The following is a 55,026-nucleotide window of genomic DNA, read 5'->3' on the forward strand; positions in this document are numbered from 1 at the left end:
GACCAGCTCGTCGGGGACGGCGAACGGGATGTCGTCGATCTCGCCGAGCCGCTCGAACGGCGCGGCCTCCCCCAGCGCGGCCATCGCCTCGGCGCCCTCGCGCAGCACCGACCGCGGGGTGCAGCACCAGTAGACCTTGGCGACGTCCCAGGCCCCGCCCAGGTCGGGGCGGTAGGCGGGGTCGGCGGCGCGCTCGACGGCGGCCATGGCGACGCGGTGGGCCTGGATGTGGTCGGGGTGGCCGTAGCCGCCCCGCTCGTCGTAGGTCACGACGACCTGCGGCCGGACCTCGCGGACGACGGCGACCGCGTGGGCGACCGCCTCGTCGAGGTCGGCCCGCCAGAAGGCGCGCGGCTTCTCGTTGGCCGGCGTGCCCATCATCCCGGAGTCGCGGTAGCGCCCGGGGCCGCCGAGGAAGCGCCAGTCCGGAACGCCGAGGGCGTCCATCGCGGCGCGGAGCTCGGCGATCCGGTAGCCGCCGAGCTGGTCGGCGTGCTCGGGGGCCAGCAGCTCAAGCGCGGGGACGAGGACCTCGCCCTCCTCGCCGAGCGTGCAGGTGAGCAGCGTGACCTGGGCACCCTCGGCCGCGTAGCGGGCCATCGTGGCGCCGTTGTTGATCGTCTCGTCGTCGGGGTGGGCGTGGACGAGCAGCAGGCGTCGGTCAGCGGTCACGAGAGGTCATTGTCGCCTACCTCCCGAGCCCGCCACCGGGGTGTCGTGACCGGTGGCGGGCCCGGAGGGTCCCCGCCGGGTGCGGCGGCGGGCTCAGCTCAGGCCGGGTACGGCACGGGACCGCGGTGTCGTCCGGCAGGACGACGGATCACTCCGCGTCGACGGGGACGACCATCCGGGCCTCGGCGAAGTGGCAGGCCGACGGGTGGCCCTGGCCGCGGTCGACCAGCGCCGGGGGCTCCTGGGCGCAGATGTCCTGGGCCTTCCAGCAGCGGGTGCGGAAGCGGCAGCCCGAGGGCGGGTCGGCCGGGCTGGGGACGTCGCCCTGCAGCAGGATCCGGTCCTTCTGGCCGCGCAGGTGCGGCTCGTGCAGCGGCACGGAGGACAGCAGCGCCTGCGTGTAGGGGTGCGACGGCGAGCCGTACACCTCGGCGTCGGTGCCCTCCTCGACGATGCTGCCGAGGTACATCACCGCGACGCGGTCGGAGATGTGGCGCACCACCGACAGGTCGTGGGCGATGAACAGGTAGGACAGGCCGAACTCGTCCTGCAGGTCCTCGAGCAGGTTGACCACCTGCGCCTGCACCGACACGTCGAGCGCCGACACCGGCTCGTCGCAGACGATGACCTCCGGCTGCAGCGCGAGCGCCCGGGCGATGCCGATGCGCTGCCGCTGGCCGCCGGAGAACTGGTGCGGGTAGCGGTTGACGTAGTCGGGGTTGAGGCCGACGCGGTCGAGCAGCTCCTGCGTGCGCTTGAGCCGGCCCTTCTTCGGGGCGACGTCGTCGTGCACGGCCCAGCCCTCGGCGACGATGTCACCGACGGTCATCCGCGGGTTCAGCGACGCGTACGGGTCCTGGAAGATGATCTGGACCTCGCGCCGGTACTCCTTGAGCGCGCGGCCGCCCATGCGGGCGACGTCCTTGCCCTTGTAGAGGATCGACCCGCCGGTCGGGCGCTCCAGGGCGACGATCAGCTTCGACACCGTCGACTTGCCGCACCCGGACTCCCCGACCAGGCCCACGGTCTCGCCGCGGCGCAGGGTCAGGTCGACGCCGTCGACGGCGCGGACGTGCCCGATCGTGCGCTTGAAGACGATGCCCTGCGTCAGCGGGAAGTGCTTCTGCAACCCGCGGATCTCGAGCAGGGGCTCCCCGAGGGACCCGCGCAGCCCGCTCGGCGCCGGCTTGGCCAGCGTCGGCGCGCCGGGCGCGGCCCCGGTGGTCGGGGACGACGTCGACAGGGACGACTTCGACAGGGACGACGCCGCGGTGGCACCGTGCTCACTCGGCTGGGACACCGAGCACCTCCTCGCTGTAGTGGCACGCGGCCTCGCGACCCGGGACGACCAGCCGCAGCGGCGGGACGTCGGTCGCGCACTCGCGGCCGGGCGCGGCGTCCGCGCCGAGACGGCGGCGGGCGCAGCGCGGGTGGAACGGGCAGCCGCTGGGGATGCGCGCCAGGTTCGGCGGCTGGCCGGCGATCGGCCGCAGCCGCCCGCCCTTGGCCTCCACCTGCGGCACGGAGCCCATGAGCCCCTCGGTGTAGGGGTGGGACGGCTTGCTGAAGACGTCGTCGACGGTGCCCCGCTCGACGATCTCGCCGGCGTACATGACCGCCACGTTGTCGGCGACCTCGTTGACGACGCCGAGGTCGTGGGTGATGAGGATCAGCCCCATCCCCGTCTCCCCCTGCAGGTCCTTGAGCAGGTCCATGACCTGGGCCTGGACGGTGACGTCGAGGGCGGTCGTGGGCTCGTCGGCGATGAGGATCCGCGGGTCGAGGGCGATCGCCATGGCGATCATGACGCGCTGGCGCATGCCGCCGGAGAACTGGTGCGGGTAGTCGTCGACCCGGCGGGCCGCGGCGGGGATGCGCACGCGGTCCATGAGCTCGACGGCCCGCTTGCGCGCCTCCTTCTTCGACAGCCCGCGGTGCGCGCGGAACATCTCGCCGATCTGGAAGCCGACGCTGTACACGGGGTTCAGCGAGGACAGCGCGTCCTGGAAGATCATCGAGATGCCCGGGCCGCGGATCTTGCGCTGGTCCTCGGCGGACATCTCCAGCATGTTCTTGCCCTGGAACCAGATGCCGCCGCCGTTGATCACCGCGGGCGGGGTCTCGAGGATCCCCATGATCGCCTGCGCCGAGACCGACTTGCCGGAGCCGGACTCGCCGAGGATCGCCAGGGTCTCCCCCGCCGCCAGGCTGTAGCTCACGCCGTTGACGGCGTTGACCACGCCGCCGCGGGTGCGGAACTCCACGTGCAGGTCGTCGACCTCGAGCAGCGGGGTGCCGGACGGGGCGAGCTCGCTGGTGGGCTTGGACAGGTCGAGGTTGGTCATGCGCGCTGCCTCGGGTCGAGGGCGTCGCGCAGGGCGTCACCCATCATCACGAACGCCATCACCGTCAGGGTCAGGATCAGGCTGGGGAAGAGCACCAGGTGCGGCGCGGTGCGGATGGAGTCCTGCCCTGCCTCGATCTGCAGGCCCCACGAGATCGCGGGGCGCTGCAGGCCGACGCCGAGGTAGGTCAGCGTCGCCTCCGCGGCGATGATCACGCCGATGGTGATGGTCGCGTAGACCAGCACCGGGGCGACGGCGTTGGGCAGGATGTGGCGCACCAGGATGCGGCGGCCCGAGGCGCCCATCGCGCGGGCGGCGGCGACGTAGTCGGAGCTCTTGACCGCGATGACCTGCGAGCGGACCAGGCGCATCGCCGTCATCCAGCCGAACAGTGCCAGCGCGATGGCCACCGCGCCCGGGCCGCGGGAGTTGATGATCGGGATGCCGGTCGAGGGGCCGACGCGGAGCAGCACCAGCGCGCCGAGGATGAGCGGCAGCGCGTAGAAGATGTCGGCGATCCGGGCCAGGATGCCGTCGGTGAACCCGCCGTAGTAGCCGGCGATCGCCCCGACGAGGACGCCGAGCAGCAGGATGACCAGCACGGCGATGACGCCGATGATCAGCGAGTTGCGGGCGCCGTAGACGACGTTGGCCAGGTAGTCGCAGCCCTGGGTGTCGAAGCCGAACCAGTGCTGCGCCGAGGGGCGGCCGCGCGAGTTCGACAGGTCGCACGAGCGCGGGTCGGCGCCGCGGGCGAACACCTGCGGGACCAGCGCCATCAGCAGGAAGAACACGCCGAGGACGGCGCCGATCCAGAACAGCGGGTTGCGGCGGAGCTCGCCCCAGGCGTCGCTCCAGAGGCTGTTCTGCCGCTCCTTGGTGACGTCGACCGACGGGCTGGCGAGGCCGGTGGTGGTGCCGGCCTCGACCTCGTCCTTGCGCAGGTCGAGCTGCTGCTGGTCAGTCATAGCGGATCCTCGGGTCGAGGACGGCGTAGAGCACGTCCACGACCAGGTTGAAGAAGATGAAGAAGAACACCATCAGGGTGACGATGCCGACGACGACCGCGCCCTCCTGGGAGCGGATCGCGTTGAACACCTCCCGGCCGATCCCGGGGAGGTTGAACACCGTCTCGGTGACGATGGCCCCGCCGAGCAGGGCGCCGATGTCGGCCCCGATGAACGTCACGACCGGGATCAGGCTGTTGCGCAGGGTGTGCCGGACGATCACGGTGCGGGTGGGCAGGCCCTTGGCCCGGGCCGTGCGCACGTAGTCGGCGCGCAGGTTCTCCGCCAGGCTCGTGCGGGTCAGGCGGGCGACGTAGGCCAGCGATCCCGAGGCGAGGACGAGGCCGGGCAGCAGGTAGCTGTAGAGGCCGTCGTTGGTCCCCGCGATCGGGAACCAGCCGAGCTTGAGGCCGAACAGCAGCTGGGCGAAGAAGGCCAGCACCAGGATCGGGATCGAGACGATCAGCGTCGTCGAGACCAGCACGACGTTGTCGAAGAAGCTGTTGCGCCGGATGCCGGCGAGCACGCCGGCGACCAGGCCGATGAGGATCTCGAAGACGACGGCGGTGATCGCCAGCTTGACCGTGACCGGCAGGGCCCGCTCGATCGTCTCGATCACCGGGCGGCCGCGGAAGTCGGTGCCCAGGTCCCCCTGGAACAGGTTCTTCATGTACTCCCAGTACTGGATGTACAGGGGGTCGTTCAGGTTGAACCGCTCGCGCAGCTCGGCGATGACGGCGGGAGAGAGCGGCCGGTCGCCGCCCAGTGCGCGGATCGGGTCGCCCGGCAGGGCGTACACCATCGCGAAGATCAGGAAAGACGCGCCCAGCAGGACCGGGATGGTGAGCAGCAGGCGGCGCGCTACGTAGCGGCCCATGGTCCCCCTCGGGGTGTGTGCGGCGCCGTTGTACGACGCCGCCGGTGTCCATCGTGCCGCAGGCCCCCGCACACGCGCCGCCGGGGGCGACCGTCCTGGTCGGACGGGCGCCCCCGGCGGGTGGTGCGGGTCCTGCGGGGTCGGGTCAGCTGTTGACCGTGACCTCGGAGGTGACGATCCGCTGGAACAGGTCCAGGCGGACGTCGGAGACGTTCTCGGAGGTCACCGACTGGATCTCGGTGAAGAACATCGGGGCCATCGGCATGGCCTCGTTGATGATGTCCTCGGCCGCCTGGTAGCTCTCGAGGCCGGCCTCGGGGGTCTCCGCCTGGTCACCCTCGACGACCAGCTGGTCGACCTGCGGGTCGGTGTAGAACGAGTAGTTCGAACCGGCCGGCGCGAGCGACGACGTCGTGAACAGCGGGGTGATGTAGCTGTCCGCCGCCGGGTAGTCGAAGCTCCAGCCGTACCGGAACGGGCCCGCGACACCGCGCGACTCGAGCAGCGGCAGGTACTCGGCGAAGTCGAGGTTGCCCTGGAGGACGTACTCGACGCCGATGTTCTCGCGCAGCTGGTTGCCCACGGCCTCCATCCACGCGTCGTGGCCGGCGCCGGCGTTGAACCACAGGTCGACGGGCTGGCTGCGGTCGAAGCCGGCCTCGTCGAGGAGGCGGTTGGCCTCGTCGGGGTCGAGGGTGCAGTAGGTGCAGCTGCCCTCGCGGTAGCCGTCGACGACCGGCGGGATGAAGGAGTCCGCGGCCACGCGGGTGCCCTGGAAGATCGCCTCGGAGATGGCGTCCCGGTCGACCGCCATGGAGAACGCCTGGCGGACCCGCGGGTCGGAGAACCGCTGGTCGTAGGTCGGGAAGCTCAGGTAGGTGATCTGCGAGGACTCGGTCGCGATGAACCGGTCGCCGAACTCCGCTTCGGCCGACTCGATGACGTCGGGCGGGATGACGTCGACGATGTCGAGGTTGCCGGCCTGCACGTCGGTGTAGGCGGTGTTGACGTCGGCGTAGACGACGTAGTCGACACCGTCGGCCTGCGCGGCGTCGTCGCCGGCGTAGTCCTCGTAGCGGGTCAGGCTGATGCCCTGGCCGGGGACGTAGTCCTCGGAGGCCTGGAACGGGCCGTTGCCGATCGGGCGGGTGCCGAAGCCCTCGGGGTCGTCGAAGAAGGCCGTCGGCAGCGGGTAGAAGGAGTTGTAGCCCACGACCGCCGGGAAGTTGGAGAACGGCGAGGAGAGCGTGACCGTGAAGGTCAGGTCGTCGACGACGGCCAGGCCGCTCATCTCGGTCGCGGCCGGCTCACCGGTCGCGTTGCCCTCGGCGTCGACCGGGGCCTGCAGGTCGGCGTAGCCGGCGATCCGCGACAGGTAGGAGGCGGCGCCCTGGGCGTTGGGGCTGTAGGCGGTGTAGTTCCACGCGTCGACGAAGGAGTCGGCGTTCACCGGGCTGCCGTCGTGGAAGGTCCAGCCGTCCTTGAGCGTGACGGTCCAGGTGGTGTTGTCCTCGGACTCGATGGACTCCGCCACGCCGCTGTACTCGACCGAGCCGTCCTCGGCGTACTTGACCAGGCCGGTCCACAGCGAGTTGACGACCTGGTCGCCCTCGGACTCCGTGGTGTTGCCCGGCACGAGCGGGTTCTCCGGCTCGCCGATGTAGACGCTGAAGGTGCCGCCACCCTCGCCGCCACCGCTGCCACTGCCCGAGCCGCTGTCGTCGCTGCCGCCACAGGCGGACAGCAGCAGCGCACCGGACAGACCGGCCGCGACGAGCGCCGAACGGCGCTTGCTCAACTTCACGTGCGATGCCTCCCTCGTCCCGCGCATGCGGGGGGAACGGACTGGTCCATGCGCGCCCGGGCACGGAGGGCCGGGCGTGGCGTCCATCTGGTGAACACCCGGGAACGGTCCCGGGACGCCGCGAGCGACCCTAGGCACCCCCGGCGAGGAGCGTCCACGGCCGTCACCAAGTTGTGACTGATGCTCACGACCTGACGGCGCGCGATGCAAACGGCACGGTACGCCGCCCCCGTCACGACACGTGTTGCGGCCCCTCGGCGCTCATCCCGGAGGACTTCCGCCGAACGGGCGTCGGGGGTGTCAGCCCTGTACCAGCGGGTAACCGGAGGTCACCCGAGGAGAGGAGCTCACCGTGAGCGGGATCGACAAGCTGAAGAACAAGGCCCAGGAGCTGTCGGGCGAGGGCAAGGAGCGCGTCGGCGAGGCCACCGGGGACCGCGACCTGCAGGCCGAGGGTGCCAACGACAAGGCCGCCGGCAACCTCAAGCAGGCCGGCGAGAAGGTCAAGGACGTCTTCAAGTGAGCCGCTGACCCGGCCCTCACCCCGGGCGCCGTCCCCCTCGGGACGGCGCCCGTCGTGCGTCTACAGCCGGGCGAGCAGCGCCCGGACCGCGGGCAGCAGCGGGCGGTCGGCCGCGATCCAGTCCAGCGCCTCGAGGTCGGCGGCCCGCACCCACCGCAGCTCGCGGTGCTCGTGCGCGACCGGCTCGCCCCCGGCCAGGCGCGCCCACCACACCCGCAGGGTGGAGGCGCCCGGCGCGCCGCCCGCGACCGCGCCGTCGAGCGGTACCTCCCCCACGAACGCCTGCGGGACGACGGCGACCCCGAGCTCCTCCGCGCACTCCCGGACGAGCGCGGCCTCGTGCCCCTCCCCCGGCTCGACCTTGCCGCCGGGGAACTCCCACAGGCCTGCCAGCGCCCCCGAGCCGCGCTGGGCGACGAGCACCTCGCTCCCGCCGGCCCCGTCGCCGCGGACGATCGCCGCGCCCACCACCTGGACGACGTCGAGCGCCCGCACCGCCGCCAGCGCCGCGTAGCCGTCGAGGTGCCGGCGCATCGCGCGCAGCACCCGCCGGCGCAGGACCGCCCGGTCCACCAGCCCCCCGAGCGGCCCCGGCAGGCCCGTCTCCCAGGAGACCTCCTCCTCGACGACGGTGCCCGCGCCGGTGGCCGTGAAGGTGCGCGCGTGGGTGACCCGGCGCCGGCCGGAGTCCGGTCCTCCTGCGTACCGGTCGGACACCGGGCGGACCGACTCGACCTCCTCCAGCGGGAAGGGCCAGGGGCGCCCGAGGGCCCGGGCGACGTCGAAGGCGACGGTCAGCGGCGCGGCCACGACCGTGGTGAAGCGCAGCCGGTACACCCCGTCACCCTCGCAGACGGGGCAGGATGGGCCGTCCAGGCACCGTCGGAGAGGAACGCCGTGCGCATCACCGCCCGGGTCGACTACGCGGTCCGCGCGGCCCTCGAGCTGGCCGCCGTGGCCCCGGACGCGCTCACGTGCGACCGGATCGCGAGGTCACAGGGCATCCCCTCGCGGTTCCTGCAGGGCATCCTCGGCGACCTGCAGCACGCCCGGCTGGTCACCAGCCAGCGGGGCCGCGAGGGCGGCTACCGGCTGGCCCTGCCGCCCACGGAGATCTCGATCGCCCGCGTCATGCGGGTCGAGCAGGGCTTCCTCGCCGAGGTGCACGGCCAGCGCCCCGAGGACGTCAGCTACCCCGGCGTCGCCGAGGAGCTCGCCAGCGTCTGGGTGGCCGCCCGCGCGGCGTACCGGCGGGTGCTCGAGGAGGTCACCCTCGCCGACGTCGTCGCCGGGAAGCTGCCCGGGCACGTGGCGGAGCTCGCCGCCGTCGAGAGCGCCTGGCGGTCCTTCGGCGACGACCCCGCCTGAGCGGCGCGGCGCCGCTCGGCGAGACTCGCCCCGTGAGCAGCACGCAGCACGGTGGCGTCACCGTCTTCCTCACCGGCCTCTCGGGGGCGGGCAAGTCCACGATCGCCGACGCCCTCGTCGCCGGGCTGGAGGCCGACGGGCGGGCGGTCACCGTCCTGGACGGCGACGTCGTCCGCACGCACCTGTCGAGCGAGCTGTCCTTCTCGCGGGAGCACCGCGACCTCAACATCCGCCGGATCGGCTTCGTCGCCGGCGAGGTGGTGCGGCACGGCGGCACCGTCGTCGTCGCGGCGATCGCGCCCTACGAGCAGGCGCGCGAGGAGGCCCGGGCCCTCGTCGAGCGGCACGGCCGCTTCGTCCTGGTGCACCTGGCCACGCCGCTGGAGGTGTGCGAGGCCCGCGACGTCAAGGGCCTGTACGCCCGCGCGCGGGCCGGGGAGATCGCCGGGTTCACCGGCATCGACGACCCCTACGAGCCGCCGGCGCGCGCCGAGCTCGTCATCGACACGTCGGTCACGCCGCTCGAGGAGTCGGTGGCCCGGATCCGCGCCGCCATGGACGCACCGGCCTGAGCCCGGCCGCCCCCGGTCGCCGGTGTGCGACCATGGAGTGCGTGACGGATCGCGGCAGCCTGCTCGTCGCGCGCCTGCACATCGACCTCGCCCTGGTCAGCAGCGCCGCCTGTCGCGCTGCGCGCTGACCACCAGTCCTCCCCCGCGGCCGTCGCCGCGACCCGACCTGGCAGCGCCCTCCGTGCGGGTGCGAACCGGCGCGGACGGCGCAGAGAGAAGTGCACCGTGTCCGCTCCTCCGCGTCCGAGCAACCGGCCCCCGCGTCGCGACACCCCGCAGCGCGGCCAGGGCCAGTGGGCGCTCGGCTACCGGGAGCCGCTGAACCCCAACGAGCGGATGAAGAAGGACTCCGACGGGCTCGAGGTCCGTCAGCGGATCCTCGACATCTACTCGAAGACCGGCTTCGACGGCATCGACCCCGGTGACCTGCGCGGCCGCATGCGCTGGATGGGCCTCTACACCCAGCGCGCCCAGGGCATCCCCGGCGGCAAGACCGCCGTGCTGGAGCCCGAGGAGCTCGAGGACTCCTACTTCATGATGCGGGCCCGCATCGACGGCGGGCAGCTCACCAGCGACGCGCTGCGCGTCCTGGGCGGCATCAGCACGGAGTTCGGCCGCGACGTCGCCGACGTCACCGACCGGCAGAACGTGCAGTACCACTGGATCCGCATCGAGGACGTGCCCGAGATCTGGCGGCGCCTGGAGTCGGTCGGGCTGTCCACCATGGAGGCCTGCGGCGACGTCCCGCGCGTCATGCTCGGCTGCCCGCTGGCCGGCATCCTCGAGGACGAGGTCCTCGACGCCACCGACGTCATCGCGGCGACCGTCGAGAAGTACGTGGGCTCCCCCGAGTTCAGCAACCTGCCGCGCAAGTGGAAGACGTCGATGTCCGGCTGCGTCGACCACTGCACCGAGCCCGAGATCGACGACGTCGCCTTCGTCGGCGTGCGCAACGAGGCCGGCGAGGCCGGCTACGACCTGTGGGTCGGCGGCGGCCTGTCGACCAACCCGATGTTCGCCCAGCGGGTCGGCGTCTTCGTGCGCCCCGACCAGGTCACCGACGTGTGGGCCGCCTGCACCGCGGTCTTCCGCGACTACGGCTACCGGCGGCAGCGCAACCGCGCCCGCATCAAGTTCCTCATGGCCGACTGGGGGCCGGAGCGCTTCCGGCAGGTGCTGCAGGACGAGTACCTGCACGAGGCGCTGCCCGACGGCCCCGCGCCGGCCCCGGCGGAGCACGACCAGCGCGACCACGTCGGCGTCAGCCGGCAGAAGGACGGCCTCAACGCCGTCGGCTTCGCGCTGCGCACCGGCCGCATCAGCGGCTCGCTGCTGACCACCATCGCGGGCCTGGCCGACGAGTACGGCCAGGGGCGCATCCGGACGACGACCCAGCAGAAGATGGTCATCCTCGACGTGCCCGACGAGCGGGTCGAGGACCTGGTCGCCGCGCTCGCCGAGCACGACCTGCAGGTGCGGCCGAGCGCCTTCCGCCGCGGCACCATGGCCTGCACGGGCCTGGAGTTCTGCAAGCTCGCGATCGTGGAGACCAAGCAGCACGCGCAGGACCTCTACGCGGAGCTCGAGAAGCGGCTGCCGGACTTCGACACCCCGATCGGGATCAACGTCAACGGCTGCCCGAACAGCTGCGCCCGCTTCCAGACCGCCGACATCGGGTTCAAGGGCTCGATGGTCCGCGACGCGAACGGCGAGATGGTCGAGGGCTTCCAGGTGCACCTGGGTGGCCACCTCGGCGTCGAGGCGACCTTCGGCCGCAAGTTCCGCGGCCACAAGGTGACCAAGGCCGAGACCGCCGACTACTGCGAGCGCGTGCTGCGGGGCTTCCAGGAGCGCCGCACCCCGGGCGAGTCCTTCGCGCACTACGTCTCCCGGGCCGAGGAGGCCTGGCTCCTGTGAGCGAGGGCGAGCCGTCCGCCCCGGGAAGGACCCGGCAACTGCCGGTGTTCCACTGCCCGTACTGCGGCGACGAGGAGCTCACGCCGCACGAGGAGGGTTGGCGCTGCGGCGCCTGCCTGCGGGCCTTCTCGGTCCGCCTGATCGCGACGGGGGTGACGGAGTGACAGCCGTGGAGGAGACCCGGCCGGTCGCGGCGACGCCGCAGCTCGCGGCCGAGGCCGACGCCCGCTTCGAGGGCATCGCCGACCCGGTCGAGCAGGCGCTCGCCGTGCTGCGCTGGGCCGGGGAGACCTTCGGCGAGAGCTTCGCCGTCACCTCCTCGATGGCCGACGGGCTGCTGGCCCACCTCGCCTCCCGCGCGGTGCCCGGCGTGAACGTCGTCTTCCTCGACACCGGCTACCACTTCGCCGAGACGATCGGCACGCGCGACTGGATCAGCAGCGTCCTGCCGATCACCCTGGTCAACGTCACGCCGCCGCTGACGGTCGCCGAACAGGACGCCGAGCACGGCGCGGCGCTGCACGACCGCGACCCCGACCTGTGCTGCGCGCTGCGCAAGGTGCAGCCGCTCGCGCAGGCACTGGCCGGGTACACGGCCTGGGGCTCGGGCGTGCGCCGCGACGAGGCCGCCACCCGCGCCGGCACCCGCGTCGTCGACTGGGACGCCAAGCGCGGCATGGTGAAGGTCAACCCGCTGGCGGCCTGGACGCAGGACGACGTCGACGCCTACATCGCCGAGCACCAGGTGCCGGTGAACCCGCTGCAGGAGATCGGCTACGCCTCGATCGGCTGCGCGCCCTGCACCCGGCCGGTCGCCCCCGGCGAGGACCCGCGTGCCGGGCGCTGGGCCGGGCGCGGCAAGACCGAGTGCGGCCTGCACCTGTAGGAGCATCCCGACGTGCCCCGGCCGCCCCGCCTGTCCCCCGACGACGTCGCGGCCGGGCTGCGTTCCCTCCCGCTGTGGAGCGGGGACACCGGCGGCCTGCACCGGACGGTGCAGCTCGCGTCCTTCCCCGCGGCGGTGGCCGCGATCGTCGCCATCGCCGACGTCGCCGAGGAGATGGACCACCACCCCGACGTCGACCTGCGCTTCCGGACGCTGCACCTGACGCTGGTCAGCCACTCCGAGCAGGGCGTGAGCGCGCTGGACCTGGAGCTCGCGCGCCGCATCGACGCGCTGCTGCCCTGACCCTGGACTGCCCCGGCCCTCGACTGCCCTAGCCCTCGACGGGGAGCACGAGCAGCCGCAGCAGGCGGTCGGCCTCGGCATCGGGGTCCGCGGTCAGGCCGGTGTGCACCGGGCCGGGCTGGACGACGGTGCTGCGCGGCGCGGTGAGCCACCGGAACCGCGAGCCCAGCGCCTCCCGGCCGGCGGCCCCGGCGGCGGGGTCGGCCGAGCAGACGTCGGCCGCGGCCTGCAGCGCCCGGCCGATCGCGCGCGGGTCGGCGGTCGGGTCCAGCGCCCGCAGCCGGTCGACGTCGAGGTGCACGCGGCTGCCGAGGTAGTCGCGCTGCCGGCAGTAGACGAGGACGCCCGCGTTGAGCGCCTCGCCGCGCTCCACCCGCGGCACCACGCGCAGCACCGCGTACTCGAAGGTCTCCCGGCTCACCGCTGGCTCACCCCGGGCGGGGGTGGCGGGCCGAGCCAGGCGGGCCGGTTCTCCCCGCGCGGCGCCCGGCGGCGGCCGCCGCCCGCGGCGGCCGCGGTGACCAGGCCGGGCAGCCAGGCGTCGCGGGCGCCGAGCCGGGCCAGGAGCTGGGCGACGTAGCGCTCGCGGACCTCGCCCGGTGTCTCCTCCGGCGAGGGGCCCTCCAGCCAGCCGTCGGGGACGCGGGCGAGCACCGACTCCAGCAGCGGCCGGGTCACCCGGCCGGCGAGGGCGGCGTCGGCGGCCCGCACGTCGGGCCCGCACTCGACGAGCGCGTGCTGGGAGGCGTCGTAGGGCCGGGCGACGGCGGCCTGCGCACCGGGCCAGTGGTGGTGGAAGGTGAGCGCGGCGCCGTGGTCGATGAGCTGCAACCGGCCGTGCCAGGAGAGCATGTTCGGGTTGCGCCAGGAGCGGTCGACGTTGCCGACGAGGGCGTCGAACCACAGCACCCGCCCGGCCAGCTCGGCGTCGACCCCGTCCACGCCGGCCTCGAAGTCCAGCGCGCCGGGCAGGTAGTCCAGGCCCAGGTTGAGCCCGGCCGAGCGCTGCAGCAGCTCCTGCACCTCGGGGTCGGGCTCGCCCACCGCGAGCTCCGGGGCGACGTCGACGGTGACCAGCGCGGGCACCGGCAGCGCCAGCGCGCGGGCGAGCTCGCCGCACACCACCTCGGCCACCAGCACCCGCACGCCCTGGCCCGCGGCGCGCCACTTCACGACGTAGGTGCCGAGGTCGTCGGCCTCCATGAGCCCCGGCAGCGAGCCACCCTCGCGCAGCGGGGTGACGTAGCGGGTGGCGGTGACGGCGGGCAGCACAGTGCCGGACAACCTACGCCGGTCCACACTGGGGACATGGGCCTGTTCCGGGCCGCGTCGCCCGAGGGCCTGCGCGACGCGCCGTTCACCTACGCCGAGGTCGGCGGCACCCGCGCGGAGCGGATGCCGGCCGGCTACCAGCACGGCGAGTGGCGGGAGGTCGTCGGCTCGGGCCGGGAGACCCTCGAGCGGGTCGCCGCCGCCATCCTCGACTGGACGCCGCAGCGCAGCGTCGGCCTGCGGGTGCGCGCCACCGGCTCGCCGGGCGAGGTGGGCACCGTCGTCGTGCTGACGGCGGGGCTGCCGCGGCTGGGCTACGACATCCCGTGCCGCGTGGTGTGGGCGTCGACGACCGGCGACGAGCGGGGCTTCGCCTACGGCACGCTGCCCGGTCACCCCGAGGCCGGCGAGGAGTGCTTCACCGTGACGCTGACGCCGGCCGGCGAGGTCGTCGTCGCCCTGCGGGTGTTCTCCCGGCTGGCCACGCCGGCGGCGCGGGCGGTGCCGCCGGTCGCCCGGTTCGTGCAGGGGCTGGCGACGCGGCGCTACCTGTCGTCGCTGCGGCGGGCGGCCACCGCCGACGCGACGCGCTCCACCAGGTCGCCGGGCACCGGCCGCCCGTAGCGCAGGTGGACGGCGTCCTTCCCGGAGCGCAGCGGCGCCACCTCGGCCTCGAGCTCGCCGTCCAGGACGGGGACGGGGTACAGGGCGGCGTGCCGCTTCCACGCGGCGTAGTGCAGGCCGTAGCGGGAGCCGAGCATCGCGGCGGGCATGCCGTAGCGGATGGTCTCCGTGGCGCCCGGCATCCCGCGCAGCACGGCGGCGCGCACCTGCTCCAGCACCTCCCGGGCGTCGGGCGGCAGGGCGGCCAGGTACTCCTCGACGGTGGCGGGGCCGGTCACGCCGCGGATCGTGCCGCAACCGATGAGTCCGCGGCACTCCCCCGGTCACCCCTGCATGGGACCGGCCGGGGACGTGGAGCGGGTGGTGGCCGGCGCGGTGGCCGCGGGCGAGGTGCCGGGCGCCGCCTGGTGGGTGTCGCGCGGCGGTGAGGTGGCGCGGGGCGCCGCGGGCACGCACACGCCCGGCGAGGACGACCGCCTGACGCCGGACGCCGTCTTCCGGATCGCCTCGACCACCAAGCCGGTGGTGGCCGTGGCCGCGCTGACGCTGGTCGACGACGGCTCGCTCGACCTCGACGAGCCGGTCGACCGGCTGCTGCCGGAGCTGGCCGGCCGCCGCGTGCTGGCCGACCCCGCGGACGCCGCCGCGGGCACCGTCCCCGCCCGCCGGCCGGTCACCGTCCGCGACGTCCTCACGTCCCGCCTCGGTCTCGGTCTCGACTTCACCGCGCCCTGGCCGACGCCGACGGTCGCCGCGCTGGAGGCCGCGGGGCTGCCCGCCGGCCCGCCGGCGCCGCAGACCCTCCCCCCGCCCGACGAGTGGCTGCGCCGGGTGGCCTCCGTGCCGCTCGCGCACCAGCCGGGCCAGCACTGGCTCTACCACGTGGGCGCGCAGGTGCTCGGCGTCCTGGCCGCCCGCGCCGCCGGCCGGCCGCTGCCCGCCCTGCTGGCCGAGCGCGTCCTGGAGCCGCTCGGCATGACCTCCACCGGCTTCTCCGTCCCGGACGGCGCCCGCGACCGGTTCGGCCCGCACTGGACGCCGCCGGACGACGCCGGCACGCGGCAGGTGTACGACCCCGCCGACGGCCAGTGGAGCCGCCCGCCCGCCTTCCCCGACGGCGGCGCCGGACTGGTCTCCACCGTCGACGACCTCGCCGCCCTCGCGGGCGTGCTGCTCGCCGGCGGCGCACCGGTGCTCCGCCCCGGCACGGTGCGGGCGATGCTCACCGAGCAGGCGGGCCCGGTCGACGACGAGGGCGGCGGCTGGGGGCTGGGCCTCGGCGTGCGGCGCGAGGACGAGCCCGGTGGCCGGCACGCCGGCTCGTTCGGCTGGGACGGCGGCCTCGGCAGCTCGTGGTGGAGCGACCCGGTCACCGGCACGACGGCGGTGCTGCTGACCAACCAGATGTGGGCCTCGCCCGCGCCGCCGGCGGTGTTCGAGGCGTTCCGCGCGGCCGCCTTCGGTCCGCGCTGAGCGGCTCAGACGTCGCGGCGCTCCAGCAGCACCGCGCCGGCCGCCCAGGCGCCCGCCGCCCACGCCCCGGCCACCGCCAGCCCCACCGGCCAGGTGGTCGGCACCGCCAGGAAGGAGTCCTCACCCACCCGCAGCGACGGCAGCGCCTGCGACAGCAGCTCCGCCGTCCGCCCGCCGGCGATGGCGAGCGCGGGCGGGCCCACGAACACCAGCGCGATGCCCAGCCCGAGCGCCCCCGCCGTCGAGCGCAGCACCTCGCCGAGCCCGGCGGCGAGCACCGTGACCAGCACGGCGCCGGCCACCTGCAGCCCCGCCGCGCGCAGCACCTCCGGGTCGCCCGGCGACACGCCCCCGGGCACCGCGACGAGCGTGCGGGCGGCCAGCACGCAGCCGGCCACCAGCAGCACGGTGACCGCCGCCGCCCAGGCCGCGACGACGGCGGTCTTGGCGGCCAGCAGCCGGGTGCGGCGGGGCACCGCGACCAGCGACGACAGCGCCATCCCGCCGAACTCCGACGTCACCGCCAGCACGCCGAGGACGACGAGCACCACTTGCCCGAACGCGAAGCCGGTGAGCACCACGCCGACGGCGGAGTCCGCGGTCGGCGCGCTGCGGGTGGTCGCCGCGGCCAGCCACGCGAACGAGCCGACGACCAGCACGTACACCGCGGTGCACCACCAGGTGGAGCGCAGCGTGCGCAGCTTGGTCCACTCGCTGCGCAGCACCGCCGTCAGCGGGACCCTCACGCCACACCCGCCCGGTACTCGACGTCCGCCCCGGTCAGTGCGAGGTAGGCGGCCTCCAGCGAGGCGACCACCGTGGTCAGCTCGTGCACCGGCACGGCCGCGGCGAAGGCGACGTCGCCGACGGCCGCCGCGCCCAGCCCCTCCACCCGCAGCGCGCCGTCGACCTCCAGCGACACCGCTGCGCCGGCCCGGCGCAGCGCCGCGGCGAGCAGCGGGCCCTGCGGGCTGCGCACCCGCACCGACGCGCCGCGGCCGAGCAGGTCGGCCATCGCGACGTCGGCCAGCAGCCGGCCGCGGCCGAGCACGACGAGGTGGTCGGCGGTGTCCTCCATCTCGCTCATCAGGTGGCTCGACACCAGCACCGTGCGGCCCTCGTCGGCCAGGTCGCGCAGCAGCTCGCGCACCCAGCGGATGCCCTCGGGGTCCAGGCCGTTGACCGGCTCGTCGAGCAGCAGCACGTCGGGGTCGCCGAGCAGCGCGGCGGCGATGCCCAGCCGCTGCCCCATGCCGAGGGAGAACCCGCCGACCCGCTCGTGCGCCACCGCCCCGAGCCCCACGAGGTCGACGACGGCGTCCACCCGGGCGGCGGGCAGCCCGTTGCTCTGCGCCAGCGCGAGCAGGTGCGCGTACGCGGAGCGGCCCGGGTGGCGGGCGCGCGGGTCGACCAGGGCGCCCACCCGGCGCATCGGCACGTCGAGCTCGCGGTAGGGCACGCCCAGCACGGTCGCCGTCCCGGCGGTGGGGCGGGTGAGCCCGAGGACGCAGCGCATCGTCGTCGTCTTGCCCGAGCCGTTGGGGCCGAGGAAGCCGGTCACCCGGCCCGGCCGCACGGTGAAGGAGACGTCGTCGACGGCGACCCGCGTCCGGTAGCGCTTGGTCAGCCCCTCGACCTCGATCACGCCGACAGTGTGGCGACCGCTGCCGGCCGGCCGGCGGAGGCGCCGCCGGTGTCAGTCCCCGGCGTCGGCCGCGGCGCGCTCCCGCTGCAGCAGCTCCTTGCTGCGCACCAGCCGCAGCAGCGTGACCACGAGCAGCCCGCCGGCCATGTTGAGCAACGTGACGTACCAGAACCAGGCGAGCCACTCGCCGTAGCCGAACGGGGCGGTGCCGGTGTGGATCGCGCCGAACACGAGCAGCGTGTCCAGGACGGAGTGGAACAGCTGCAGCCCGGCGAGGACGAAGGCGCCCGCCACCGCGGCGACGATCTTCGCGCCGTCGGCCGAGGTGCCGTTCTGCATCCGGGTCATCAGCGTGATGACGACGCCGCCGAGGAAGGCCAGGCACACCGCGCGCAGGTCCAGCGGTGACTCGACGAAGTGGCGGGCCGACTCGACCAGCGTCGGGCCCAGCTCGGGGAACGCGTGCGCCACCACCCACATGAACGCCCAGCCGCCGACCAGGTTGCCCGCGAGCGTCCCCGACCACAGGCGCGCCAGCTGGCCCCAGCTCGCCCGCCCGGCGACCACCGCGGTGACCGGCAGCAGGAAGCCCTCGGTGAACAGCTCGCTGCGGGCGAGCAGGAGCGCGACGAACCCGACGGAGAAGGCGAGGCCGGCGAGCAGGTGGCTGCCCGTCTCGGCGTAGACCGCCACGAGCGCGAGGACGCCGACCGACACCTCCAGGCCGCCGGCCAGACCCGTGGTGAGCACCTCGCGCCAGGTGCGGTGCAGCCGCTGCGCGCCCTGGCCGACCACCCGGTCGAAGGCCTCGACCAGCTCGTCCTCGGCGGGGGCGTCGGTGTCGCCGAGCTGGACGCGGCGCTGGTCGGTCACCACGCGCACCTACCCTCGGCGTCGTGCCCTCACCCGATCCGATCGTGACGCTGCACCTGTGGGGCGTCCCCGGACGGGCGGTGCCGCGGGCGGCGCTGCGGATGGCGTCGGTGCGCCCGGCGCTGGCCCGCGCGCCCGGCCTGCGCTTCGCCAAGCTGCTGGGCACCGGCGACGGGCGGACCTTCACCGTCCGCGACGCCGACCCGCGCCGGTGGGGCCTGCTCGCCGTGTGGGACGACGAGGCCGCCGCCGACGCGCTCGACGACGGCCCGGTGGCGGCGTCCTGGCGGCGGATCGCCGACGAGGAGTGGGCGGCGCGGCTGCGCCCGCTCGCCGCGCGGGGCCGCTGGTCGGGACGCGAGCCGTTCGGCAGCCCGCGCCCGCGGCGCTGGGACGGGCCGGTGGCGGCGGTGACCCGCGCCCGGCTCGTGCTGCGCCGCGCGGCCGGGTTCTGGTCGGCGGTGCCGCCGGTGTCGGCCGACCTGCACCGGGCGCCCGGCCTGCGGATGGCCGTCGGGATCGGCGAGGCGCCGCTGGGGCTGCAGGGCACGTTCAGCGTCTGGGACTCCTCGGCGGCCCTGAACGCCTTCGCCTACGACCGCCCCGAGCACGCCGCCGTGGTCGAGCGCACCGCCCGGGAGGGCTGGTACGCCGAGGAGCTGTTCGCCCGGCTGGCGGTGCTGTCCTCGCGCGGCACGGTCGACGGGGTGGACCCGGCGGCCGGCTGAGCCACCGGCGGGGTCACGGCCGGGTCACTGGCGGGTCACAGCCGCACGAAGAGGTGGACCTCCTCGCGGTCGTCGCCGGGGGCGAGCCGGATCGCGCCGGGCATCCGCCCGAACTCCTGGTAGCCGAGCCCCGCATAGAACCCCTCGAGGCCGTAGCCGCCGCGCACGGTCAGGTGCAGCATCTCCAGGCCGCAGTCGCGGGCGGCGGCGTGCACGCCGGTCATCAGCGCCCGGCCGAGCCCCTGCCCCTGCCGGGACGGGTGCACCTGCACGCGCAGCACCGTGGCCCAGTGCCGGCGCAGCGGGCTGACCGACAGCGAGAGCACCGCCCAGCCGGCCAGCTCGCCGTCGGCCCGCAGGACGACGACCCGCTCCCGGCCGGCGGCCGCCCGGGCGACCAGCGCGTCGAGGACCGGCGCGACGTCGTCGCGGGTCACCGGCGGCACGAAGCCGACCGCCCCGCCGGCGTTGCTGACGTCGGTCCAGCAGGCGAGCAGCTCCTCGCGCAGCTGCGGGTCGACCGCCTCGACGGCGGTGACCTCGGTCGACGGCGGGGCTGCGCGCATGCCCCAGATCATCGTCCGCGACGCAGGTCACGGACCGCGCGGGGGCCGGTCAGCCGGACGTGCCGCTGGGACCGAAGCGCTCCACCCGGATGTCGGGGGCCGGCACCCCCATGCCCACGAGGAGCTGGCTGGCCGCCTCGGCGAACGACGTCGAGCCGCACACGAAGGCCGTCTGGCCGGGCTCCCACAGGGGCACGAGGTCGGCCGCGGTGAGCCGGCCGGCGGGGCGGATGCCGGAGGCCTCCCGCGTGGTGACCACCAGCGCGCCGGCCTGCCGCAGCTCGTCGGCGTAGGGCAGCTCGGCGAGCGTGCGGGTGGAGACGGCGACGCGCAGCAGGTCGGTGCGGCCGAGCTCCCGCGCGGTGCGCAGCATCGACACGAACGGCACCACGCCCGTGCCGCCGCCGACGAGCAGCGCCGGCTCGTCGCCCTCCCACACGAACCAGCCGCCGATCGGGCCGCGCACCTCGAGGGTGTCGCCGGGCTCGACGACGTCGGCCAGGTAGCCGGACACCTCGCCGTCGTCGAGCCGCTCGACCAGCAGCTCGACGAGCGGGTCACCGGGTGAGGAGGCCAGCGAGTACGAGCGCTGGGCGCGGTAGCCGTCCTCGGCGGTGAGCCGGACGACGTAGTGCTGCCCGGCCAGGTGGTCGACCCGGTCGGGCACCTCCATCCGCAGCCGGACGGTGCGCGGGGTGGGCCGGGCCACCTCGCGCACCGTCGCGGTCCGCCAGCCGCCGGCCGGCGCTCGGAGCCGGCGCCGGCCGGGCCCGGCCGGCGCGGCGGCCGGCTCAGTCACCCTGGTAGCGCTGCTCGCGCCACGGGTCGCCCCGGTCGTGGTAGCCGTTCTGCTCCCAGAAGCCCTGCTGGTCGCGCTGCAGGAGGGTCAGCCGGGTGACCCACTTGGCGCTCTTCCAGAAGTAGAGGTGCGGCACGAGCAGCCGCACCGGCCCTCCGTGCTCGACCGGCAGCGGCTTCCCGTCGAACTCCCAGACGATCCACGCCTTGCCGCCGGTGACGTCCTCGAGCGGCAGGTTGGTGGTGTAGCCGGTCTTCGACGTCGCCATGACGAAGTGCGCGTCGGCGGTCGGCCGGGCGGCCTCGAGCAGGGTGTCGACGCTGACGCCCGCGAAGTGGGTGTCGAACTTCGACCAGGTCGTCACGCAGTGGATGTCGCCGCGGTAGTCCGAGGGCGGCAGCCGGTGCACGTCGTCCCACGTCCAGCTCGTCGGGTTCTCCACCCGGCCGTCGACGGCGATGCTCCAGGTCTCGGGGGCGATGCGCGGGGTCGGCTCCGCGGTGAGCACGGGCCAGTCCTTCCCCACGTCGTACTGGCCGGGGGGCAGCCGCGGGTCGCGCTCCCGCCTGCTGCGGCCGAGGAAGCCCCGGGTCGGTCCTGCCACGCGTCCTCCTCCGTCCGGATGGTCCTGCGGACACGCTGCCATGCCCGGCGGGCGGACACCAACGTCCTGACCTGGGCTGAGGTTCCCCTTACATGAGGTGAGTCACTGCGTGTTCACATGGCCGTAAAGGGGTAACGGAGCCTAACTTTGATGCCGTGGTGACGGTGACGAACTCGGGCCAGCGGCGGACCCCGAAGGTCGCGAAGACCAGCTCGGTCGCGAAGAAGGCCGTGATGGCGGTCAGCGGGATCATCCTGGTCCTGTACCTGATCGCGCACATGGTCGGGAACCTGAAGCTCTTCGCGGGCGCGGAGACCTTCAACGGCTACTCGGAGTGGATCCGCCGGATCGGCGAGCCGGCCGTGCCGGGCCAGACGGTGCTGTGGATCATCCGCGTCGTCCTGCTCGTGGCCGTGGTCGCGCACGCCTGGGCCGCGGTGTCGCTGTGGCGGCAGGCCAAGCGGGCCCGCCCGACCCAGTACGTCGCCCGCAAGGCGGTCGCCCAGAGCTACGCCTCGCGCACCATGCGCTGGGGCGGCGTGATCCTGGCGCTGTTCATCGTCTACCACCTGCTCGACCTCACGTTCGGCGTCGCGAACCCCGCCGGCCACGACGCGACCCCGTACGACCGGGCGATCGCGGGCTTCTCCAACCCGTTCGTCACCGCGGTCTACGTCGTCGCCCTGCTCGCCCTGGGCTTCCACCTGCGCCACGGCGTCTGGAGCGCCACGCAGACGCTCGGCCAGAGCAACAAGACGCGCGAGCGCACCGTCAACGCCTTCGCCACGGTGTTCGCCGTGGTGCTGACCGCGGGCTTCCTGATCCCGCCGCTCAGCGTCCTCGTCGGCATCATCGAGTAGGAGCACTCGTCATGGCCCTCGACCTCTTCACGCTCGGCGAGCCCGTCGCCGACACCAAGGCCCCCCGCGACGTCCCGATCGGCGAGCGCTGGAGCGAGCGCCGCTTCCGGGCGAAGCTGGTCAACCCGGCCAACCGCCGCAAGCTGACCGTCATCGTCGTCGGCACCGGCCTGGCCGGCGGCTCGGCCGCCGCCACGCTCGGCGAGGCCGGCTACAAGGTCAAGTCGTTCTGGTACCAGGACAGCCCGCGCCGCGCCCACAGCGTCGCCGCGCAGGGCGGCATCAACGCCGCGAAGAACTACCGCAACGACGGCGACTCGGTGCACCGGCTGTTCTACGACACCGTCAAGGGCGGCGACTTCCGCGCCCGCGAGAACAACGTGCACCGGCTGGCCGAGGTCAGCGTCAACATCATCGACCAGTGCGTCGCCCAGGGCGTGCCCTTCGCCCGCGAGTACGGCGGCCTGCTGGACAACCGCTCCTTCGGCGGCACCCAGGTGTCGCGGACGTTCTACGCCCGCGGCCAGACGGGCCAGCAGCTGCTCTACGGCGCCTACCAGGCCCTCGAGCGGCAGATGGCGGCCGGCACGGTGGAGCAGTTCCCGCGCACGGAGATGCTCGACCTGATCGTCGTCGACGGCCGGGCCCGCGGCATCGTGGCGCGCGACCTCATCAGCGGCGAGATCACCACCCACTTCGCCGACGCCGTCGTGCTCGCCACCGGTGGCTACAGCAACGTCTTCTACCTGTCGACGAACGCCAAGGGCTCCAACGCCACGGCGATCTGGCGGGCGCACAAGCGGGGCGCGCTGTTCGCCAACCCCTGCTACACGCAGATCCACCCGACCTGCATCCCGGTGCACGGCGAGTACCAGTCGAAGCTCACGCTGATGAGCGAGTCGCTGCGCAACGACGGCCGCGTGTGGGTGCCCAAGGAGCGCGGCGACACCCGCGACCCGCGGCAGATCCCCGAGGCCGAGCGCGACTACTACCTCGAGCGGATCTACCCCTCGTTCGGCAACCTGGTCCCCCGCGACATCGCGTCGCGGCAGGCGAAGAACGTCTGCGACGAGGGCCGCGGCGTCGGCCCCAACGGCCTGGGCGTGTACCTCGACTTCGCCGAGGCGATGGAGCGGCTGGGCCGGCCGGCCATCGAGGCCAAGTACGGCAACCTCTTCGACATGTACGCCCAGATCACGGGTGAGGACCCCTACGAGGTCCCCATGCGGATCTACCCGGCCGTGCACTACACGATGGGCGGTCTGTGGGTCGACTACGACCTGCAGTCCAACATCCCCGGCCTGTTCGTGATCGGCGAGGCCAACTTCTCCGACCACGGCGCCAACCGGCTCGGCGCCAGCGCCCTCATGCAGGGCCTGGCCGACGGCTACTTCGTGCTGCCGAACACGATCAACGACTACCTGGCCTCCGGCCCGTTCGAGAAGGTCGACCCGCAGCACCCGGCCGCGCTCGAGGCGCTCGAGGGCGTCCGCGCGCAGACCGAGAAGCTGCTGTCGATCAACGGCAACCGCACCACCGCCTCCTTCCACCGCGAGCTCGGCCGCCTGATGTTCGACCTGTGCGGCATGGAGCGGTCGGAGGAGAGCCTGCGCAAGGCGCTCGACCGGATCCCCGAGATCCGGCAGGAGTTCTGGACCAACGTGAAGGTGCCCGGCGAGGCCGGGCGCTTCAACCAGAGCCTGGAGCACGCCGGCCGCGTCGCCGACTTCATCGAGCTCGCCGAGCTCATGTGCGTCGACGCACTGCACCGCAACGAGAGCTGCGGTGGTCACTTCCGGGCCGAGAGCCAGACCCCCGACGGGGAGGCCCTGCGCGACGACGAGAACTACGCGTACGTCGCGGCCTGGGAGTGGACGCCCGAGGGCGTCCCGCCGGTCCTCCACAAGGAGGACCTCGAGTTCGAGTACGTCCACCTCGCCCAGCGGAGCTACAAGTAGATGAACCTCAAGCTGCGTGTCTGGCGCCAGCGGAGCGCCGCGGAGAAGGGCAAGATGGTGACCTACGAGGTCACCGACGTCTCCCCCGACATGTCGTTCCTCGAGATGCTCGACGTCCTCAACGAGCAGCTCATCCTCGACGGTGAGGACCCGGTCTCCTTCGACCACGACTGCCGCGAGGGCATCTGCGGGTCGTGCGGCGTCATGATCAACGGCCGCGCCCACGGCAACGGCCTGTTCGACAGCCACCCGCAGACGACCACCTGCCAGCTGCACATGCGGTCGTTCAAGGACGGCGACACGATCGACGTCGAGCCGTGGCGGGCGACGGCGTTCCCGGTCATCAAGGACCTCGCCGTCGACCGGTCGGCCCTCGACCGGATCATCCAGTCGGGCGGCTACATCAGCGCCCCGACCGGCACCGCCCCCGAGGCGCACTCGATCCTGGTGGCCAAGAAGGACTCCGACGCCGCGTTCGACGCCGCCACCTGCATCGGCTGCGGCGCCTGCGTGGCGGCCTGCCCGAACGCCTCGTCGATGCTGTTCACGTCGTCGAAGGTCGTGCACCTCGGCCTCATGCCGCAGGGCCAGCCCGAGCGCAACGACCGCGTGGTCAACATGATCCACCAGCAGGACCTCGAGGGCTTCGGCGGCTGCACCAACATCGGTGAGTGCTCCGTCAGTTGCCCGAAGGGCATCTCCATGGAGAACATCTCCCGGCTCAACCACGACCTGCTCGGCGCCCTGCGCGCCGGCGCGCGTCCCAAGAGCTGACGAAGGACCCAGCACCTCCCGCCGACGGGCGGGGACCCCGCGCGGGTCCCCGCCCGTCGCCGTTCCCGGGCCGCCCGGGCGGTGGCGCCGCCTCGGTTGGACTGGCAAACTCACCCCGGTGAGCGTCCCCTACGACCTGGCCGCCCTCCCGGGCCGCCCGTGCACGATCGCCGCCGCGCTGGAGCTGGTCGGCGAGCGGTGGTCCCTGCTCGTCGTCCGGGAGGTGTCGATGGGCAACCACCGCTTCAGCGACATCGCCCGCGGCACCGGCGCCCCGCGCGACCGGCTGACCGCGCGGCTCAACGCGCTGGTGGCGGCGGGCGTGCTGGAGCGGCGGCAGTACAGCGACTCCCCGCCCCGCTCGGGCTACCACCTGACGGCGTCGGGCCGGGACCTGCTGCCGGTGCTTCAGGCGCTGCTGCAGTGGGGCAACCGGTGGGCGGCCGAGGAGGCGCCGGTGCACCTGCACCACGCGCCGGCCGGTCACGAGGACCACGTCGTCGACGGCGAGTGGGTCTGCCGCACCTGCGGCGAGGCGGTCAGCCGGTCCCGGGTGGAGCGGGTGCTGACCCCCGCGGGACGGGCGCTGTCCGGGCTGCCCGCCGAGGACGAGGAGACCCGTGAGCACTGACGCCGCCCCCGACGCCCCGCCGGCCGACGGTCCGCCGGCCGACACGGTGGCCGACACCCTGGCCGACACCGCGCCCGACGCGCCCGCCTCCTGGGGCGACCCCCGCTCCCGCACGGTCACCTGGTGGGACCCGATGGTCACCGCGGCCGGCGGCCGCGAGCGCACCGGGCTGGAGGCGCTGCAGGCGGTGCGCGACGGCCTGCTGCCGCCCCCGCCCATCGCGCAGCTGGTGCAGATGGACATGACCGCCGTCGAGGAGGGCCGCGTCCAGTTCTCCTGCACCGTCGACGAGTCGGTCTACAACCCGATCGGCGCCGTGCACGGCGGGCTGGTGTGCACCCTGCTGGACTCCGTGGCCGGGTGCGCGGTGCACACGACGCTGCCGGCCGGCGTCGGCTACACGTCCATCGAGCTGAAGGTGACCTACCTGCGGGCGGTGACCCGCGCGAGCGGCCCGCTGACCGCCGTCGGCACCGTGGTCAAGCCCGGCCGCCGGGTGTCCTTCGCCGAGGGTCAGGTCTTCGACGCCGCCGGCAAGCTGGTCGCGACGGCGTCGAGCTCGCTGCTGGTCTTCCCGCTGCCGGCCTGACCTCAGCGGCGGCGGATCCGCACGTCGTCGGTGCACGTGGCGGTCGAGCGCAGCCGGCGGGCACCGACGCCGACCTCCTCGAGCCACTGCAGGGCCGACAGCTCGCCGGCCGTGCGGGCGTCGTCCTCCTCGCCGGGGCCGGGGTCGACGTGCACGACGACGCGGTGGCTGAACGCGGCGAGCGAGCCGTCGTAGGCGGTGCTCCCCCGCTCGGTGAACGACGAGGCGAACAGGTCGTGCTCGGCGGCGTGGTCGCGCAGCCAGGCGCGGCGGTCGTCGTCGAGACCGTCGAGGACACCGCGGACGACTACGCGGTAGGTACGGGTGGACACGGCGGGCGACGCTAGCCGCGCGCCGTCATCCGGTCACGCCGGTTTCCCGCCGATCCGGTCGACGACGAGCTCGGGGACGACGTAGGGCTCCCCGGGCACCGCCCGCTCCGGGAAGTCGAAGACGGCGAGCATCGTCTGCATCGGGTAGTCGGGGGTGACCGCGACCTCGCGGACCGGACGGCCGTCGACGGAGAACACCGCGCCGTCGGGCCGCCAGTCGACGGCGTAGACGTGCCAGTCGGCGACGTCGATGCCGGGCCGCGGCGCGGCGAAGTCCTCGACCAGCCGCGGGTCGCGGAACGGGTGGGTGCCCATGCCGACGGCGGCGCCCTCGGCCGGGTCGACGGCGTCGCCGAACACCTCCATGACGCACAGCTCACCGCACCGCTCGGGCACGTCCTCCAGCCCGACCAGCCACCAGGCGACCATCGACCGCGGCGTGACCGTCGCGCGAGCGCGCATCTCCAGCCGGCCGTACCGCGGCGTCCAGCCCCAGTACGCCGGCTGCTCCTCGCGGACGACCGCGCCCGGCCGCACCGGCTGCTGCCCGACCGTGCTGCCGACCGGCCCGGAGAAGACGCCGGACTGGATGCCCGAGACCCGCAGCGGCGGGTGGTCGTCGGGGCACCACAGCGGCACGTCGTCGGGCAGCGACAGGTGCAGGCAGGAGTCGCGGACCTCGTACCGGGCCGCCGTCGCCGCCCGGGAGCTCCACTGCGGCAGGTAGTGCGGCACCCAGACGCCGAGGTCCAGCCCGGATCCGTCGAAGTCGTCGGCGAAGTCGCCGGCGGTGGCGTCGGCGGAGGCGTCGGCGGAGGCGTCGGCGGAGGCGTCGGCGGAGTCGTCGGTGGAGGTCACCGGCTCTGCAGCGCGTCGAGCGCCACCGCCATGGAGGCGGCGACGCGGAAGTCCAGCCGCGGGTCGGGGACGGACACGTCGTAGCGGTCCCGGATCGACTTGCGCCGCTCGACGACGAGCACCGGCTGCCCGGTCGCGGTGTCGGTGAAGTCGAAGTGGAAGACGAAGGGCACCCACACGTCGCCGAGGTACGGGATGAGCCCCCAGATGCGCCGCACGATGGCCAGCACCGGGCGCCGCTCCCGGCCGACGGCGGTCAGCCCGGGCACCGACAGGTCCCAGGTGGAGCGGAGCAGGCTGGCCCCGAAGCGCTTGCCGAAGGTGCCGAGCACCTGGCCCTGCTCGTCGAACACGTCGTGGTGGGCGTGCACGTCCAGGCGCTGCCGCGCGCGGAAGGAGAACACCGGCCGCGTGCGCTGCTCGTCGGCGGTGAAGACCACCTCCTCCTTGAGCTTGAGGCGCTTCTGCTGGGCCATCGCCAGCAGCGCCCCCTCGCTGCCGTCGGGCTGCACGGCCCGCACCTCGTAGCGGTTCACCATCACGGTGACCCTCTGGCGCACGGTGAAGCGCGGCACCGCCATCGGGGCGGGCTGCCAGGTGTACGGCGCGGTCACGGGGGCTCCTCCGGGGACGCGGGACTGCGCCCATCCTCGCCCCGCCGTCCAGAGACGCGCGGGGCGCGACCGGGTTGATCCGCACAATCTCGCTCTCACCCGGCAGGCGCGCGATGCATGTGCCAGGGTCGGGACGGGGTGGAGCAGTTCCGCCCCAGGAACGCGGAGGTCGTTGTGCAGCAGGAGAGCCGTCGTGTCGGCGTCGCCGTTGTCGGTCTCGGGGGTGCGGTCGCGACGACCGCGGTCGCGGGCCTGGAACTGCTCCGCATCGGTGCGGCCGGGACCGACGGGCTGCCGCTGGCCGGCCTGCAGGTGGCCGGTGCCCCGGTCGAGGAGACGACCGGCCTGGTCGGCTACGACTCCCTCGTCGTGCGCGGCTGGGACCTCGACGGCTCCGACCTGCGCAAGGCCGCCGAGCAGCACGCCGTCCTCGACTCCCGCCAGCTCGAGGAGGCCGGGCCGGCCCTGTCGGCGCTGACCCCCTGGCCCGCGGCCGGCGACGCCGACTTCTGCCGCAACGTCACCGGCGGCAACGTGGTGCTCGCCGAGACCCGCCGCGCCCAGGTCGACGCCGTCCGCGCCGACCTGCGCCGGTTCCGCGAGGAGGAGTCGCTCGACGGCCTGGTGCTGGTGAACCTCGCCTCCACCGAGCGCTGGCCCGACCCGACCGCGCCCTCCCTGCAGTCGCTGGAGGCCTTCGAGGCCGGCCTCGACGCCGACGACCGCGCGATCACCCCGGCGATGGTCTACGCCTACGCCGCGATCGCCGAGGGCGCCGGCTACGTGAACTTCACGCCGTCGCTGGCCGCCGACGTCCCGGCGCTGGTGGCCTTCGCCGAGCAGCGCGGCGTCCCGGTCGCCGGCAAGGACGGCAAGACCGGCCAGACGATGATGAAGACGGTGCTCGCGCCGGCCTTCCGCGCCCGCGCGCTGACCGTCGAGGGCTGGTACTCCACCAACATCCTCGGCAACCGCGACGGCCTCGCGCTCGACGACCCGGACTCGCTGAACAGCAAGCTGCAGACCAAGGGCAGCGTCCTGGACTCGATCCTCGGCTACCCGGTCGAGGACCACGTCGTGCGGATCGACTACTACCGGCCGCGGGGTGACCAGAAGGAGGCCTGGGACGCCATCGACCTGGTCGGCTTCCTCGGCCAGCGCATGCAGGTCAAGGTCGACTTCCAGTGCCGCGACTCGATCCTCGCCGCGCCGCTGGCCGTGGAGCTCGCCCGGCTCACCGACCTCGCGCAGCAGCGCGGCGAGGGCGGCGTGCAGCGTCAGCTCGGCTGGTTCTTCAAGGCCCCGATGACGGCCGACGGCAGCGTCCCGGAGCACGCGTTCCACAACCAGGAGACCGTGCTGCTCGACTGGCTGGCCGCCGGCGCCTCCTCCCGGTGACCGCGCTCGACAGTCCGGGGACGCTTCCCGCGCTCGCCGGCCTGCGCCCGCTGCTCGGCGAGATCGGCGACGCCAAGCGGGTGCGGGTCGCCGGTGCGTCCGGCTCGCTGGCCGAGCAGGCGTTCACCCGCGCGTGGGCCCGCCTGGTCGGCGGCGAGGACGTCGAGGCGGTGGCGTTCTCCGAGACCGCGGCCGCCGTCGCCCGAGCCCGGCTGGCCGGCATCGACGCCGCCGTGCTGACCGCCGCGGGGATGGGCGACGACGAGGTGACGGCGGTGCTGCGCCGCGCCTTCGACGAGGTCAGCGAGCCGCTCGACGGCGTCCTGCGCGAGCGGCTGCGCGCCGCGCTCGGCCCGCTGCCCTCCCCCGGCGGCGCGCCCGCGCTGGCCGCCACGCTCAACGCGCAGCCCCGCGCCGGGGCCACCGCGCCCGGCGTCGCGCGGATCATGGTGGAGCCGCCGGAGAGCCACGGCGACCACTGCCTCACCGTCGCCGTCTACGGCGCGCTGGTGGCGCCGGTGGTCGACGCCGACCCGGTGCAGCCGTTCCTGCTCGGCCTCGCCCACCACCTGCACAACGTCGTCCTGCCCGACGCCGGGTTCGCCGGCGAGGTGCTGCTCGGCGACGCGCTGGAGCGGGTGATGAGCACGCTGGAGGAGCGCGAGCTCGCCGCGCTGCCGGACGCCCTCGCCGACCGCGTGCGCGAGGTGCTGGCGCTGCGGCCGGGCGCCGACGTGCCGGAGGCGCGGGCGTTCCACGCCGCCGACGTCCTCGACCGCGTCCTGCAGGTGCACCATCACGCCCGGGCGGCGGCGTTCACCGCGTCGCAGGCGCTCGACGACCTCGAGCTCGTCCACGCCGGGCCGGTGCAGGCCTACCACCTCGACGTCCTGGCGGCGGCCGGGCTGTGAGCCTCGCCCTCGACGCGCCCGTCGTCGACGGGATCCCCTTCGCCCGGGCCGGCCGGGACGACCTGCGCGGCGAGGTCGCCGGGCTGCTCGCCGCCGGGGAGACCGACCGGGCGCGGGTGCTGCTGCTCGCCGATGCCGACGACTGGTGGACCGAGCCGCCGCCCCCGCCCGAGCAGCTGGCCCGGGTGCCGGCCGCGCGGACGCTGCGCGAGGCGATGGAGCTGCTCGGGATGGGCCGGGTGGCCGACTACTTCGCCCACCGCTGGTCCGACCCGACGCACCTGGCCGGGCTCGGGCTGCTGCAGGCGCACTGGCCGGGCGAGCGCCCGGTGGTCGACGTCGCGTGCGGGATCGGCGCGCACCTGCGCGAGCTGTCCCGCCGCGGCGTGCGCGACCTGGTCGGCGTCGACGTCGTGTGGGCGAAGCTGTGGCTGGCCCGGCGCTTCGTGTGCCCGGACGCCCGCTACGTGTGCGCCGACCTGAGCGCCGCGCCGGACCTGCGGGTGGGCACGCCCGCCTACGTCATGTGCCACGACGCCTTCTACTTCCTGCGCGACAAGCCGGCCGCCGCCGCGGCGATGCGCGTCCTGGCCGGCGAGGGCGGCACCGTCGTCGTCGGGCACGCGCACGTGGCCGACCCGCACGGGGAGCCGCTGACGCCGGAGGGCTACGCCGAGGTGCTCGGCACCGGGCTGCTCTACGACGACGACGAGCTGACCCGCTCCCTGCTCGAGGGGCGCCCGCCGCGGCCGGCCGGGCCCGCCGACCTGCGCGCCCGCGAGGCGGTCGCGCTCGTGGCCGGCGACCCGCGCGGCCCGGCCCCCGTCGACCTCGGCGAGCCGCTGCCCCCGCTGGCGCCCAACCCGCTCTACCGCGACGGCGTGCTCACCTGGCCGAGCGAGCGCTACGCCGCCGAGTACGGGCCCCGCTCGTCGTACCTGCCCGAGTGCTGGCCGGACCCGCTGCCCGCCGACGCCGCGCGGCGCCGGCTGCTCGTCGACCTCCCGGAGGCCTGGTGACCGCGCCCGTCGGCTGGGGCGTCGCCGGCTGTGGCTGGGTGGCCCGCGACCACGCGCTGCCCGCGCTGCTCGCCGTCGACGGCGCCCGCGTCGTCGCGCTGCACGACCTCGACCCGGCGGCGATGGCCCGGATGCCGGTCGAGGGCGCCGCCGCGACCACCGACCTCGCGGAGTTCCTCGCCACCCCGGGCCTCGACGCCGTCTACGTGGCCGTGCCGAACGCCGGGCACCGCCGGGTCGTCGAGGCGGTCGCGGCCGCCGGCAAGGCGGTGCTCTGCGAGAAGCCGCTGGCCGCCGACGCCGACGACGCGCAGGCGCTGGTCGACGCGTGCGCGCGGGCCGGCGTCCTGCTCGGCACCGCCTACGACCAGCGCTGGCACCCCGCCCACGTGCGGCTGCGCGAGCTGGTGCCCGACCTCGGCACGGTCACCGCCGTCCGGATCGTCTACTGCTGCTGGCTGCCCGGGGACTGGACGCCCGACGGCCGCCCGCACGACAACTGGCGGGTCGACCCGGCCCGCGCCGGCGGCGGCGCGGCGATCGACCTCGCCCCGCACGGCCTCGACCTCACCGGCACGCTGCTCGGCGAGGACGTCACGTCGCTGTCGGCGCTGCTGCAGACCCGGGTGCACGACTACGGCGTCGACGACGGCGCGCTGCTCACCGGCACCACCGACTCCGGGGTGCTGGTGAGCCTGCACGTCGCGTTCAACACGCCCGACGAGCTGCCCCGCCGCCGCCTGGAGGTGGTCGGCACCCGCGGCATGGCGGTCGCCGTCGACACCATGGGGCAGACGGCGGGAGGCTCGCTGACGCTGCACTCCCCCGACCCCGTGGACGTGCCGTTCGCCGACACCCCGCCGTTCCGGGCGCAGTTCGCCGCCTTCACCGAGGCGGTCGCGGGCCGCACCCCCGCGACGACGGCCTGGCCGTACGACCCCGCCCGCGACCTCGCCCTGCACCGCCTGCTCCTCACCGCTCTCTCCGGAGGAACACCGTGAGCTCGCCCGACGTCCCCGGCGCCATCGACCGGGCCACCGACCCCGCCGCCGCCGACGACGGCGCGCGGCACGGCACCAGCCAGGTGGACACCAACCCCTACCGCGGGCTGCTGCCCGACCTGCCCGCCTACGCCTGCACCAACTGCGGGCACTGGCAGCGCTGGCCCGCGCCCGGCCCGGTCGTGTGCCCGGTCTGCGCCGACGTGCGCAACGCGCTGCCCGAGCACGGCTTCGAGTTCGTGACCGACAAGCAGGCCGACGAGCTGGTCACCGGGTTCTGGCGGCCCGCCCCGGTCCAGGGCGTCACCGAGTTCGGCACCGAGCCGCGCTTCGGGCTGGACAGCCGCGGCTGGGTGATCGAGACCGACATCGGCCTCGTCGGCTTCGAGTGCGCCCCCTGGTACACCGCCGACATGCTCGCCGAGCTGCGCCGCATGGCCGCCGAGAAGGGCGGGTTCCCGGTGCTGGCGTCGTCGCACGTGCACGGCTACGGCGCACTGTGGCAGCTGCAGCAGGAGCTCGAGCCGCGGGTGGTGTGCGTCAACGTGCACGACCTGGTGTGGACCAAGGCCTTCCGCGTCACCTGGCCGGCCGACGACGTCCTGTCACTCGCGCCCGACCTGACGCTGCACCGCACCGGCGGCCACTTCCCCGGGCACTCGGTGCTGCACGACTCCCGCCGCGGGATCCTCTTCTGCGGCGACTCGCTCAAGGTCGACCTCGACGACGCCGGCGACCCGGTCGCGCTGAGCGCGCACAAGGCCTTCCACGCGCAGATCCCGCTGTCGCACGGCGAGTTGCGGGAGATGCTCGCCGTCGTCGCGGAACTGGACTTCGAGGTGGTCGCGACCCCGTTCGAGATGGTCCCGGGGATCACCACCGACAACGTCGTCCACCTCGTGCAGCGGCTGCTGTCGGGGCCGCCGGACGCCGCGCCCGTCCCGCTGGCCGAGCTGTGACCGCGGCGGAGACGACGCCGTCGCAGCGCTACCGCGACAGCTTCCCGGTCCCGGTCGACGACTTCGCGATCGAGGGCATCGACGTCCTCGACGTGCCGCTGCACTCCGCGGTGCTGCCGCCCTCGGAGCTGCACCCCGGCGGCAGCGGCCTGGGCTACGGCGCCACCCGCGAGGAGGCCCGCACCGGCGCGATGGGCGAGATGGCCGAGATGGCCCTGTCGCTCCGGGCGCACCAGGGCGTCGCCCGCGAGGAGGGCTCCTACGCGGACATGACCCGGCGGCACGGCCGCGACCGGGTCGCCGACCCGCGCGAGCTCTGCCTGGAGGCCGGCAGCGCCTACGACGACGACCGGCCGCTGCAGTGGCTGCCGATGACCCGGCTGCGCGACGGCGAGCGGGTGCTGGTGCCGGCCGAGCTGGTGGCGTCCGCGCCCGACGACCTGCCCGGCGCCCCGCCGCCCGGCGGCTGGCTCACCACGGTCATCACCAACGGCCAGGGCGCCGCGTTCGACGCCGACCGCGCGGTCACCCACGCACTGCTCGAGGTGCTGCAGCGCGACGGCAACGCCACCGCCTTCCGCGCCATGGACCGCGGCGTCGTCGTCGACCTCGACGGGATCGCCGACCCGGACGCGCGGGCACTGCTCGACCGCCTCGACGCCGCGGGCATCGACGTGATGGTCAAGCTCGCCTCGACGGAGTTCGGCGTCGTCGACGTCTACGCCGTCGGCTGCTCGCGGGACGGCTCGGAGGCGGTGCCGGTCATGGCGACGGCGTGCGGCGAGGCCGCGCACCCCGACCGCGACACCGCCGTCCGCAAGGCGCTGCACGAGTTCGCCTCGGCCCGCGCGCGGAAGGCGTTCATGCACGGGCCGTTCGACGTCGTCCTGCCGGCGACGCCGCCGGGCTACCTGGAGCACTGGCGCACCGGGCACCCGCCGGAGCGGCTGGTCGAGGAGGACCGCGCGCTGCAGGCGATGCTCGACTGGACCCGGATGGGCACCGCGGCGCTGGTCGACCTGCTGCAGGACACCGTGCTGTCCCTGCGGTCGACGGTGGCGCTGGCCGACCTGCCCACCTGGTCGGGGGACGACCTCCACGGGTTCGTCACCGGCACCGTTCAGGCCGCCGGGCACGACGTGCTGGTCGAGCTGCAGCCCTCGGTCGGCGACGCGGTCGCGGCGAAGGTGCTGGTGACCGGCCTGGAGGTCGAGACGATGAGCTACGGCCGCATCGGCGAGCGCGGCGTGCGCCGGCTGGCCGAGCGGGGCGACCCGCTGGTCGCCGTGGGTGCCGACCCCGGCGGCTGGGCGCGGGTGCACCTGACCGCCGGTGCCGAGGAGCGCCTGGGCGGGCCGGCCTGGTTCGACCGCGCGGGGGCCGAGCGGCGGGTGGGCGCGCTCTACGCGCTGTACCGGGAGCCGGGGCGGCACGTGGTCGCGGAGGTCCTCGACAAGTGACGCACCTCCGGTACGCGTACAACACCAACGGGCTGACCTCGCACCGCCTGTCGGACGCGCTGTCCTTCCTCGCCGACACCGGCTACGCGGGGGTGGCGCTCACCCTCGACGTCGTCCACCTCGACCCGTTCGCCGACGACGCGTTCGCCCAGGCGGAGCGGGTGCGGGCCCGCTGCGACGAGCTGGGCCTGGGCGTGGTCGTGGAGACCGGCGCGCGGTTCCTGCTCGACCCGCGGGCCAAGCACGAGCCGACGTTCGTCTCCGCCTCCGCCGAGGGCCGCGCCCGCCGGCTGGCCTACCTGCGGCTGGCCTGCGACCTGGCCGGGGTGCTGGGGGCGGAGGCGGTGAGCTTCTGGGCCGGCGTGCCGAAGCCGGGCGTCGACCGTGACGAGGCGTGGGGCTGGTTCGCCGACGGCGTGCGCGCGCTCGTCGACAGCCACGGCGGCCGGTCCTACGCCCTCGCCGTCGAGCCGGAGCCCGGGATGCTGGTGGAGGACTGCGACGGCTGGGCGCGGCTGGCCGCCGAGGCGCCGGGCATCACGCTGGCGCTGGACACCGGGCACTGCGTCGTCGCCGGGGCCTACGCGCCGGAGGAGGCGGTGGCCCGGTTCGCGCCGCACCTGGGCACGGTCGCCGTCGAGGGCATGCGCCGCGGCGTGCACGACCACCTGCCGCTGGACGAGGGCGACGTCGACCTGCCGGCGGTGCTGCGCGCGCTGCGCGAGGCGTCGTACGACCGGCTGGTGACGCTGGAGCTGTCCCGGGACGGGCACCGCGCGCACGAGATGGTGCCGCGGGCGATGGCCACGCTGAGGGAGGCCGAACGGGCGTGAGGATCTGCTTCGTCAGCCGGCGGTACTGGCCGGCGGTCAGCGGGATGAGCGTCTACGCGGAGAACCTGCTGCGCGAGCTCGTGGCGCTCGGCCACGAGGTGGTGCTGGTCAGCCAGTACCGCGACGACGAGGCCGGCACCCGGGTCTACGGCGGCGGCCCGCCCCCGGCCGACCGGGTGCCCGCCGGCGTCGAGGTGCACGCGCTGCCCAGCCGCGGCGAGACCGTCGTCCCCGCCGACTGGGAGGGCGACATCGCGGAGATCGTCCGCACCGTGCTGGACCTGCACCGCGAGCGCCCGTTCGACGTGCTGCACGCCCAGTACGGCTACCCCCCGGGTCTCGCGGTGCTGGCCGCGGCGCGGGAGACCGGGCTGCCGGCCGTGGTGAGCATCCAGGGCGGCGACGGCCACTGGGTGGGCACCTGCTGCGAGACCCACGCGCACGCGATGCGCACCGTCGTCGACGCTTCCTCCGCGGTGCTCATCGGCAGCGCCAGCTTCCGCGACGAGGTGGTGGGCAACCTCGGCTCGGACCCGGCGCGGTTCACGATCGTCCCGGGCGCCACCGACACCCGCCGGTTCACCCCCGCGGAGCGCCCACTCGGGTCGCTGCAGGACCCGCCGGTGCTGCTGTTCCACGGCCGGGTCGACCGCCGCAAGGGCGTGCTCGACCTGCTCGAGGCGCTGCCCGACGGCGTCCGGCTGGTCGTCTCCGGCATCGGCCCCGACCTGGACGAGGCCCGCGCCCGGGCCGACGGGCGGACGACGTTCCTCGGCTACGTGCCACCCGACGAGGCGCCCGCGGTGTACCGCTCGGCCGACGTCTTCGTCAGCCCCACCTACAGCGAGGGGTTCTCCAACACGCTGCTCGAGGCGATGGCCAGCGGGCTGCCGACGGTGAGCACCGACTCGGTCGGCGTCGTCGACTGCCTGCGCGACGGCGAGAACGGGCTACTGCACGCCCCGGGCGACGTCGCGGGACTCCGCGCGGCGCTCGACCGGCTGCTCACCGACGGCGCGCTGCGCGAGCGGCTGGCGACGGCGGCGCTGGAGGAGGTGCGCCGGCTCTACTCGTGGCCGGTGCTCGCCCGCTCGATCGACGACGTCTACTCCGAGGTGGCCGGGACGACGCCGTCGCACGACTGGACGATGCCGCCGACGGTCGACCTCTCCTGCCGGTTCCGCGCCGCGGCCCACCTGCTGTGAGGGTGACCGCGGTCAGCCCGCACCTGGACGACGCCGCGTTCTCCGTGGGCGGCACCCTCGCCGCGCTGGCCGACGCCGGGCACGAGGTCACGGTGGTCACCTGCTTCACCCGGAGCGTGCCCGACCCGGAGGGCTTCGCGCTGGCCTGCCAGCTCGACAAGGGGCTGCCGGCCGACGTCGACTACATGGCGCTGCGCCGCGACGAGGACGCCGCCGCGATGGCGGTGCTCGGGGCGACGCCGCTGCACCTCGACCTGCGCGAGGCCCCGCACCGCGGGTACGGGAGCGCGGCGGAGCTGTTCGCCGGCGTGCGCCCCGAGGACGACGCGTGGGAGGACGTGCGGGCGGCGCTGACCGGGCTGCCCGGCGACCTGTGGCTCGCCCCGCAGGCGCTCGGCGGGCACGTCGACCACCTGCAGGTGCTGCGCGCGGTGGCCGGGACGGGGCGGCCGGTGCTGTGGTGGCGGGACTCGCCCTACGTGCTGCGCGACCCCGGCGCGGTGCCCGGGCCGGACCTGCCCGGTGAGCTCACGCCCGTCCGGTTGCCCCAGGACCTGGACCGCCGCGCCGACGCATGTGCCAGCTACGCGACGCAGCTCGGCTTCCAGTTCGGCGGGCCGTCGGCGATGCGCTCGGCCCTGGCCGGGCTGCCGGAGGAGCTGCTGGCCGACGCCGCGGCGCGGGAGCTCGTGGCGGACCTCGCGCTCCCGGCGCGGTAGCCACCCCGGCCCGGACCGACCCCTGTCTCCCCGGCCGGGTCGTGCTCTGCACGCGCCCGTGTGCAGAGCACGAGCGAGGCCGGGACAGTCCTCGCGCTCGGCTTCGTGCTCTGCACACCCCTGTGTGCAGAGCACGACCCCCTCCCGGGACACGGTCGTGCTCTGCCCCGCCTCCGTGGGCAGAGCACGACTCCCTCCAGGGAGAACGGGTCAGAGGGGCTGCAGCGCCCTCCAGGCGGTCCATGCGCCGGCGATCATGTCCCGCAGGTCGCGGGTCGCCCGGAAGCCGAGGTCGCGGGCGATGCGGTCGACGGCGGCGACCACCCGCGCGGGGTCGCCGGGGCGCCGGCCGGTCACCTGCGGCGTGGTGTCCCCGCCGGTGACCTCGGCGACCACCCGCAGCACCTCCAGCACGCTGCTGCCCTCGCCGCGCCCCACGTTGTAGGTGCCCCCGGGACGGCCGGCGGCCAGGGCGCGGGCGGCGGCCACGTGCGCGTCGGCGACGTCGGCGACGTGCACGAAGTCGCGCACCGGGCTGCCGTCGGGCGTGGGGTGGTCGTCACCGAAGAGCAGCGGCGGCCGGTCGGCGTCGAGGGCCTCGAACACCAGCGGCACGAGGTTGGCCGTCCCCCGGTCGCCGAGCTCGGGCGCCGCGGCCCCCGCCACGTTGAAGTAGCGCAGGCTGGTGGCGGCCAGGCCCCAGGCGGCGCAGTCGCGCAGTAGGTCCTCGCCCGCGAGCTTCGTGCGGCCGTAGGGCGACAGCGGGCGGCAGGCGGTGTCCTCGTCGACCCGGTCGGCGTCGGGCATGCCGTAGACCGACGCGCTGGAGGAGAAGACGAAGCGCGTCACGCCCTTGGCGCGGCACCCCTCGAGCAGCGCGACCAGGCCCCCGACGTTCTCCGCCCAGTAGAGCAGCGGGTCGGCCACCGACTCGGCCACCTGCTTCTTGCCCGCCAGGTGCACCACGCCGGTCACGCCGTTCTCGCGCAGCACCCGCCGGACCATGCCGCGGTCGCGCACCGAGCCGACCTCCAGCGGCACCTGCGGCAGCGCCGCCAGCCGGCCGGCGTCGCCGGTGGACAGGTCGTCGAGGACGACGACGTCCTCCCCCGCCGCCACCATGGCGTGCACGACGTGCGCCCCGACGTACCCGGCACCCCCGGTGACCAGCCAGCTCACCTGGTCAGCCTGCCCCAGCGGGCGCCGGGCCGCGCGTCAGGACAGCCGCTGCCGCAGGTGGACGGCGACCTCCTGGCCCGCGGCGTCCTTGCCGATCGCCGCGCAGATCGCCTTGCGCAGCGGCAGCCAGTGCGGCCCGTCGCCCGACGGCATGCAGGTGGCGGCGAACGGGTGCCCGTCGACGGTCCCCTCCACCTTCACCGCCCGGCGGGTGCCGAACAGCGCGGCCGAGTCGGGCACGGTGACGAAGGTGGGGAACGCGCCGTCTTTCTCGAGGGGCGCGGTGAACGAGGCGTCGAGCTCCTGGGCTGCCATGCCGCTACCGACCGTCCCGGCGTCCGGGACTCATCGGTGCCGGAGGAGGCGACCGGTCGGGCGGCCCCGGGACCGCCGCGGGGACGCCGTCCTGTCACGGGGCGGCCCTACGGTCCGGACGACCGACCTGGAGGTGCCATGACCGCAGTCCGGACCTATCCGCACGGCGTGACCTGCTGGATCGACACCGAGCAGCCCGACCTCGCCGCCGCAGCCGCCTTCTACGCCGGCCTGTTCGGCTGGACGCTCACCGACGCCGTCCCGCCGGGCGTCCCCGGCTCCTACCTCGTCGCCACGCTCGACGGGCGGGACGTGGCCGCGATCGGGCCCGGCGACGGGCCGCCCACCTGGAACACCTACGTGGCGGTCGACGACGCCGACGCCACGGCCGCCGCGGTCCCGGGGCTCGGGGGCACCGTCGTCTCCGGGCCGGAGGACGCCGGGCCCGGCGGGCGTCTGGCGGCCTGCACCGACCCGCAGGGGGCGCCGTTCCGGCTGTGGCAGGCGCGCCGCCGGCCGGGCGCCCAGCTCACCAACGCCCCGGGCGCCTGGAACTTCTCCGACCTGCACACCCCCGACCGCGCCGGCGCGATGGCCTTCTACGGGCCGCTGTTCGGCTGGCGCGACGTCGACATGGCGCACGACTCCGGCACGATGCTGCAGGTCCCGGGCTACGGGGACCACCTGGCCGCCACCGTCGACCCCGGCATCCACGAGCGGCAGGCCTCCGCCCCGCCCGGCTTCGCCGACGTCATCGGCGGCCTGCTCCCCACCGACGCGGGGCCGGCGTCCTGGCACGTGACGTTCACCGTCGCCGACCGCGACGACGCCGCGGCCACCGCCGAGCGGCTGGGCGCCACGGTGCTGCGCTCCGGGGAGGACGCCTGGACCCGCACCGCGCTGGTGCGCGACCCGCAGGGCGCGGAGTTCACCGTCAGCCAGTTCACCCCACCGGAGGGCACCTGGTGAGCGGGGTGGCCCGCTAGCGTGCGCGCCGTGCGCGGTGGGGCGGGCAGGACGACCGGCAGCGACCGGTCTCCCGGGGCCACCCCGGGGCAGCAGGTCCAGGCCAGCACCAGCACCGCCCGCCGGACGGCGCGCTCCGCGCACCTGACGGCGCCTCCCATCGGGAGCGGCTGCCCCCCCCACCGCGCACACCGGTGACGACGCCGCGCCAGGCCGCCGCCACCGCCTCCGGGATCGCCACCGCGCTGCTCGCCGGCCCCTGGCGGCGGCGCGAGGCGGTGCGCCGGGTCGCGGTGGCGCTCGGGCACGCCCGGGCGCCGCGGTGGGTGGGCGCGCTGGTCGGCGAGGTCCTCGACGCCTACCGCGACGCCCCGGCCGACCGGCCCCGCGAGCTGGCCGCCTTCCTGACGTCGACCCGCGGCTGGGCACAGGGGCAGGCCGGCGACGTCGCCCCGCGGGTGGTGCGCCGCGAGCCGGTGCCCACCCGCGTGGTGCGCCCCCGCCCCGGCCTGACCGAGGTGCCCGACCTGGCCGCGCTCGCCCGCCTGCTCGATGTCGACCAGGGCGAGCTGGCCTGGTTCGCCGACGTCCGCGGGCTGGAGCGCACCGCGCCCGACGAAGCGCTGCGGCACTACCGGTGGCGGGTGGTGGAGCGGCCCGGCGGCGTCCGGCTGCTCGCGGCCCCGAAGCCGCGCCTGCGCGAGATCCAGCGCCGGCTGCTGCGGCACCTGGTCGCGCCCGCGCCGCCGCACCCGGCCGCGCACGGCTGCGTGCCGGGGCACTCGGTGCGCACCGCGGCCGCCCCGCACGCCGGCGCCGACACCGTGCTGGCCCTCGACCTCGAGTCCTTCTTCGCCTCGATCCCCGCCGGCCGCGTGCGGGGCGTGCTGCAGGGCGTCGCCGGGCTGACCGAGCCGGTGGCGCACGCGGTGACCGGCCTGGTGACGACGGTGGTCCCGCTCGCGGTGTGGCGGCGGGTGCCGGTCCCGGAGGACGACGCCGCCCGCGACCGGCACGCCCGCCTCGGCCGCCGGCTCGCCGTCCCGCACCTGCCGCAGGGCGCGCCCACCTCACCCGCGCTGGCCAACCTGGTGTGCGCCCGGCTGGACCGGCGGCTGGCCGGCCTCGCGGCGTCGGCCGGCGCGGTCTACACCCGCTACGTCGACGACCTGTTCCTCAGCGGCCCGCCCGCGCTGCGCCGGCCGGCGTTCGCCGCGCGGGTCGCCGCGATCGCCGCCGACGAGGGCTTCCGCGTGCACCCCGGCAAGACCCGCAGCGCCGGGCGCGGGCGGCGGCAGACGGTGCTCGGCGCCGTCGTCAACGTCCGGCCCACGCTGCCGCGGGCCGAGCGGGACGCGCTGCGGGCGCTGCTGCACAACTGCGCCGTCTCCGGCTGGGCGTCGCAGGTGCGCGACCGCGACCCGGCGACGTTCCGCGAGCACGTCCTCGGGCGCGTGGCCTGGGCCTCGTCGGTCGACCCGGTGCTCGGCGCCCGGCTGCGGGCACTCGCCGAGCGCATCGACTGGGGCACCCCCGGGACGGCATGATCGTCGCGTCCCCCTGCTGTCCTCCGAGAGGGAGACCGTGCCCCCACCTCCTCCCCCGTCCTCCGCGACCACGCCCGCGGCCGCACCGGCCCCCGGCCCGCTCGCCGGTCCACTCGAGAGCTCGCTCGACGGCTCGCTCGACGGCCGGGTCGCCGTCGTCACCGGCGCGAGCAGCGGCATCGGCGCCGCGACCGCGCGCGCCCTGGTCGACGCCGGCTGCCGCGTCGCGCTGCTGGGCCGCCGCGGCGACCGGATGGCCGCCGTCGCCGAGAGCACCTCCGACCCCGACCGCACGCTCGTCGTCGCCACCGACGTCTCCGACGGGCTCGACCTCGCCGACGCCCTCGACGCCCTGCACGACCGCTTCGGCCCGGCCGACCTCGTGGTCGCCGGCGCCGGCGTGCTCACCGGCGCCCCGTTCGAGGACGGCGTGCCGGCCGAGTGGATCGAGATGATCGACGTCAACCTCGGCGGCATCCTGCGCACCGCGCAGACCTTCGCCCGCGACCTGCTCGCCACCGCCGAGGAGGGCCGCGCCGCCGACCTGTTCCTCATCGGCGCGCTCGCCGGGCAGGTGCGCTTCCCCGGCTACGCCGTCTACTCGGCCGTCGAGGCGGCCGTGGCCCAGCTGGCCCGGACGCTGCGCGCCGAGTACGGCCGCCGCGGCGTGCGCGTGCACGTCGTCGCGCCCGGGCTCACCGACACCGACTTCGGCTCCGACATCACCCACGACGGCACCGCCCGCGGCTGGGCCGAGCACCGCGAGGTGATCGTGCCGATGGACCCCGCCGACGTCGCCGCCACGGTGCTCTTCGGCGCCGGGCTGCCGGCGCAGGTCAACCTCGCCGAGCTGCTGGTGCTGCCCACCCGGCAGGACCAGTTCCTGCCCGGCCGGCGCGCGGAGCGGCTGCGGTGAGGGGTGTCCTGCGCGCCGAGGAGGACCGGCCCTCGTTCCTCGGGCGGGCGATGCGGGTGGCCGACTCCGACGCCGCGGCCGCCGGGGTGTTGCTGGTCGCCACGCTGCTCGCGCTGCTGTGGGCCAACGTGCCGGGCTCGGCCTACGAGGACGTCTGGCACACACCGTTCGCCATCAGCCTGGGCGACGCGGTGCTGGAGATGGACCTGCGGCACTGGGTCAACGACGCCGCGATGGCGCTGTTCTTCTGCCTGATCAGCCTGGAGGTCAAGCGCGACCTGGTGCTCGGCGAGTTCCGCGACACCCGGCGCATCCGCATCCCGGTGGTCGCCGCGGTGGCCGGGCTGGTCGTGCCCGCGCTGGTGTTCCTCGCGATCGCCGGGGCCACCGACCAGCCCGGCCAGGCGCGCGCCGCCTGGGGCGTGGTCATCTCCACCGACACGGCGTTCGTGCTGGGGCTGCTGGCGATCGTCGGCCGCTCGGTGCCGGTCAACCTGCGGGCGTTCCTGCTGGCGCTCGCCGTGGTCGACGACGTCGGCGCGCTCGCGGTCATCGCCGTGGCCTACACCGAGGACCTCACGCTGCTCCCGCTGGCGGTCGCCGCCGTCGGGCTGGTCGCCGTCGTCGGGCTCAGCCGGATGCGGGTCTGGCGCGGCGGCGCCTACCTCCTGCTCGCCGTGCCGGTGTGGCTCGGCGTGCTCGCCTCGGGCGTGCACCCGACGGTGGCCGGCGTCGCCATCGGGCTGCTGCTGCCGATCCACCCGCCGAGCCCCGACGAGGTCGACGCCGCGGAGGCCGCGGCGCGCGACTACGGCCGCACCCCGACCTCCGGGGGCGCCCACCGGGCGGTGCTCAGCCTGACCCGGTCGGTGTCGGTGAACGAGCGCGGCCAGCGGCTGTTCCGGCCGTGGGTCAACCTCGTCGTCGTGCCGGTGTTCGCGCTGGCCAACGCCGGGGTCGTGCTCACCGGCGAGACGCTGGCCGCCGCCGCGACCTCCGGGCTGACGTGGGCGATCGTCGCCGGGCTGGTGCTCGGCAAGGTGCTCGGCGTGGCCAGCGCGTCGATGGCGGCGGTGCGCCTGGGTGTCGGGCGGCTGCCGTCGGGGCTGTTCACCCGGCACGTGGTCGCGGCCGGCCTGTTCAGCGGCGTCGGCTTCACGATCTCGCTGTTCATCATCGACCTGGCGCTCGACGACCCGGCGCTGGCGTCGCAAGCCCGCATCGGCGTGCTCGCCGCGTCGGTGACCGCCGCGATCGTGGCGCTCGGGTCCGTCGCGGTGGTGCGGGCGATCGACCGCACCCGCCTGCCCGGGCGGCAGCGGCTGGGCCGGCCGGTCAGCGCCACCCGCGACCACGTGCGGGGCCGGGTCGGGGCGCCGATGGAGCTGGTCGTCTACGCGTCCTTCGTGTTCACCAACGCCGGGCGCACCGCGGAGGTGGTCGACGAGCTGCGGCGCTCGCTCGGCGACGACCTGGTCTTCGTGTACCGGCACCTGCTCACCGACGACCCGGTGTCGCTGCGCGCCGCGGAGGCCGCGGAGGCCGCCGCCGCGCAGTCGCGCTTCTGGCCGATGCACGACGCGCTGGCCGCCCGCGCCGGCCGGCTCGACGACCGCGCCGTGCGGCGCTGCGCCGTCGACGCCGGGCTGAACCTGGCCCGGGTCGACGCCGCGGTGGCCGAGGGGTCCTTCGCCGCGCGGGTGCGGGAGGACGACGACGAGGGCCGCGAGATGGGCCTGGAGGAGCCGCCGCGCTTCTTCGTCAACGGGCAGCTCTACGACGGCCCGCTCGACGTCGCCCCGATGCGCACCGCGCTGGAGATGACCGCCGGACGTGCGCGCGTCAGGGCGGCGGCGCCCGAGCCCGAGGACGAGAACGACCTCGACGACGCGCTGCCGGTGCGCCCGCCCGTCGGGGAGCCGGCGTGAGCGCCCCGGTCGCGGGTCGGCGCGCGGTGGTGATCGGCCTGCCGCTCATCGCCGACGCCGTGACCGCCGAGCTCCGGGCGGGCGGCGCGCAGGTGGAGCAGGTGGCCACCGCGCGGGAGGTGGTGGCCGACGCCGACGGCGTGCGCGAGCGGCTCGGCGGCGTCGACCTGGTGGTCGCGGCGCTCGGCGGCATCGGCGGCGGCCCGTTCGGGCTGACGCCGGCCGAGAAGTGGGCGGCGATGGTCGAGCAGGGCGCCGGCGACGCGGTGCTCGCCGCGCGGGCGTTCCTCGACGACCTGCTCACCGCGGCGGCCAACGACCGCCCGGCCGACCTGGTGCTCGTCGGGTCGGCGGCGGCGTCGGAGCTGGTGCCCGCGTTCGCGGTGCACGCGGCCACCGCCGCCGGGGCCGCCCAGCTCGCCCGCACGCTGCGGGTGGAGCTCGGCGGCACGCTGGTGCGGGTGCGGCACGTCGCCGTCGGGTGGGTGGCCACGCAGAGCACCGCCGACGGCGCCGCGCTCACCCCGGCCGACGTGGCGCGCACGGTCGTGTTCACCACCACGATGCCGCCGACCACGAACGTCGCCGAGGTCTCCCTGCTGGCCACCCGCTACGGCTGACCGTGTGCGCCCGCGCCGCATCCCGCGCCCGGGGCTGCGGCGTGGGCGCACACGCTCGCCGCGGCGCCCCGGCGACGTGGACCGATGAGTCCCGCGGCCGGTGCCGGTCTGTCCCCGCACAGGCAAACGAGGAGGCAGACGTGGACGGTGGGACGAGGAGGGCCGCGCGGGTCGCGGCCGCGGCCGGGGCGTCCTTCGTCGCCAGCTCGGCCTGGTACGCCGCGTTCGGCTCGCGGCTGGCGCAGCTCGACGAGGCCTACGCGGGGCCGCAGCCGTCGCCGGCCGTCGTCGCCCCGGTCGAGCTGGCCCGCAGCGCGACGGTTGCCGCCGCCGTGTCGGTGCTCGCCGACCGGCTGCCGGCGCGGGGCCCGCGAGACACCGTCGCGCTGGCCACCGGCCTGTGGGCCGCCTTCCCCGCGGTGCTGCTATCCGGCTCCGTCTTCCACGAGAAGGTGCCGTGGCAGCAGGCGGCGATCCACGCCGGCGACTGGCTGCTCAAGCTGCTGCTGGTCACCGCGGTGGTCGGCCGCGACTGACCCTCGGTGCACCGCCCCGGACAGCGGCCCGCGGGGTGCCACGGCACCCCGGGGACGCCCGGAGCCGGTGGCCGGGTGAGTCCCGGCCACCGGCCCGCGGTCAGCCCGGCTCGACCACTCCGGGGACCCCGCCGGGCACGACGCCGGGTACGCCCGGGCCCGCCGCGCCGGTGGTGAGGACGACGGTCGCCCGGCCGGCCTCGACCGCCTGCAGCGTCCGCAGCGAGAGCAGCGCCGGCTGCTCGGCCACCATCCGCGCGGCGTTGGCCATCGCCCGGGTGGCGGCGACCTCGGCCCGCGCCCGCTCCAGCGCCGCCTGGCCCTACGCCCGCGCCGTCGCGGCCTCCGCCGCGGCGTGCCGCAGCTCCGCCGGGACCATGACGTCGCGCAGCCAGACCCGCTCGAGCACGACGCCGACGGTCTCCGGCGCAGTGCCCACGCGCTCGCGGACCTCGTCGGCCAGGGTCGCGCGGGCGGCGAGCAGCTCGTCGAGGGTGCGGCCGGCGACCACCTCGCGCAGCGCCACCTGGACCGTGGCGTAGACCAGCGCGTCGGCGTCGTCGACGGCCTCGTGCCAGCGCCGCGGGTCCGCCGTCCGGGCGGTCACGGTCAGGCTCACCCGCACCGACAGCCCGTCGGCGGTGAGCACCTCCTGGCCGGGGACGACGAGCAGCCGCGGGCGGACGGCGACCCGCACGAACCGCCGCCTGCGGCGCGCCCGGCGGTGCCGCCCGGCGCCCAGCTCCTCGGCGAAGCGGCCGTCCCGGTAGACCAGGACCCGCTCCCACTCCTGCACGACGACCCGCACGTCCCCGCCTCCTCCCGCTCGCTGACCGGCCGCGCCCGGACGCGGACCGCCCGGCGCCCGGCCGGGCCCCCGGCGGGGGACGCGCGCAGCGCCGCAGACCGCCGGGGGCCGGGATGGCCGGGCGCCGGACGGCGTCGGGAGTCGAACCCGTGCGTCCACAGCGCAGTACCCCTACAGGTGCCCGTGGCCGACGCGCAGGACCTGCGGCGGCGATGCCGCCCGGCTGCTGACCACGGGCCGCAGGAGCGTGCCACGGTCGTCCCCGTCCCGCCGCTGCATTTCCGGGCCGGTTGGCCCGGGGGTCGCGGGGTAGGGGCCGTCGGATACGCGGTGCGGCCGGGCCAAGAGGGCCCGGCCCTCAGGTGGGGAGACGCGATGACACTGCCCGACAGGGACCAGGTCACGGACTGGATCGGCAAGACCGTCGTCGACCGCGACGGCAACGAGATCGGCACGGTGACGGCGCTGCTGGCCGACGAGGACACCGGGCAGCCCGAGTGGCTCTACGCCGAGCACGCCGGGTCGACCGTCGTCGTCCCGCTGGTCGGCGCCGCCGGCTCCGGGGAGCACGTGCAGGTCGCCGTGGAGCGGGGACTCGTCGACGGCGCGCCGCGCTACGGCGAGAGCCGGGAGCTCAGCACCGACCAGGAGGCCGCGCTCTACCGGCACTACGGCATCCGGGCGACGACCTCGGAGTCCGACAGCCTGCTGCCCGCGGAGGGCGCGGAGCCCGAGGCGGCGACGGTCGTCGGCGGCCCGGACACCGACCCGGTGCCGCTGCCCGACGCGCCGGCCGACGCCGCGCCCGTCGCCGAGGAGCTGCCGGCCCCGCCGCCGGTGGCGCAGCCCGGTGACCGCGACTTCGGCCGCACGGAGCAGCCGGCGGGCGGTGCGGCCGGCCGGATCGGGGCGGCCGTGGCCGCCGCGCTGGCCGTCGGCGCCGTCGTGTTCGCCCTGCTGCGCCGCCGGCAGCAGCCGACGGCCCGGGTCTCCCGGGGCGCGCGGCGGACGGCGCGGAAGGCGCAGCGCTCGGCGTCCCGCTCGGTCTCGCGGGCCGGCCGGGAGACCGGGCGGAAGGCGGCGAAGGCCGGGCGGAAGGCGGCCAAGGCCCGGCGGTCCGCCGCCTCGGTGCCGGCCACCGGCCGCGCGCGCATCGAGCAGGTGACGGCCGCGGCTGCGCCCGTGGTGACCGGCGCCGTGCACCAGGTGCGCGAGGCGACCCGCTCCGGCGCGGCCGCCGCCGGCCCCGCCGTGAGCGGTGCCGTGCAGCAGGTGCGGGAGGCCACCCGCTCGGGGGCGGCCGCCGCCGGGCCCGCCGTCAGCAACGCGGCCGCGCAGGTCCTCGGGGCCACCCGCTCCGGCGCCGCCGCGGCCGCTCCCCTGCTCGCCACCACCGGCCACGCGCTGCAGACCGGGGCGAACGCGGGCGCCGAGGTGGCCCGGCAGGCGCTGGGCGCGGGTGCCGGGCTGGCCGCCGCGGCCGTGACCAAGGCGGCCGAGGCCGGCGCCGAGATCGGGCAGACCGGGCTGCGGGCGGCGATGCGCGCCGAGCGCGCCGTCGGGCAGGTGCCCGAGGAGGTCGCCGAGGCCGGTCACCGGCTGAAGAAGAAGGGCAAGCGCCTCGTGCGGATGACCGCGCTCGGCGCGGGCCTGGGTGCCGGGTACGTCGTGGGCGCCGGCTACGGCGACTACGGGCAGATCCAGCAGCTCGCGGGCCGGGTCACCGGCCGGAGCTGACCGCCTCGAGGTCCGGCGGGTGCGCGGCCAGGAAGCGCCGCGCCCGCCGGACCTCGTTCGTCACCGGATCGCGGTCGGGTGACGTCGCCGGCGGCCGACCAACCGGATCGCGACGAGCGCGCCCAGGCCCCCGGCCACCGCGCCGATCACGAGGTACGCGACGTCCGCGCCGTCGGCCCACACCGCGAGCGCGAGCAGGGCGAGCACGCTGACCGCCCACACCGGCCAGGCCGGGCGGGCCCGGCGGGCGGTACCGGTCGCGTCGTCCGTCACGCTTGCCGACGGTAGGGCGGCCGGGCGCCGAGCGGGCCGCTGAGCAACTCCGACACACCTGACCGGGTGAGCTGGGACACGAGTGGCGGGTGTGACGACCGCGTTCTGCGCGGGAGCGCCGTCCGCCGATGGAACGCACATGCGCGCCAGCCACGTCGCCACCGCCCTCGCCGCCTTCGCCGCCGGCCTGACCGCCGCCTCGGCCCTGCACCGCCGGGCCGCCCGCCCGGTCGCCGCGCCGGCCGCCGTCGCTGCCGCTCCCGCCGTCGCGGAGCTGGCGGTCGTCGTCGAGCAGGACGCCGTCGTCCTGCCCTTCCCCCGTCCGGCGCAGCCGGTCGAGCAGGTCGTCGAGGCGCCGGCCGCCCCGGCCCGCTGCGGCGACACCGGCGGCGTGACGAAGGCCGGCGCGCCCTGCGCCGCGCGCGCCACGAGCGGCGGCCGCTGCCACCACCACCCGCTGGCCGCCTGACAGCTGTCGGTCCCCCGCGGTAGACAGCGGGGGTGGGCACGCGCCGGGGAGCCGAGGTGCTCGGCCGGCGCGCGCTCAACCGGGCCACGCTGGCCCGGCAGCTGCTGCTGCGCCGCGACGAGCGGGACGCCTTCGCCGCCGTCGACCACCTGGCCGGCCTGCAGGCGCAGGAGCCGCAGGAGCCGCACGTCGGCCTGTGGTCGCGGCTGGCCGGGTTCCGCCCGGCCGAGCTCGACGGGCTGCTCGAGTCGCGCCGGGTCGTCCGCACGCAGCTGATGCGCCGCACGCTGCACCTGGTCACCGCCGAGGACTGCCTGGCGCTGCGGCCGGTGCACCAGCCGATGCTGCTCGCGCGGATGACCGGCACGCTCGGCCGCCGCCTGCCCGGGGTCGACCTCGCCGAGCTCGCCGCCGCGGGAGAGCCGCTGTTCGCCGAGGAACCGCGGCTGCTGCCTGAGGTCGGCCGGCTGCTCGCCGGGCGCTGGCCCGACGCGGCGGCCCGCGACCTCGGCGACGCGCTGTCGAGCCTCGTGCCGCTCGTGCAGACGACGCCGCGCGGGCTGTGGCGCAGGCAGGCGCCGGCCCGCACCACCACGGTGCGCGCCTGGCTGGGGCGCGACGTGGCCGACGGGCCGGACGACGACGTCCTCGAGGCGCTGGTGCTGCGCTACCTGCGCGCCTACGGCCCGGCCGCGAGCGCCGACCTGCGCGCGTGGTGCGGGCTGTCCGGCCTGCCCGCCGTCGTCACCCGGCTGCGGCCGCGGCTGCGGTCGTTCCGCGACGAGCGCGGCCGCGAACTGCTCGACGTCGACGACGGACCGCTGCCCGAGCCCGGCGAGCCCGCCCCGGTGCGCTTCCTGCCCGCCTTCGACAACGCCGTGCTCGGCTACGACGACCGGTCCCGGGTGGTCGCCGACGAGCACCGCGGGCTCAGCGTGGCGGGGGCCCGCTTCGTGCTGGTCGACGGCACGGTCTCGGCCATCTGGACCAGCGCCGGGCGCGACGACGGCGGCGTCGACGTCGCCGTCTCCCCGCTGCGCGCGCTCACCCCGGCCGAGCGCACGGAGGTCGAGGAGGAGGGCACCCGGCTGGCCGCCTTCCTGGGCGACGGCGTCCCCGGCGCGCTGACGGTCGGCTGACCTCAGCCGGGCACGGGGCAGGCGGCCGCGCCGTCGGCCGCGTCCTGCTCGGTCAGCCCGTCGTAGGGCGACCAGTCCGCGCCGGCGAGGAACTCCTCCCGGGTCACCGGCGGGTCGGGGGCGAAGCCGGCGCCGACGAGGCAGTCCCGCACCGCGAGCAGGTCGGCGTAACCCGGCGGCGGCGACGTGGGGGTGACCGAGGACTGCACGGTCGGAGAGGGCGTGCCCGACGGCGTCATCGCCGGCGCGCTGGTGCCCGCGGGGCCGGCGCCCTCGCCGTCCGGGGCGGCCAGCCGGCCCGCCAGCAGCGGCAGCCCGCCGACCAGCACGACGACGGCGAGCGCCACCGCGGCGACGGTCGCCCGCACCTGCCGGCCACGGCGGTGCGCGGCGCGGACGCGCTCCGGGGTGACCGCCCCCGGGTCGCCGGCGAGGTCGTCGGCGAGCGCGGCGAGGGAGGCACGCACGCGGTCGTCGTCGGTCATCGGGTCCTCCTCGGCGGCGCGGTCTCCTCGCCGGCGGCCAGCACGGTCCGCAGGACGGCCAGGCCCTTGCGGACGTGGTTGCCGACGGTGCTCACCGAGCAGCCCATCAGCCGGGCGGTCTCGGCCTCGCTGTGGTCGGCGAAGTAGCGCAGCACCAGCGCGGTGCGCACCCGCGGGGACAGCCGCTGCAGCGCGCGGCGCACGTCCTCGGTGACCGCGTGCCCGGCCTGCGGGTCCCCTCCCCCGGCGTCGGGCACCGTGTCGACCGGCCGCTCGGTGCTCGACAGCCGGCGGCGCCAGCTCAGGTGCGCGTTGACCATCACCCGGTGCACGTAGGCGAGCGGGTCGTCCGCGGCCCGCACCCGGTCCCAGCGCGAGTAGCTCCGCAGCAGCGCCACCTGCACGAGGTCCTCGCCCAGCCCGCGGTCGGCGGTGAGCAGGCAGGCGGTGCGCAGCAGCGCGGCACGGTGCTCGAGGACGAAGTCGGTGAAGTCGTCGTCCCCGGTGCCGTGCATCGGGGACGACCTCACCACGGGGCCACCCCCGCGGTGGCGAGGACACCCGCGAGGCAGACGGCCGCGAGCAGCACGACGGCCGCCCGCTCCCACCGGAGGAGCGGGCGGTCGTCGGGGCCCCGCCGCGGACGTCCCACACCAGGGAGACGCGGTGACCCCCCGGTGTGGGCCTACTCCGTGCCGCGGACACGCCCCGCCGGTGCGTCGTGACCGCCGGTGGCGGCCCGGCGGGACCGCTCGCCGCCGGCGTCCGCACCCTCCCCGCCCGGGGCGCGCGCGAGGACCCTCGCCGGGGACGTCACCGCGATCCCGGGAGGTCCCGTGAGAACCGTCCGCGTCCTCGTCGTCGCCGGTACCGCCGGCCTGCTCGCCCTCGCCCCGGGAGTGGCCGCGGCCGCGCCCGGCGGCTGCAAGGCGTTCGGCCAGAACGTGGCCGGTCTGGCGCAGACGCTGGGACCGGCCTTCGGCGCCACCGCCTCCACCGTCGCCACGTCTGGTCCGGGAGCCTTCCCGACCCTCGTGGTGCACCCGGAGCAGCAGGCGCTGTGCAGCGACGCGGGGTGACCGGCGACCGGTCACCCCGCGCCTGCGTCGCTCAGCGGCTGCCGCCGCCGAGCATCGGGTCGTCGCCGTCCCGGCGCGTGCCGTGCTCGACACCCTCGGTGGACGGGCCGGCCGTGTAGCCCTGGTCGTCGGACTCCGGCACCAGGACGTCGTCGCGCACGACCGCGTCCGGCGGCGGCTGCTCGACGACGGTGACCTCCTGCGGCTGGACGACGCCCTCCTGCGTGGTCGTCCCGGCCGTGGGCGTCTCGGCAGGCGTCGGGGCCGGCGTCGTCTCCTGCTTGCCGGACGTCGCCGCGGCCACCCCGGCCACCGCGGCACCGGCCACCGCCGCGACGCCGGCCGCGACCGTCGTCGGCGAGATCCCCGCCTTGCCCTTGTCGCCCGCGGAGCCGTAGGCGTCGTTCACACCCGGGGTGCCGACGTCGACGTGCTCGTTGACCGACCCGCGCCAGGAGCCCGACGCGTAGCCCTGGCTCTCGACCAGCGACTTGAACCGCTCGAGGTCCGAGCGCACCTGACGCTCGACGATGCCGAGCTTGTCGCCCACCTGCTCGACCAGGCCCTCCGGCTCGTACTCGAGCTCCAGGTAGACGATGGTCGAGTCGGGCCCGGCGGCCTCGAAGCGGACGGCGCCGGCGTTGGTCGCGCCGCTGGTGGCGGCCCAGGCGACCTTCCGGTCGGGGTCCTGCTCGAGGACGGCGGCCTCCCACTCGCGGCGCACGCCGGCGATCTCGGCGACCCAGTGCAGCCGCTGGTCGGTCAGCTGCCGGACCTCCTTCACCCCGCCCATGAAGTGCGGGAAGTCCTCGAACTGGGTCCACTGGTCGTAGGCCGTGCGCAGCGGCACGTCCACCTGGATCGACTTCTCCACCTTGGTGGTCATCGCCATCCCTCCGTCCTCCGACGTCTCAGGGAGGGATGTGACCGGCACCACTCCCGCCGAAACGGGGATGGGACCCCCGCACGGGGACTTCCCGTGCAGGCACCTGCGCGTCAGGGTGTCGGGGTGACCTCGGAACTGCGGTTGACGACGACCCTCGAGCGGCGCGGGCCGGCGGCGGCGATCGTGCTCACCGACGAGCAGGCGGCCTCCCTCGGCGGCGGCGCGAAGGCCTTCCCGGTGCGGATCACCATCGGCGCCGCGACCGTCGAGGCGCGGCTCGCGCGGATGGGCGGCGAGAACCTCGTCGGGCTGAGCAAGGAGCGCCGGGCCGCCCTCGGCGTGGACACCGGTGACACCGTCGACGTCGTCCTCGTGCACGACGCCGCGGAGCGCACCGTCGAGGTGCCCGACGACCTCGCCGAGGCGCTCACGGCCGCCGGCGTGCGCGACGCGTTCGACGCGCTCGCCTACTCGCACCGCAAGGAGCACGCCCGCTCGGTGACCGAGGCCAAGAAGCCCGAGACCCGCGCCCGCCGGGTCTCCGCCGTCGTCGCCGCCCTGTCGGGCTAGGCCCGCTCCGCCCGGCCGCCGGAGCGGCCGGGCGCGGGGTGCTCAGACGCGGCGCGCGGTGAGCAGCAGGTACTCCCAGTCGAGGACGAGGCCGTCGGTGCCGCGGTCGTAGCGCGCGGCGAGCGCGGCCAGGTCGCGGTCGAGGGCCGCGACCCGGTCGGGGTCGTCGGCGATGTGCCGGTAGACGGCGATCGTCGGCCCGTAGACGGTCTTCCAGTGGTCGCGCCACGCCTCCGCCGAGGGCCAGCCGCTCGCGGTCACCACCTGCCGGCGCGCGACGACGTCGGTGACCCGGTCGCCGAGCAGGTCGCGGACGTGCTGCTCGTCGCCCCACAGCGGCGGCGGCTGCCCGCCGGGCGGGGGCGGCGGCGCGTACGGCTTCATCGTCGTGAACATCTCGCCGACGAAGCCCTCCGGCGTCCAGCTGACGAGCCCGATCCGCCCGCCGGGACGGCACACCCGCACCAGCTCGTCGGCGGCCCGCTGGTGGTGCGGCGCGAACATCACGCCGACACAGGACAGGACGACGTCGAAGCTCGCGTCCCCGTACGGCAGCGCCTCGGCGTCCCCCTCCTCCCAGGTGAGCTCGGCGCCGGCGCGGGCGGCGGACTCGCGGCCGGCCTCGAACAGCTCCGGCGTCAGGTCGGAGGCCACCACCTGCGCGCCGGTGAGCGCGGCCGGGACGGCGGCGTTGCCCGTGCCGGCCGCCACGTCGAGGACCCGCTCGCCGCGGCCGACCCCGGCGGCCTCGACCAGGACGCGGCCCAGCTCCGGGATGAGGTCGCGGGCCACCGACGGGTAGTCGCCCAGGCCCCACATCGCCCGGTGCCTCGCCTTGAGGGCGCGGTCGGCGGCGACCGCGTCGAGGGTGTCGGTCATCTCTGTCGTCTCCTCCGTCGTCTCCCGGGTCGTCCCGGCACGCGACGACGGTGGCCCCGGTGCGTTGCAGATCGGCTGCACCGGGGATGCACGGTCACGCCCGGCCGGTCGCGAGCTCCCCGGACAGGACCCGGCCGAGCGAGGCGCGGGCGGAGGCGACGGCGGCGGCCTCGGCCGCCCGGGGGTCGGCGCGGCGCCCGTTCCCCGGGGCGGTCGGCGGACCGAGCGGCGAGGGCTTGCCGGCGGCGACGAGGTGGCGGTGCAGCGTGGCGGCGTCGGCCGTGGCGGAGACCCGCTGCAGCAGCCGGGCGACGTAGCGCAGGTTGAGCCACTGCTGGGTGGCGTCCCCTACCCGGTCCCAGTGCGCGAGGACGGCGACCAGCGCCCGCGCGGCCTCCACCGGGTCGCCGTGCACGGCCCGGGTCGCGGCGCCCTCCATCATCGCGATCCCCTGCCACCAGAAGTTGCGGACGGCGGCCGCCAGTTCCTCCGCCTCGTCGAACAGCGCGAGGGCGGAGTCGGGGTCGGACTTCTTGAGCACCAGCCCGAGGGCGTAGCGGGCCATCGACAGGGCGGTCGGGTTGGCGGTGGCCTCCGCGACGTCGAGGCTCTCCCGCGCCGCGGCCAGACCCTCCTCGGGGTGCCGGCCCACCGCGTGGCAGACCGCGACGTAGTACAGCGTCCAGACCAGCCGGATGCGGTCGCCGTCGCCGCGGGCCCGCTCCGACTCGGCCGTGTAGTGCGCCAGCGCACGAGCCACGTCGCCCTCGTACAGCGCCACGTCGGCCAGCACGTCGTGCGGGTAGGCGATGCGCGGGGTCCCCGGCGGTGGACGGCGGTCCCCCGCCAGCCGCGCCGTCGCCACGGCGTGCGGGAAGTCGCCCCGGTTCCACGCGCCGCGGGCCGCGGCCCCGACGGCCGCGGCGTAGCTCGGGTGGCCGGGGTCGACCACCGGCAGCAACTGCTCGGCCCAGGCGTAGGCCTCGTAGCCCACGCGCAGGTGCACGAGCTCCGGCACCGCCGCGACCAGCCGCACGGCGAGGTCCCACTCGGCGTCGGCGGCCGCCCGGGTGAACGCCGCCCGCAGGTCGTCGTAGACGCCGAGGGCCTCGTCGGCCCACGCCCGCTCGTCCGGGCTCTGCAGCCCCGCGCCGGCCCGCTCGGCGTAGTCGACGTGGTACTCCACGTGCCGCCGGGTGAGCGCGGCGGTCTCGCCGGCGTCCGCGGCGCGCGACCGCCCGTAGGCGCGCAGGGTCTCCAGCAGCCCGTAGCGGCTGTGCACCCCGCTGCGGGCCACCACCATCGACCGGTCGACGAGCCGGGTCAGCCGGTCCAGGACGTCGTCCTCGCCGGCGCCGGGGTCGGCGACGCCGTGCACCGCCCGGAGGTCCGCCCCACCGGCGAACACGGACATGCCCCGGAACAGCCGCTGCTCGGGCCCGGACAGCAGCCGGTAGGACCACTCGATCGCGGCGGCCAGGCTCTGGTGGCGGGGCACCGGCCCGCGGCCGCCACCGAGCAGCGGCCCGTCCTCCAGCCGGGCGGCCACCTCGGCCGGGCTCATCACCCGCATCCGTGCGGCCGCGAGCTCGATGCCCAGCGGCAGGCCGTCGAGGCGGGCGCAGATGGCGGCGACGGCGTCCGCCGCGGCGGGGTCGAGCCGGAAGTCCGGCGTCGCCGCGCGGGCGCGCTGGACGAACAGCGCGGTGGCGTCC

General features: G+C 75.7%; 64 protein-coding genes (1 of these 64 only partly in view). 35 read left to right on the top strand and 29 right to left on the bottom strand.

Annotated features, from left to right (window positions below):
* From mshB to WA616_RS20180, 6 genes are all read right to left on the bottom strand, one after another.
* The coding region (gene mshB / locus WA616_RS20155; protein ID WP_336032668.1) for an N-acetyl-1-D-myo-inositol-2-amino-2-deoxy-alpha-D-glucopyranoside deacetylase at nt 1–672 on the bottom strand (672 nt) is incomplete at its 3' end.
* Between the two features lie 148 nt (nt 673–820).
* Nucleotides 821–1,972 (bottom strand): ABC transporter ATP-binding protein, encoded by a 1,152-nt coding sequence (locus WA616_RS20160; RefSeq protein ID WP_336032669.1) that lies wholly within the window; start codon nt 1,970–1,972, stop codon nt 821–823.
* The gene (locus WA616_RS20165) at nt 1,956–3,017 is read right to left on the bottom strand and encodes an ABC transporter ATP-binding protein (RefSeq protein WP_336032671.1); all 1,062 of its coding nucleotides are present in this window, start codon (nt 3,015–3,017) and stop codon (nt 1,956–1,958) included. Before WA616_RS20165 ends, WA616_RS20160 begins: the two co-directional genes overlap by 17 nt.
* Nucleotides 3,014–3,985: an ABC transporter permease gene (locus tag WA616_RS20170; RefSeq protein WP_073418755.1), complete on the bottom strand. Its 972-nt coding sequence runs from the start codon at nt 3,983–3,985 to the stop codon at nt 3,014–3,016. The genes WA616_RS20165 and WA616_RS20170 overlap by 4 nt, the downstream gene beginning before the upstream one ends.
* Nucleotides 3,978–4,901 carry an ABC transporter permease gene (locus WA616_RS20175; RefSeq protein ID WP_073418754.1) on the bottom strand — a complete coding sequence of 308 codons (924 nt, stop codon included), beginning with the start codon at nt 4,899–4,901 and terminating at the stop codon, nt 3,978–3,980. Before WA616_RS20175 ends, WA616_RS20170 begins: the two co-directional genes overlap by 8 nt.
* A 145-nt stretch (nt 4,902–5,046) precedes the next feature.
* Nucleotides 5,047–6,705, bottom strand: coding sequence for a peptide ABC transporter substrate-binding protein (locus WA616_RS20180; protein ID WP_336032673.1), 1,659 nt, complete (start codon nt 6,703–6,705; stop codon nt 5,047–5,049).
* Between the two features lie 352 nt (nt 6,706–7,057).
* On the opposite strand from WA616_RS20180, the gene WA616_RS20185 reads away from it, so the two are divergent.
* Nucleotides 7,058–7,228, top strand: a complete 171-nt coding sequence (locus WA616_RS20185; RefSeq protein ID WP_073418752.1) for a CsbD family protein — start codon at nt 7,058–7,060, stop codon at nt 7,226–7,228.
* A 60-nt stretch (nt 7,229–7,288) separates the two neighbouring features.
* On the opposite strand, the gene WA616_RS20190 is transcribed toward WA616_RS20185, so the two are convergent.
* On the bottom strand, nt 7,289–8,065 hold the full coding sequence (locus WA616_RS20190; protein WP_073418751.1) for a (deoxy)nucleoside triphosphate pyrophosphohydrolase: 777 nt from the start codon (nt 8,063–8,065) through the stop codon (nt 7,289–7,291).
* 60 nt (nt 8,066–8,125) lie between these two features.
* Here WA616_RS20190 and WA616_RS20195 point away from each other — a divergent pair, with 60 nt between their 5' ends.
* The 6 genes from WA616_RS20195 (at nt 8,126) to WA616_RS20220 (ending at nt 12,274) form a co-directional block, all read left to right on the top strand.
* Entirely contained in the window at nt 8,126–8,596 is a 471-nt protein-coding gene (locus WA616_RS20195; protein WP_073418750.1) for an RrF2 family transcriptional regulator, read from the top strand.
* A gap of 32 nt (nt 8,597–8,628) precedes the next feature.
* Entirely contained in the window at nt 8,629–9,168 is a 540-nt protein-coding gene (cysC, locus tag WA616_RS20200; RefSeq protein ID WP_336032675.1) for an adenylyl-sulfate kinase, read from the top strand.
* A 225-nt stretch (nt 9,169–9,393) separates the two neighbouring features.
* Nucleotides 9,394–11,085: a nitrite/sulfite reductase gene (locus WA616_RS20205; RefSeq protein WP_336032676.1), complete on the top strand. Its 1,692-nt coding sequence runs from the start codon at nt 9,394–9,396 to the stop codon at nt 11,083–11,085.
* Complete coding sequence (locus tag WA616_RS20210; RefSeq protein ID WP_336032678.1) at nt 11,082–11,249, top strand: hypothetical protein; 168 nt, start codon at nt 11,082–11,084, stop codon at nt 11,247–11,249. The genes WA616_RS20205 and WA616_RS20210 overlap by 4 nt, the downstream gene beginning before the upstream one ends.
* The gene (locus tag WA616_RS20215; RefSeq protein ID WP_336032679.1) at nt 11,246–11,971 is read left to right on the top strand and encodes a phosphoadenylyl-sulfate reductase; all 726 of its coding nucleotides are present in this window, start codon (nt 11,246–11,248) and stop codon (nt 11,969–11,971) included. The genes WA616_RS20210 and WA616_RS20215 overlap by 4 nt, the downstream gene beginning before the upstream one ends.
* A gap of 12 nt (nt 11,972–11,983) precedes the next feature.
* Nucleotides 11,984–12,274, top strand: coding sequence for a 4a-hydroxytetrahydrobiopterin dehydratase (locus WA616_RS20220; RefSeq protein ID WP_336032680.1), 291 nt, complete (start codon nt 11,984–11,986; stop codon nt 12,272–12,274).
* 28 nt (nt 12,275–12,302) lie between these two features.
* Here the strand turns inward: WA616_RS20220 and WA616_RS20225 are convergent, their stop codons facing one another.
* Together WA616_RS20225 and WA616_RS20230 are read right to left on the bottom strand one after the other, a co-directional pair.
* A complete protein-coding gene (locus tag WA616_RS20225) occupies nt 12,303–12,695 on the bottom strand; it encodes a DUF3037 domain-containing protein (RefSeq protein WP_073418744.1) in 393 nt (130 codons plus the stop codon).
* Nucleotides 12,692–13,546 (bottom strand): HipA family kinase, encoded by an 855-nt coding sequence (locus WA616_RS20230; RefSeq protein WP_336032682.1) that lies wholly within the window; start codon nt 13,544–13,546, stop codon nt 12,692–12,694. Before WA616_RS20230 ends, WA616_RS20225 begins: the two co-directional genes overlap by 4 nt.
* A 36-nt stretch (nt 13,547–13,582) precedes the next feature.
* Between WA616_RS20230 and WA616_RS20235 the strand changes: the two genes are divergently transcribed.
* Nucleotides 13,583–14,170: a DUF1990 family protein gene (locus WA616_RS20235; RefSeq protein ID WP_336032684.1), complete on the top strand. Its 588-nt coding sequence runs from the start codon at nt 13,583–13,585 to the stop codon at nt 14,168–14,170.
* Here WA616_RS20235 and WA616_RS20240 read toward each other — a convergent pair.
* The gene (locus WA616_RS20240; protein WP_336032685.1) at nt 14,092–14,448 is read right to left on the bottom strand and encodes an iron chaperone; all 357 of its coding nucleotides are present in this window, start codon (nt 14,446–14,448) and stop codon (nt 14,092–14,094) included. The genes WA616_RS20235 and WA616_RS20240 overlap by 79 nt on opposite strands.
* 55 nt (nt 14,449–14,503) lie before the next feature.
* Here WA616_RS20240 and WA616_RS20245 point away from each other — a divergent pair, with 55 nt between their 5' ends.
* The gene (locus WA616_RS20245) at nt 14,504–15,643 is read left to right on the top strand and encodes a serine hydrolase domain-containing protein (protein WP_336032687.1); all 1,140 of its coding nucleotides are present in this window, start codon (nt 14,504–14,506) and stop codon (nt 15,641–15,643) included.
* A 5-nt stretch (nt 15,644–15,648) separates the two neighbouring features.
* Here the strand turns inward: WA616_RS20245 and WA616_RS20250 are convergent, their stop codons facing one another.
* Genes WA616_RS20250 through WA616_RS20260 form a run of 3 tightly spaced genes read right to left on the bottom strand, consistent with a single transcriptional unit; the run spans nt 15,649 to nt 18,161 of the window.
* Nucleotides 15,649–16,389 carry an ABC transporter permease gene (locus tag WA616_RS20250; protein ID WP_336032688.1) on the bottom strand — a complete coding sequence of 247 codons (741 nt, stop codon included), beginning with the start codon at nt 16,387–16,389 and terminating at the stop codon, nt 15,649–15,651.
* The gene (locus WA616_RS20255; protein WP_336032689.1) at nt 16,386–17,288 is read right to left on the bottom strand and encodes an ABC transporter ATP-binding protein; all 903 of its coding nucleotides are present in this window, start codon (nt 17,286–17,288) and stop codon (nt 16,386–16,388) included. Before WA616_RS20255 ends, WA616_RS20250 begins: the two co-directional genes overlap by 4 nt.
* Before the next feature lie 51 nt (nt 17,289–17,339).
* Entirely contained in the window at nt 17,340–18,161 is an 822-nt protein-coding gene (locus WA616_RS20260) for a formate/nitrite transporter family protein (protein ID WP_336032690.1), read from the bottom strand.
* A 23-nt stretch (nt 18,162–18,184) separates the two neighbouring features.
* On the opposite strand from WA616_RS20260, the gene WA616_RS20265 reads away from it, so the two are divergent.
* Nucleotides 18,185–18,889, top strand: a complete 705-nt coding sequence (locus WA616_RS20265; RefSeq protein ID WP_336032691.1) for a monooxygenase — start codon at nt 18,185–18,187, stop codon at nt 18,887–18,889.
* 35 nt (nt 18,890–18,924) lie between these two features.
* On the opposite strand, the gene WA616_RS20270 is transcribed toward WA616_RS20265, so the two are convergent.
* The 3 genes from WA616_RS20270 to WA616_RS20280 are packed head-to-tail and all read right to left on the bottom strand — an operon-like array spanning nt 18,925 to nt 20,858.
* Complete coding sequence (locus WA616_RS20270) at nt 18,925–19,455, bottom strand: GNAT family N-acetyltransferase (RefSeq protein WP_336032692.1); 531 nt, start codon at nt 19,453–19,455, stop codon at nt 18,925–18,927.
* Nucleotides 19,456–19,504: 49 nt separating this feature from the next.
* Nucleotides 19,505–20,254: an FAD-binding oxidoreductase gene (locus WA616_RS20275; protein WP_336032693.1), complete on the bottom strand. Its 750-nt coding sequence runs from the start codon at nt 20,252–20,254 to the stop codon at nt 19,505–19,507.
* Nucleotides 20,247–20,858 (bottom strand): sulfite oxidase-like oxidoreductase, encoded by a 612-nt coding sequence (locus WA616_RS20280; RefSeq protein WP_336032695.1) that lies wholly within the window; start codon nt 20,856–20,858, stop codon nt 20,247–20,249. Before WA616_RS20280 ends, WA616_RS20275 begins: the two co-directional genes overlap by 8 nt.
* Before the next feature lie 155 nt (nt 20,859–21,013).
* Here WA616_RS20280 and WA616_RS20285 point away from each other — a divergent pair, with 155 nt between their 5' ends.
* From WA616_RS20285 to WA616_RS20305, 5 genes are all read left to right on the top strand, one after another.
* Nucleotides 21,014–21,718 carry a succinate dehydrogenase cytochrome b subunit gene (locus WA616_RS20285; protein ID WP_245794274.1) on the top strand — a complete coding sequence of 235 codons (705 nt, stop codon included), beginning with the start codon at nt 21,014–21,016 and terminating at the stop codon, nt 21,716–21,718.
* Between the two features lie 11 nt (nt 21,719–21,729).
* The gene (locus WA616_RS20290; protein WP_336032696.1) at nt 21,730–23,676 is read left to right on the top strand and encodes a fumarate reductase/succinate dehydrogenase flavoprotein subunit; all 1,947 of its coding nucleotides are present in this window, start codon (nt 21,730–21,732) and stop codon (nt 23,674–23,676) included.
* Nucleotides 23,677–24,450, top strand: a complete 774-nt coding sequence (locus WA616_RS20295) for a succinate dehydrogenase/fumarate reductase iron-sulfur subunit (protein WP_073418733.1) — start codon at nt 23,677–23,679, stop codon at nt 24,448–24,450.
* A gap of 118 nt (nt 24,451–24,568) precedes the next feature.
* The gene (locus WA616_RS20300; protein WP_336032699.1) at nt 24,569–25,081 is read left to right on the top strand and encodes a winged helix-turn-helix transcriptional regulator; all 513 of its coding nucleotides are present in this window, start codon (nt 24,569–24,571) and stop codon (nt 25,079–25,081) included.
* The gene (locus tag WA616_RS20305) at nt 25,071–25,670 is read left to right on the top strand and encodes a PaaI family thioesterase (protein WP_336032701.1); all 600 of its coding nucleotides are present in this window, start codon (nt 25,071–25,073) and stop codon (nt 25,668–25,670) included. Before WA616_RS20300 ends, WA616_RS20305 begins: the two co-directional genes overlap by 11 nt.
* Nucleotides 25,671–25,672: 2 nt before the next feature.
* On the opposite strand, the gene WA616_RS20310 is transcribed toward WA616_RS20305, so the two are convergent.
* The 3 genes from WA616_RS20310 to WA616_RS20320 are packed head-to-tail and all read right to left on the bottom strand — an operon-like array spanning nt 25,673 to nt 27,474.
* Nucleotides 25,673–26,002 (bottom strand): DUF6204 family protein, encoded by a 330-nt coding sequence (locus WA616_RS20310; protein ID WP_336032702.1) that lies wholly within the window; start codon nt 26,000–26,002, stop codon nt 25,673–25,675.
* 33 nt (nt 26,003–26,035) lie between these two features.
* Nucleotides 26,036–26,860 carry a glycoside hydrolase family 16 protein gene (locus WA616_RS20315; RefSeq protein ID WP_336032704.1) on the bottom strand — a complete coding sequence of 275 codons (825 nt, stop codon included), beginning with the start codon at nt 26,858–26,860 and terminating at the stop codon, nt 26,036–26,038.
* Nucleotides 26,857–27,474, bottom strand: a complete 618-nt coding sequence (locus WA616_RS20320; protein ID WP_336032706.1) for a hypothetical protein — start codon at nt 27,472–27,474, stop codon at nt 26,857–26,859. The genes WA616_RS20315 and WA616_RS20320 overlap by 4 nt, the downstream gene beginning before the upstream one ends.
* Before the next feature lie 174 nt (nt 27,475–27,648).
* On the opposite strand from WA616_RS20320, the gene WA616_RS20325 reads away from it, so the two are divergent.
* From WA616_RS20325 to WA616_RS20365, 9 genes are read left to right on the top strand one after another with little or no spacing between them, the layout of a single operon-like run.
* The gene (locus WA616_RS20325) at nt 27,649–28,872 is read left to right on the top strand and encodes an inositol-3-phosphate synthase (protein ID WP_336032707.1); all 1,224 of its coding nucleotides are present in this window, start codon (nt 27,649–27,651) and stop codon (nt 28,870–28,872) included.
* Nucleotides 28,869–29,783 (top strand): hypothetical protein, encoded by a 915-nt coding sequence (locus tag WA616_RS20330; RefSeq protein WP_336032709.1) that lies wholly within the window; start codon nt 28,869–28,871, stop codon nt 29,781–29,783. Before WA616_RS20325 ends, WA616_RS20330 begins: the two co-directional genes overlap by 4 nt.
* Nucleotides 29,780–30,802 (top strand): class I SAM-dependent methyltransferase, encoded by a 1,023-nt coding sequence (locus WA616_RS20335; protein WP_336032710.1) that lies wholly within the window; start codon nt 29,780–29,782, stop codon nt 30,800–30,802. The genes WA616_RS20330 and WA616_RS20335 overlap by 4 nt, the downstream gene beginning before the upstream one ends.
* Nucleotides 30,799–31,803 carry a Gfo/Idh/MocA family protein gene (locus WA616_RS20340; RefSeq protein ID WP_336032711.1) on the top strand — a complete coding sequence of 335 codons (1,005 nt, stop codon included), beginning with the start codon at nt 30,799–30,801 and terminating at the stop codon, nt 31,801–31,803. The genes WA616_RS20335 and WA616_RS20340 overlap by 4 nt, the downstream gene beginning before the upstream one ends.
* Entirely contained in the window at nt 31,800–32,762 is a 963-nt protein-coding gene (locus WA616_RS20345; RefSeq protein ID WP_336032713.1) for an MBL fold metallo-hydrolase, read from the top strand. The genes WA616_RS20340 and WA616_RS20345 overlap by 4 nt, the downstream gene beginning before the upstream one ends.
* The gene (locus WA616_RS20350) at nt 32,759–34,222 is read left to right on the top strand and encodes a YcaO-like family protein (RefSeq protein ID WP_336032715.1); all 1,464 of its coding nucleotides are present in this window, start codon (nt 32,759–32,761) and stop codon (nt 34,220–34,222) included. Before WA616_RS20345 ends, WA616_RS20350 begins: the two co-directional genes overlap by 4 nt.
* Nucleotides 34,219–35,055 carry a sugar phosphate isomerase/epimerase family protein gene (locus WA616_RS20355; protein WP_336032717.1) on the top strand — a complete coding sequence of 279 codons (837 nt, stop codon included), beginning with the start codon at nt 34,219–34,221 and terminating at the stop codon, nt 35,053–35,055. Before WA616_RS20350 ends, WA616_RS20355 begins: the two co-directional genes overlap by 4 nt.
* Nucleotides 35,052–36,260 (top strand): glycosyltransferase family 4 protein, encoded by a 1,209-nt coding sequence (locus WA616_RS20360; protein WP_336032718.1) that lies wholly within the window; start codon nt 35,052–35,054, stop codon nt 36,258–36,260. The genes WA616_RS20355 and WA616_RS20360 overlap by 4 nt, the downstream gene beginning before the upstream one ends.
* A 2-nt stretch (nt 36,261–36,262) precedes the next feature.
* Nucleotides 36,263–36,979 (top strand): PIG-L deacetylase family protein, encoded by a 717-nt coding sequence (locus WA616_RS20365; protein ID WP_336032719.1) that lies wholly within the window; start codon nt 36,263–36,265, stop codon nt 36,977–36,979.
* Nucleotides 36,980–37,189: 210 nt separating this feature from the next.
* Here the strand turns inward: WA616_RS20365 and galE are convergent, their stop codons facing one another.
* Both galE and WA616_RS20375 read right to left on the bottom strand, forming a co-directional pair.
* A complete protein-coding gene (galE, locus tag WA616_RS20370; RefSeq protein WP_336032721.1) occupies nt 37,190–38,158 on the bottom strand; it encodes a UDP-glucose 4-epimerase GalE in 969 nt (322 codons plus the stop codon).
* Between the two features lie 36 nt (nt 38,159–38,194).
* Entirely contained in the window at nt 38,195–38,473 is a 279-nt protein-coding gene (locus tag WA616_RS20375; protein ID WP_073418721.1) for a DUF1905 domain-containing protein, read from the bottom strand.
* A 138-nt stretch (nt 38,474–38,611) separates the two neighbouring features.
* Between WA616_RS20375 and WA616_RS20380 the strand changes: the two genes are divergently transcribed.
* The 6 genes from WA616_RS20380 (at nt 38,612) to WA616_RS20405 (ending at nt 44,986) form a co-directional block, all read left to right on the top strand.
* Entirely contained in the window at nt 38,612–39,442 is an 831-nt protein-coding gene (locus tag WA616_RS20380) for a VOC family protein (RefSeq protein WP_336032723.1), read from the top strand.
* Nucleotides 39,443–39,633: 191 nt separating this feature from the next.
* Nucleotides 39,634–40,986, top strand: a complete 1,353-nt coding sequence (locus tag WA616_RS20385) for a reverse transcriptase family protein (RefSeq protein WP_336032725.1) — start codon at nt 39,634–39,636, stop codon at nt 40,984–40,986.
* 37 nt (nt 40,987–41,023) lie between these two features.
* Complete coding sequence (locus WA616_RS20390) at nt 41,024–41,902, top strand: SDR family oxidoreductase (protein WP_336032727.1); 879 nt, start codon at nt 41,024–41,026, stop codon at nt 41,900–41,902.
* Complete coding sequence (nhaA, locus tag WA616_RS20395) at nt 41,899–43,830, top strand: Na+/H+ antiporter NhaA (RefSeq protein WP_336032729.1); 1,932 nt, start codon at nt 41,899–41,901, stop codon at nt 43,828–43,830. Before WA616_RS20390 ends, nhaA begins: the two co-directional genes overlap by 4 nt.
* Nucleotides 43,827–44,450, top strand: a complete 624-nt coding sequence (locus WA616_RS20400) for an SDR family NAD(P)-dependent oxidoreductase (RefSeq protein ID WP_073418717.1) — start codon at nt 43,827–43,829, stop codon at nt 44,448–44,450. Before nhaA ends, WA616_RS20400 begins: the two co-directional genes overlap by 4 nt.
* A gap of 140 nt (nt 44,451–44,590) precedes the next feature.
* Complete coding sequence (locus tag WA616_RS20405) at nt 44,591–44,986, top strand: DUF1761 domain-containing protein (RefSeq protein ID WP_336032731.1); 396 nt, start codon at nt 44,591–44,593, stop codon at nt 44,984–44,986.
* A gap of 100 nt (nt 44,987–45,086) precedes the next feature.
* Here WA616_RS20405 and WA616_RS20410 read toward each other — a convergent pair whose 3' ends face one another.
* Nucleotides 45,087–45,257, bottom strand: a complete 171-nt coding sequence (locus WA616_RS20410) for a hypothetical protein (protein ID WP_336032732.1) — start codon at nt 45,255–45,257, stop codon at nt 45,087–45,089.
* A gap of 51 nt (nt 45,258–45,308) precedes the next feature.
* Nucleotides 45,309–45,794: an SPFH domain-containing protein gene (locus WA616_RS20415; RefSeq protein WP_336032734.1), complete on the bottom strand. Its 486-nt coding sequence runs from the start codon at nt 45,792–45,794 to the stop codon at nt 45,309–45,311.
* 375 nt (nt 45,795–46,169) lie between these two features.
* Between WA616_RS20415 and WA616_RS20420 the strand changes: the two genes are divergently transcribed.
* Complete coding sequence (locus tag WA616_RS20420) at nt 46,170–47,531, top strand: PRC-barrel domain-containing protein (RefSeq protein WP_336032736.1); 1,362 nt, start codon at nt 46,170–46,172, stop codon at nt 47,529–47,531.
* 60 nt (nt 47,532–47,591) lie between these two features.
* On the opposite strand, the gene WA616_RS20425 is transcribed toward WA616_RS20420, so the two are convergent.
* Nucleotides 47,592–47,804 carry a hypothetical protein gene (locus tag WA616_RS20425; protein WP_336032737.1) on the bottom strand — a complete coding sequence of 71 codons (213 nt, stop codon included), beginning with the start codon at nt 47,802–47,804 and terminating at the stop codon, nt 47,592–47,594.
* A 139-nt stretch (nt 47,805–47,943) separates the two neighbouring features.
* Here WA616_RS20425 and WA616_RS20430 point away from each other — a divergent pair, with 139 nt between their 5' ends.
* Together WA616_RS20430 and WA616_RS20435 are read left to right on the top strand one after the other, a co-directional pair.
* Nucleotides 47,944–48,273 (top strand): hypothetical protein, encoded by a 330-nt coding sequence (locus WA616_RS20430; protein WP_336032739.1) that lies wholly within the window; start codon nt 47,944–47,946, stop codon nt 48,271–48,273.
* A 32-nt stretch (nt 48,274–48,305) separates the two neighbouring features.
* Nucleotides 48,306–49,412 (top strand): winged helix DNA-binding domain-containing protein, encoded by a 1,107-nt coding sequence (locus WA616_RS20435; RefSeq protein WP_336032740.1) that lies wholly within the window; start codon nt 48,306–48,308, stop codon nt 49,410–49,412.
* Between the two features lie 2 nt (nt 49,413–49,414).
* Here WA616_RS20435 and WA616_RS20440 read toward each other — a convergent pair whose 3' ends face one another.
* Both WA616_RS20440 and WA616_RS20445 read right to left on the bottom strand, forming a co-directional pair.
* Nucleotides 49,415–49,897, bottom strand: a complete 483-nt coding sequence (locus WA616_RS20440; protein ID WP_336032741.1) for a hypothetical protein — start codon at nt 49,895–49,897, stop codon at nt 49,415–49,417.
* Nucleotides 49,894–50,412, bottom strand: a complete 519-nt coding sequence (locus WA616_RS20445) for a SigE family RNA polymerase sigma factor (RefSeq protein ID WP_336032743.1) — start codon at nt 50,410–50,412, stop codon at nt 49,894–49,896. The genes WA616_RS20440 and WA616_RS20445 overlap by 4 nt, the downstream gene beginning before the upstream one ends.
* A 321-nt stretch (nt 50,413–50,733) precedes the next feature.
* Here WA616_RS20445 and WA616_RS20450 point away from each other — a divergent pair, with 321 nt between their 5' ends.
* The gene (locus WA616_RS20450) at nt 50,734–50,976 is read left to right on the top strand and encodes a hypothetical protein (RefSeq protein WP_336032744.1); all 243 of its coding nucleotides are present in this window, start codon (nt 50,734–50,736) and stop codon (nt 50,974–50,976) included.
* Between the two features lie 31 nt (nt 50,977–51,007).
* On the opposite strand, the gene WA616_RS20455 is transcribed toward WA616_RS20450, so the two are convergent.
* Nucleotides 51,008–51,868, bottom strand: a complete 861-nt coding sequence (locus WA616_RS20455; RefSeq protein WP_336032746.1) for an SRPBCC family protein — start codon at nt 51,866–51,868, stop codon at nt 51,008–51,010.
* A 117-nt stretch (nt 51,869–51,985) separates the two neighbouring features.
* Here WA616_RS20455 and WA616_RS20460 point away from each other — a divergent pair, with 117 nt between their 5' ends.
* Entirely contained in the window at nt 51,986–52,432 is a 447-nt protein-coding gene (locus WA616_RS20460) for a YdeI/OmpD-associated family protein (RefSeq protein WP_336032747.1), read from the top strand.
* Nucleotides 52,433–52,474: 42 nt separating this feature from the next.
* Here WA616_RS20460 and WA616_RS20465 read toward each other — a convergent pair whose 3' ends face one another.
* The gene (locus tag WA616_RS20465) at nt 52,475–53,311 is read right to left on the bottom strand and encodes a class I SAM-dependent methyltransferase (RefSeq protein WP_336032748.1); all 837 of its coding nucleotides are present in this window, start codon (nt 53,309–53,311) and stop codon (nt 52,475–52,477) included.
* A gap of 94 nt (nt 53,312–53,405) precedes the next feature.
* Nucleotides 53,406–55,026, bottom strand: the 3' portion of a protein-coding gene (locus WA616_RS20470; protein ID WP_336032749.1) for a BTAD domain-containing putative transcriptional regulator. It continues 1,247 nt past the right edge of the window; only the last 1,621 of its 2,868 coding nucleotides appear in the window; its start codon lies beyond the right edge, outside the window; it ends in the stop codon at nt 53,406–53,408.

Source organism: Geodermatophilus sp. FMUSA9-8, assembly GCF_037034165.1.
In the GTDB taxonomy this organism is placed as follows: Bacteria; Actinomycetota; Actinomycetes; order Mycobacteriales; family Geodermatophilaceae; genus Geodermatophilus; species Geodermatophilus nigrescens.

Excerpts from the sequence above, each read along its gene's own strand:
- WA616_RS20270 (WP_336032692.1), bottom strand. The coding sequence starts at position 19,455 with ATGCGCGCAGCCCCGCCGTCGACCGAGGTCACCGCCGTCGAGGCGGTC.
- WA616_RS20375 (WP_073418721.1), bottom strand. The coding sequence starts at position 38,473 with ATGGCAGCCCAGGAGCTCGACGCCTCGTTCACCGCGCCCCTCGAGAAA.
- WA616_RS20430 (WP_336032739.1), top strand. The coding sequence starts at position 47,944 with ATGCGCGCCAGCCACGTCGCCACCGCCCTCGCCGCCTTCGCCGCCGGC.
- WA616_RS20380 (WP_336032723.1), top strand. The coding sequence starts at position 38,612 with ATGACCGCAGTCCGGACCTATCCGCACGGCGTGACCTGCTGGATCGAC.
- WA616_RS20235 (WP_336032684.1), top strand. The coding sequence starts at position 13,583 with ATGGGCCTGTTCCGGGCCGCGTCGCCCGAGGGCCTGCGCGACGCGCCG.
- WA616_RS20445 (WP_336032743.1), bottom strand. The coding sequence starts at position 50,412 with ATGCACGGCACCGGGGACGACGACTTCACCGACTTCGTCCTCGAGCAC.
- WA616_RS20455 (WP_336032746.1), bottom strand. The coding sequence starts at position 51,868 with ATGGCGATGACCACCAAGGTGGAGAAGTCGATCCAGGTGGACGTGCCG.
- WA616_RS20170 (WP_073418755.1), bottom strand. The coding sequence starts at position 3,985 with ATGACTGACCAGCAGCAGCTCGACCTGCGCAAGGACGAGGTCGAGGCC.
- WA616_RS20440 (WP_336032741.1), bottom strand. The coding sequence starts at position 49,897 with ATGACCGACGACGACCGCGTGCGTGCCTCCCTCGCCGCGCTCGCCGAC.
- WA616_RS20175 (WP_073418754.1), bottom strand. The coding sequence starts at position 4,901 with ATGGGCCGCTACGTAGCGCGCCGCCTGCTGCTCACCATCCCGGTCCTG.
- WA616_RS20165 (WP_336032671.1), bottom strand. The coding sequence starts at position 3,017 with ATGACCAACCTCGACCTGTCCAAGCCCACCAGCGAGCTCGCCCCGTCC.
- WA616_RS20245 (WP_336032687.1), top strand. The coding sequence starts at position 14,504 with ATGGGACCGGCCGGGGACGTGGAGCGGGTGGTGGCCGGCGCGGTGGCC.
- WA616_RS20465 (WP_336032748.1), bottom strand. The coding sequence starts at position 53,311 with ATGACCGACACCCTCGACGCGGTCGCCGCCGACCGCGCCCTCAAGGCG.
- WA616_RS20410 (WP_336032732.1), bottom strand. The coding sequence starts at position 45,257 with ATGGCCAACGCCGCGCGGATGGTGGCCGAGCAGCCGGCGCTGCTCTCG.
- WA616_RS20420 (WP_336032736.1), top strand. The coding sequence starts at position 46,170 with ATGACACTGCCCGACAGGGACCAGGTCACGGACTGGATCGGCAAGACC.
- WA616_RS20295 (WP_073418733.1), top strand. The coding sequence starts at position 23,677 with ATGAACCTCAAGCTGCGTGTCTGGCGCCAGCGGAGCGCCGCGGAGAAG.
- WA616_RS20290 (WP_336032696.1), top strand. The coding sequence starts at position 21,730 with ATGGCCCTCGACCTCTTCACGCTCGGCGAGCCCGTCGCCGACACCAAG.